The sequence below is a fragment of the Brevibacillus sp. MCWH genome, from assembly GCF_013096935.1.
Taxonomy (GTDB): Bacteria; Bacillota; Bacilli; order Brevibacillales; family Brevibacillaceae; genus Brevibacillus; species Brevibacillus aydinogluensis.
Window position 1 is genome coordinate 1 of the sequence record NZ_SDLF01000013.1, and the last position, 57,671, is coordinate 57,671.

General features: G+C 56.8%; 56 protein-coding genes (1 of these 56 running past the window's edge). 32 read left to right on the top strand and 24 right to left on the bottom strand.

From position 1 onward, the window contains the following. Positions 1-73: 73 nt before the first annotated feature. Complete coding sequence (locus tag ETC00_RS12690; RefSeq protein ID WP_171566454.1) at positions 74-706, bottom strand: hypothetical protein; 633 nt, start codon at positions 704-706, stop codon at positions 74-76. A gap of 282 nt (positions 707-988) precedes the next feature. On the opposite strand from ETC00_RS12690, the gene ETC00_RS12695 reads away from it, so the two are divergent. Further along, positions 989-1,720 carry a hypothetical protein gene (locus tag ETC00_RS12695; RefSeq protein WP_171566455.1) on the top strand — a complete coding sequence of 244 codons (732 nt, stop codon included), beginning with the start codon at positions 989-991 and terminating at the stop codon, positions 1,718-1,720. A gap of 46 nt (positions 1,721-1,766) precedes the next feature. Here the strand turns inward: ETC00_RS12695 and ETC00_RS12700 are convergent, their stop codons facing one another. Then, positions 1,767-2,246: a hypothetical protein gene (locus ETC00_RS12700; RefSeq protein ID WP_171566456.1), complete on the bottom strand. Its 480-nt coding sequence runs from the start codon at positions 2,244-2,246 to the stop codon at positions 1,767-1,769. Between the two features lie 49 nt (positions 2,247-2,295). Then, positions 2,296-3,078, bottom strand: a complete 783-nt coding sequence (locus ETC00_RS12705) for a hypothetical protein (protein WP_171566457.1) — start codon at positions 3,076-3,078, stop codon at positions 2,296-2,298. A gap of 256 nt (positions 3,079-3,334) precedes the next feature. On the opposite strand from ETC00_RS12705, the gene ETC00_RS12710 reads away from it, so the two are divergent. Beyond that, complete coding sequence (locus tag ETC00_RS12710; protein ID WP_171566458.1) at positions 3,335-3,577, top strand: hypothetical protein; 243 nt, start codon at positions 3,335-3,337, stop codon at positions 3,575-3,577. Positions 3,578-4,049: 472 nt separating this feature from the next. Further along, positions 4,050-5,639: an acyl-CoA synthetase gene (locus ETC00_RS12715; protein WP_171566459.1), complete on the top strand. Its 1,590-nt coding sequence runs from the start codon at positions 4,050-4,052 to the stop codon at positions 5,637-5,639. A 141-nt stretch (positions 5,640-5,780) separates the two neighbouring features. Here the strand turns inward: ETC00_RS12715 and ETC00_RS12720 are convergent, their stop codons facing one another. Both ETC00_RS12720 and ETC00_RS12725 read right to left on the bottom strand, forming a co-directional pair. Further along, positions 5,781-5,921, bottom strand: coding sequence for a hypothetical protein (locus tag ETC00_RS12720; protein WP_171566460.1), 141 nt, complete (start codon positions 5,919-5,921; stop codon positions 5,781-5,783). A 124-nt stretch (positions 5,922-6,045) separates the two neighbouring features. Continuing rightward, positions 6,046-8,196 (bottom strand): exo-beta-N-acetylmuramidase NamZ domain-containing protein, encoded by a 2,151-nt coding sequence (locus ETC00_RS12725; RefSeq protein ID WP_171566461.1) that lies wholly within the window; start codon positions 8,194-8,196, stop codon positions 6,046-6,048. A gap of 418 nt (positions 8,197-8,614) precedes the next feature. Between ETC00_RS12725 and ETC00_RS12730 the strand changes: the two genes are divergently transcribed. From ETC00_RS12730 to ETC00_RS12750, 5 genes are all read left to right on the top strand, one after another. Next, positions 8,615-9,235, top strand: a complete 621-nt coding sequence (locus tag ETC00_RS12730) for a YhcN/YlaJ family sporulation lipoprotein (RefSeq protein WP_171566462.1) — start codon at positions 8,615-8,617, stop codon at positions 9,233-9,235. Between the two features lie 264 nt (positions 9,236-9,499). After that, a complete protein-coding gene (locus tag ETC00_RS12735; protein WP_171566463.1) occupies positions 9,500-10,081 on the top strand; it encodes a TetR/AcrR family transcriptional regulator in 582 nt (193 codons plus the stop codon). A 45-nt stretch (positions 10,082-10,126) separates the two neighbouring features. Next, positions 10,127-11,317, top strand: coding sequence for an HlyD family secretion protein (locus ETC00_RS12740; RefSeq protein WP_171566464.1), 1,191 nt, complete (start codon positions 10,127-10,129; stop codon positions 11,315-11,317). Then, positions 11,310-12,485 (top strand): ABC transporter permease, encoded by a 1,176-nt coding sequence (locus ETC00_RS12745; protein ID WP_171566465.1) that lies wholly within the window; start codon positions 11,310-11,312, stop codon positions 12,483-12,485. Before ETC00_RS12740 ends, ETC00_RS12745 begins: the two co-directional genes overlap by 8 nt. Before the next feature lie 92 nt (positions 12,486-12,577). Further along, positions 12,578-13,078 (top strand): DUF3907 family protein, encoded by a 501-nt coding sequence (locus ETC00_RS12750; protein WP_035298197.1) that lies wholly within the window; start codon positions 12,578-12,580, stop codon positions 13,076-13,078. An 88-nt stretch (positions 13,079-13,166) separates the two neighbouring features. Here ETC00_RS12750 and ETC00_RS12755 read toward each other — a convergent pair whose 3' ends face one another. The 6 genes from ETC00_RS12755 to ETC00_RS12780 form a co-directional block, all read right to left on the bottom strand. Next, entirely contained in the window at positions 13,167-13,760 is a 594-nt protein-coding gene (locus ETC00_RS12755) for an NAD(P)H-dependent oxidoreductase (protein ID WP_171566466.1), read from the bottom strand. Positions 13,761-13,822: 62 nt separating this feature from the next. Next, a complete protein-coding gene (locus ETC00_RS12760; protein ID WP_171566467.1) occupies positions 13,823-15,214 on the bottom strand; it encodes a S8 family peptidase in 1,392 nt (463 codons plus the stop codon). A gap of 114 nt (positions 15,215-15,328) precedes the next feature. Further along, positions 15,329-16,105: a Cof-type HAD-IIB family hydrolase gene (locus ETC00_RS12765; RefSeq protein ID WP_171566468.1), complete on the bottom strand. Its 777-nt coding sequence runs from the start codon at positions 16,103-16,105 to the stop codon at positions 15,329-15,331. A gap of 72 nt (positions 16,106-16,177) precedes the next feature. Continuing rightward, a complete protein-coding gene (locus tag ETC00_RS12770) occupies positions 16,178-17,293 on the bottom strand; it encodes an ABC transporter ATP-binding protein (protein ID WP_171566469.1) in 1,116 nt (371 codons plus the stop codon). Between the two features lie 115 nt (positions 17,294-17,408). Continuing rightward, positions 17,409-18,410, bottom strand: coding sequence for a PucR family transcriptional regulator (locus ETC00_RS12775; RefSeq protein WP_171566470.1), 1,002 nt, complete (start codon positions 18,408-18,410; stop codon positions 17,409-17,411). Between the two features lie 41 nt (positions 18,411-18,451). Then, complete coding sequence (locus ETC00_RS12780; protein ID WP_171566471.1) at positions 18,452-19,414, bottom strand: metallophosphoesterase; 963 nt, start codon at positions 19,412-19,414, stop codon at positions 18,452-18,454. A gap of 169 nt (positions 19,415-19,583) precedes the next feature. On the opposite strand from ETC00_RS12780, the gene acsA reads away from it, so the two are divergent. Then, the gene (gene acsA / locus ETC00_RS12785) at positions 19,584-21,299 is read left to right on the top strand and encodes an acetate--CoA ligase (RefSeq protein WP_171566472.1); all 1,716 of its coding nucleotides are present in this window, start codon (positions 19,584-19,586) and stop codon (positions 21,297-21,299) included. 47 nt (positions 21,300-21,346) lie between these two features. Here acsA and ETC00_RS12790 read toward each other — a convergent pair whose 3' ends face one another. The 5 genes from ETC00_RS12790 to ETC00_RS12810 form a co-directional block, all read right to left on the bottom strand. After that, positions 21,347-22,330, bottom strand: coding sequence for a cation diffusion facilitator family transporter (locus tag ETC00_RS12790; protein WP_171566473.1), 984 nt, complete (start codon positions 22,328-22,330; stop codon positions 21,347-21,349). A 12-nt stretch (positions 22,331-22,342) separates the two neighbouring features. Continuing rightward, a complete protein-coding gene (locus ETC00_RS12795; protein ID WP_171566474.1) occupies positions 22,343-23,413 on the bottom strand; it encodes a flavin-containing monooxygenase in 1,071 nt (356 codons plus the stop codon). A 276-nt stretch (positions 23,414-23,689) separates the two neighbouring features. Continuing rightward, entirely contained in the window at positions 23,690-25,069 is a 1,380-nt protein-coding gene (locus ETC00_RS12800; RefSeq protein ID WP_171566475.1) for a hypothetical protein, read from the bottom strand. A 575-nt stretch (positions 25,070-25,644) separates the two neighbouring features. Continuing rightward, positions 25,645-26,292, bottom strand: coding sequence for a response regulator (locus tag ETC00_RS12805; protein WP_171566476.1), 648 nt, complete (start codon positions 26,290-26,292; stop codon positions 25,645-25,647). Beyond that, a complete protein-coding gene (locus ETC00_RS12810) occupies positions 26,289-27,098 on the bottom strand; it encodes a sensor histidine kinase (protein WP_171566477.1) in 810 nt (269 codons plus the stop codon). Before ETC00_RS12810 ends, ETC00_RS12805 begins: the two co-directional genes overlap by 4 nt. Positions 27,099-27,212: 114 nt before the next feature. Between ETC00_RS12810 and thiD the strand changes: the two genes are divergently transcribed. Next, entirely contained in the window at positions 27,213-28,007 is a 795-nt protein-coding gene (thiD, locus tag ETC00_RS12815; RefSeq protein ID WP_171566478.1) for a bifunctional hydroxymethylpyrimidine kinase/phosphomethylpyrimidine kinase, read from the top strand. Between the two features lie 357 nt (positions 28,008-28,364). On the opposite strand, the gene ETC00_RS12820 is transcribed toward thiD, so the two are convergent. Beyond that, entirely contained in the window at positions 28,365-29,717 is a 1,353-nt protein-coding gene (locus ETC00_RS12820; protein ID WP_349290978.1) for a DUF4179 domain-containing protein, read from the bottom strand. A gap of 5 nt (positions 29,718-29,722) precedes the next feature. Next, positions 29,723-30,229: a sigma-70 family RNA polymerase sigma factor gene (locus ETC00_RS12825; protein WP_171566480.1), complete on the bottom strand. Its 507-nt coding sequence runs from the start codon at positions 30,227-30,229 to the stop codon at positions 29,723-29,725. Between the two features lie 217 nt (positions 30,230-30,446). Between ETC00_RS12825 and splB the strand changes: the two genes are divergently transcribed. From splB to ETC00_RS12860, 7 genes are all read left to right on the top strand, one after another. Then, positions 30,447-31,520 (top strand): spore photoproduct lyase, encoded by a 1,074-nt coding sequence (splB, locus tag ETC00_RS12830; protein ID WP_171566481.1) that lies wholly within the window; start codon positions 30,447-30,449, stop codon positions 31,518-31,520. A 174-nt stretch (positions 31,521-31,694) separates the two neighbouring features. Then, positions 31,695-32,330, top strand: coding sequence for a deoxynucleoside kinase (locus tag ETC00_RS12835; protein ID WP_171566482.1), 636 nt, complete (start codon positions 31,695-31,697; stop codon positions 32,328-32,330). A gap of 45 nt (positions 32,331-32,375) precedes the next feature. Continuing rightward, a complete protein-coding gene (locus tag ETC00_RS12840; protein WP_171566483.1) occupies positions 32,376-33,062 on the top strand; it encodes a deoxynucleoside kinase in 687 nt (228 codons plus the stop codon). A 213-nt stretch (positions 33,063-33,275) separates the two neighbouring features. Next, positions 33,276-34,025 (top strand): class I SAM-dependent methyltransferase, encoded by a 750-nt coding sequence (locus ETC00_RS12845; RefSeq protein ID WP_171566484.1) that lies wholly within the window; start codon positions 33,276-33,278, stop codon positions 34,023-34,025. A gap of 74 nt (positions 34,026-34,099) precedes the next feature. Beyond that, on the top strand, positions 34,100-34,384 hold the full coding sequence (locus ETC00_RS12850; protein ID WP_171566485.1) for a 4a-hydroxytetrahydrobiopterin dehydratase: 285 nt from the start codon (positions 34,100-34,102) through the stop codon (positions 34,382-34,384). Between the two features lie 100 nt (positions 34,385-34,484). After that, positions 34,485-34,805: a hypothetical protein gene (locus ETC00_RS12855; RefSeq protein ID WP_171566486.1), complete on the top strand. Its 321-nt coding sequence runs from the start codon at positions 34,485-34,487 to the stop codon at positions 34,803-34,805. 163 nt (positions 34,806-34,968) lie between these two features. Further along, positions 34,969-35,478 (top strand): acyl-CoA thioesterase, encoded by a 510-nt coding sequence (locus tag ETC00_RS12860; RefSeq protein WP_171566487.1) that lies wholly within the window; start codon positions 34,969-34,971, stop codon positions 35,476-35,478. A 147-nt stretch (positions 35,479-35,625) separates the two neighbouring features. On the opposite strand, the gene ETC00_RS12865 is transcribed toward ETC00_RS12860, so the two are convergent. The 3 genes from ETC00_RS12865 to ETC00_RS20720 form a co-directional block, all read right to left on the bottom strand. Then, entirely contained in the window at positions 35,626-36,042 is a 417-nt protein-coding gene (locus ETC00_RS12865) for a thiol-disulfide oxidoreductase DCC family protein (RefSeq protein ID WP_171566488.1), read from the bottom strand. Positions 36,043-36,221: 179 nt separating this feature from the next. Continuing rightward, on the bottom strand, positions 36,222-37,727 hold the full coding sequence (hutH, locus tag ETC00_RS12870) for a histidine ammonia-lyase (RefSeq protein WP_171566489.1): 1,506 nt from the start codon (positions 37,725-37,727) through the stop codon (positions 36,222-36,224). Between the two features lie 361 nt (positions 37,728-38,088). Next, entirely contained in the window at positions 38,089-38,439 is a 351-nt protein-coding gene (locus tag ETC00_RS20720; RefSeq protein WP_171566490.1) for a hypothetical protein, read from the bottom strand. A 94-nt stretch (positions 38,440-38,533) separates the two neighbouring features. Between ETC00_RS20720 and ETC00_RS12880 the strand changes: the two genes are divergently transcribed. From ETC00_RS12880 to ETC00_RS12945, 14 genes are all read left to right on the top strand, one after another. Continuing rightward, positions 38,534-38,752, top strand: a complete 219-nt coding sequence (locus ETC00_RS12880; RefSeq protein ID WP_171566491.1) for a hypothetical protein — start codon at positions 38,534-38,536, stop codon at positions 38,750-38,752. Positions 38,753-38,880: 128 nt separating this feature from the next. Continuing rightward, positions 38,881-39,222 carry a carboxymuconolactone decarboxylase family protein gene (locus ETC00_RS12885; protein ID WP_171566492.1) on the top strand — a complete coding sequence of 114 codons (342 nt, stop codon included), beginning with the start codon at positions 38,881-38,883 and terminating at the stop codon, positions 39,220-39,222. Positions 39,223-39,687: 465 nt separating this feature from the next. Next, positions 39,688-41,145, top strand: a complete 1,458-nt coding sequence (locus tag ETC00_RS12890; RefSeq protein ID WP_371808904.1) for an NAD-dependent succinate-semialdehyde dehydrogenase — start codon at positions 39,688-39,690, stop codon at positions 41,143-41,145. Between the two features lie 46 nt (positions 41,146-41,191). Continuing rightward, entirely contained in the window at positions 41,192-42,577 is a 1,386-nt protein-coding gene (locus ETC00_RS12895; RefSeq protein ID WP_171566494.1) for a glutamine synthetase family protein, read from the top strand. A 13-nt stretch (positions 42,578-42,590) separates the two neighbouring features. Beyond that, complete coding sequence (locus ETC00_RS12900) at positions 42,591-43,358, top strand: SDR family NAD(P)-dependent oxidoreductase (RefSeq protein ID WP_171566495.1); 768 nt, start codon at positions 42,591-42,593, stop codon at positions 43,356-43,358. A gap of 53 nt (positions 43,359-43,411) precedes the next feature. Continuing rightward, entirely contained in the window at positions 43,412-43,549 is a 138-nt protein-coding gene (locus ETC00_RS12905; RefSeq protein WP_171566496.1) for a hypothetical protein, read from the top strand. Between the two features lie 19 nt (positions 43,550-43,568). Beyond that, positions 43,569-45,098 carry an amino acid permease gene (locus ETC00_RS12910; protein WP_171566497.1) on the top strand — a complete coding sequence of 510 codons (1,530 nt, stop codon included), beginning with the start codon at positions 43,569-43,571 and terminating at the stop codon, positions 45,096-45,098. Positions 45,099-45,412: 314 nt separating this feature from the next. Then, the gene (locus tag ETC00_RS12915; RefSeq protein ID WP_171566498.1) at positions 45,413-45,721 is read left to right on the top strand and encodes a hypothetical protein; all 309 of its coding nucleotides are present in this window, start codon (positions 45,413-45,415) and stop codon (positions 45,719-45,721) included. 97 nt (positions 45,722-45,818) lie between these two features. Then, positions 45,819-46,505: a DUF5819 family protein gene (locus ETC00_RS12920; protein ID WP_171566499.1), complete on the top strand. Its 687-nt coding sequence runs from the start codon at positions 45,819-45,821 to the stop codon at positions 46,503-46,505. 21 nt (positions 46,506-46,526) lie between these two features. After that, positions 46,527-47,927 carry a DCC1-like thiol-disulfide oxidoreductase family protein gene (locus ETC00_RS12925; protein ID WP_171566500.1) on the top strand — a complete coding sequence of 467 codons (1,401 nt, stop codon included), beginning with the start codon at positions 46,527-46,529 and terminating at the stop codon, positions 47,925-47,927. 82 nt (positions 47,928-48,009) lie between these two features. Continuing rightward, positions 48,010-49,293 carry a transglutaminase-like domain-containing protein gene (locus ETC00_RS12930; protein WP_171566501.1) on the top strand — a complete coding sequence of 428 codons (1,284 nt, stop codon included), beginning with the start codon at positions 48,010-48,012 and terminating at the stop codon, positions 49,291-49,293. An 18-nt stretch (positions 49,294-49,311) separates the two neighbouring features. After that, complete coding sequence (locus tag ETC00_RS12935; protein ID WP_171566502.1) at positions 49,312-49,848, top strand: hypothetical protein; 537 nt, start codon at positions 49,312-49,314, stop codon at positions 49,846-49,848. A 179-nt stretch (positions 49,849-50,027) separates the two neighbouring features. Further along, complete coding sequence (locus ETC00_RS12940; protein ID WP_371808905.1) at positions 50,028-50,831, top strand: ABC transporter ATP-binding protein; 804 nt, start codon at positions 50,028-50,030, stop codon at positions 50,829-50,831. Between the two features lie 88 nt (positions 50,832-50,919). After that, positions 50,920-51,612 carry an MBL fold metallo-hydrolase gene (locus ETC00_RS12945; RefSeq protein ID WP_171566503.1) on the top strand — a complete coding sequence of 231 codons (693 nt, stop codon included), beginning with the start codon at positions 50,920-50,922 and terminating at the stop codon, positions 51,610-51,612. 26 nt (positions 51,613-51,638) lie between these two features. Here ETC00_RS12945 and ETC00_RS12950 read toward each other — a convergent pair whose 3' ends face one another. The 3 genes from ETC00_RS12950 to ETC00_RS12960 form a co-directional block, all read right to left on the bottom strand. Continuing rightward, positions 51,639-52,325: a tetratricopeptide repeat protein gene (locus ETC00_RS12950; protein WP_171566504.1), complete on the bottom strand. Its 687-nt coding sequence runs from the start codon at positions 52,323-52,325 to the stop codon at positions 51,639-51,641. 36 nt (positions 52,326-52,361) lie between these two features. Beyond that, complete coding sequence (locus ETC00_RS12955) at positions 52,362-54,317, bottom strand: beta-propeller domain-containing protein (RefSeq protein WP_171566505.1); 1,956 nt, start codon at positions 54,315-54,317, stop codon at positions 52,362-52,364. A 130-nt stretch (positions 54,318-54,447) separates the two neighbouring features. Beyond that, a complete protein-coding gene (locus tag ETC00_RS12960) occupies positions 54,448-56,373 on the bottom strand; it encodes an LTA synthase family protein (protein ID WP_171566506.1) in 1,926 nt (641 codons plus the stop codon). A 287-nt stretch (positions 56,374-56,660) separates the two neighbouring features. On the opposite strand from ETC00_RS12960, the gene ETC00_RS12965 reads away from it, so the two are divergent. Further along, positions 56,661-57,671: the 5' portion of a fumarate hydratase gene (locus ETC00_RS12965; RefSeq protein WP_171566507.1), read on the top strand. Its footprint extends 525 nt past the window's final position; only the first 1,011 of its 1,536 coding nucleotides appear in the window; the start codon lies at positions 56,661-56,663; its stop codon lies off the right edge, out of view.

Here is a 57,671-nt window from a genome sequence, read left to right on the forward strand (position 1 = left end):
GGGATGGGAACAACACAAGTGGGTAGTCTTGTCTATATTACCACCTAAGAGGCATTTGAGTATTCTCTTTCTCTTACTGGGGAATTTTCGCTTGATTTTTTTGAGGAACTTTCTTTTGATCTTGACAAAGAATTGGAGTCGTAAAGTCAGCGCTTGTCAACATAGTTACAACATCATTCCTGTTTTCAAGCTCAGCTAACGTAAACGAATCCAACTCAATAATCATCAAGCTTTGCCTGATTACTTCCGTACCTTCGTTTCTCCCTAATAAGACTGCGAGATATTTCTTATCCGGGGAGAATGCGTGTGCCGTCAAAATGCTTCCTGAGAATAAGGGAATTGTTTTGATGGCATTGTTTTTTATCTGCACGAGAGTATGATTACAGAGCTTTATCCCACAGCCATATTTGATATCGCCGTAAATTGTTCCGGATGCAGATGTGAATGAAGTTGTCTGGATGCGGTTGCGTTCGCTTGCTCTTTCATGCGGCTCTGCTTGATCCAGGTATTTCTTTACAGAATCAACGTTTGAAATGGGGATTGTAATTGTTTTGGAATCGAGCGTAAGGGTTAGCGTTTCAGATTCGGATATTTGCGTCTGGTAACTGGACGGATCAGGCGATTGGCTTGCTGCAGGCTGTCCGCAGCCAGACACAACGAATGTTGTCAAGGACAACCCAAAATAAATGAACAACATTTTTTTCATAAATATCTCCTCTGGAAATTACAACATATCGTCTCAACGGACAGTGAGAAAGCCATCTGGATATCCTTCAAATGTTTGAACCTAAAATGAGTATATTAATCTGTATGATCTTACATATTTTATCATTTTTTGTATACCAATCGTAGTTCTGCTGTCATGAATGTGCTACAATTGGATAAAAACGGAAAAAGAAAATTTTCCTCATAACTGTCAGGATCGCGGTGAAGCGAAAAAGAGGAGTTCAAACAGGCCTATGAGGTTATAACGAAAGGGTGTTTTACTGTGATACCAACCTTGTACACGATCGCCATCCTCGCATTAATGGCAGGGTGCATCGATCCCGGAATGGATGCGACCGCTGCCGTAACGCCGGCGGAGTCTGCACAGCAACCGACATCCTCGGTGAAGCTGACAGAGGCGCAGAAAGCGGAAATTGCAAAACAATACGGATTAGAGAAGCCAAAGGACCCTGTCTTTAACACAAGTATTTTCAGTTTCGAATGGGGGTTCAGTTTCGCGCAATCCCAGCCGGAGCCAGCATCTGTACCTGAGGCCGTACCGGAAGCGGAAAGATCGCCAGAGCGGGACATGCTCTTCAATATGAGGGACATCACGAACCAATCTGAAACAGCGGTAGAAGGACTGCTCGGTACGCCCGTCAGGACGGAAACCGGAGAGTGGACGCTGCACCGGCCGGAGGAGAAGGTGACGTTTACCAGCCATGTCTACTCGGCCAAGATCGGTGAGGTGAAGGTCATTTTTATCAAGGGCAAGGCAGTGCGGATTGAGGTTAAGCCGAAGGAAGTGTTTACGTTTCCGGACGACGCGATCAAGGCGATGAGAGCGGTGGGACTGACAGTGCGGGATGGATTGGAGCCGGAAAGCGGAGGGACCCATCATCTGGATTTTGCTGGTATTGACGGCGTTTATGCTGTACGCGTGAAGGAAGACCTCAAAGGCAGCCCGGGGACGGTCGGGTATGTGCTGATTGTTACGGAAGAGAGATATACATGATGAGATTACCGCCCCTCTTCATCGTGAAGGAGTGATTTTGTACCCGTTAAGACAATTCCGCGGCCGCCAACAATTGCTGTTTACAGGTCGCACCACAAGCAGTTTTACGTTTAACCATTTCCTCATAGTTGAAGTCATTATTACGTATTTTATATTGATTCAGCTTGCGTTTAGCTCTATCATAAATTTCTATTGTGCCATTATCATACAGAAATATCAGGTACAATACTGTCGTGTCGTTTATTAAGGAAATTTTACAAGACTTATCAAATGGTAAATCTTCATCAAATTTGCTTACTTCCACCTTTGAAAAAGAAGCCATAAACTTTTTTATTTCACGTTGATCTCTGATGAACTCTGTTGTTGAGTCAGAATCCACTAATACTGCAGCAATATCTCCTTCATGGATGCTTACAATTTCACTAAATGAATACCGTTTATTTTTTTCAATGAAAAAATAGAAAATCCCAGCGACAATCAGCGCCATAACAATTAATCCAATAGGGAAAAATAGCTTTCTTTTCAATTGCAATACGCCTCCTTCGCAAAACCCCCGCCAGAGGCATGGCGGGGATTTAATTCATACTGTAAACGAAGTCGACCAGACTGCGATGATTTTTTGGAAGCGGGTACTTTTCAAATAGATTGCTTACCTGTTTGGTAACCAGGTCATAATAAAACAGACCGTATGTGTTATTGAGATCCCTCCCTAAAATAAATATTCCTTCAGCATTATCCCTCGGATAAAAGGATTTCACTTCCTTAATACCCGGAACATCAAAATCTTCGACTTTTTGAGTGTCGAGATACAACATTCGTAACGTTCTGGGTTTGGATGCACCCATAAATGGATCCCAAGTCATTAAGATACGGTTTGCGTCAAGCTGCCTGGTCAGTCTGATTTCAAATTGATCCGTATGGTAGATCGGCTGATAATTTCCAAAATCCAAATCCATCAAATACAGAGTCTTGGGGCGAATATGTGTAACCTGTGTAACTCTCGGCGTTCTCAGATTATCAAAGTCTTCCCCTGGATTGCTGTCACTAAAATACACCTTATTGTCGTGAAGATCGGCAAAAGCCACCGGATAATCGGGGTCGATCGGAAACCTCGCGATTTCGGACATGGTTTGATCCCGAATGGAATACAGGTACAACACCAACGAAATCCCGTCATCATCATTTTGCCTGTTATTGTAAGCGGTGGCCGTAATATGTAAATATTCCGCCGGTTCCTTTTTGCTGGTGTCTGGTTCCTTACTTGTGTCAACTTCGCGTGTATAAAAATGATGGACAGCCAGGAGGGCGAAAAGAACAGCAGCGATGACGCCGCCAAATGTGATCATTTTCTTTTTCATGGTCCCGAAATGCTCCTTAGCGGAATGGTTTCCCTTATCAGGGTAAGTAACTGGAATAGATTGTCAACCCCAATTTTGGTTATTTTATGTTTTTTTACAATTGAGTCCAGTACGTCGAAAGGTGTTACACAATAACACCGTTTGTCTGCAAACGGAAGGACGCACGTGCCAATTAACTGGTAATATATTACAATTATAGTGTTGGCCATTTTCGCCGATATAAGAAAGGAAGCATAAAAAGGAGCGTGTTTTGAGAGTGAATGCCGAACCCTTTACACCCACGATTTATTTCGCCGCTTCATGGCGTGATGCGGCATCCATCCGCCGCGAATTGAACAAGCGGTCCATCCCGCGCATGATTACTTCACTGCCGACCGGGGAAGTCGCCTTTCTGTTCCCAGACCTGCCGGTACACCAGTACATACAGGTCCGGCAAATTTTTGGCATGCACGGAGTCCCGCTGTCCATTGTGGAGCCGACCCCGATCGTGCAGGAATAAGCAGCGTGAAGCGTCGTACGAACCAAACCGGGGACGGTTTTCTTGGAAAATGAGCCAAAGTTTTCATCGCTATCCATCCATTTGCTATCGATTCGTATGTACTCATTGATATATCCTGTAGACGAAGCACCCGTGTTTCTTGGGGGCCTGCGGCGGCTTACTACTGCAGATCGAGTCGCCGTTCTTTTTTTGCAAACGTTGAGCGGGCAGAACTTATGACCCGCATCGGCTTTATGCCAGTGAGCGCTCATTTTCCATATATTGATTGGAATAATATGCTGGTTGTAGATATACAGTTATCTATACTATGATATAGAAGACAACCTCATAACCTTGAGTTCTTCTCCCTGATCGACATGGTCAGGGACCTTTTTTATTTATTGGGTTTGCCCGGGAAATGTTGTTTAAATTTACATACTATACAGAATTATTTGGATATAATATAGAAAACGGACAAGGAGGAGGCGGTATCATGAACGACATACAACGTGCGAGGCGTAACACGCTGGGGGATTTGCTGCGCCGCAGCCGGAACCGTTTTCCGCGTAAACTGGCGCTGCGTTTCCAAGAAGAGACACTCACCTACGAACAGTTGGACAAGGTGGTGAATCAGGCGGCAAATGCGCTGCTGGCAGCTGGATTGCGCAAAGGGGAGCGGGCAGCAGTCCTGTCGCGCAACTCCATGGATTTTGCCATCCTCAACTTCGCCTTGGCCAAGGCGGGGGTGGTGATGGTGCCGATCAACTACATGTTGAATAGCGAAGACGTGTCGTATATTCTCGGCCATGCCGAAGTGAGCGCCTGCTTTGCCGCTCCGGAATTTCGGACAGTGATGGACGAGGCGATCCGGTTGTCCGGCTGTTCGCCGAAGGTGTGTAGTCTCATCTCCAAACCGGCTGATCCGACCGGGCCATGGCTGTCGTTTCGCGAATGGATACGGGATTGCGCGACGACGGAGCCGGAAGTGGATTTGGCGGATGACGATGTTGTCCACATCCTCTACACCAGCGGCACGGAAGCAAAGCCAAAAGGGGTCATGCTCACCCATGCAAACGTGGTTGCCGAATACGTCAGCACGATCATTGACGGCGGAATGACGGCAGACGACATTGCCGTGCACGCGATGCCGCTGTTTCACTGTGCACAGCTGCACTGCTTTCTCGGCCCGTACGTGTACCTGGGGGCGAGCGGGATCATTCTGGAACAAGCCGTGCCGGACGTGATCCTGGAGACGGTGGAAAGGTTCCGGGCCACGCAGTTGTTCTGCCCGCCGACCGTCTGGATTGCGCTGCTGCGTTCCCCCTCGTTTGCCGAACGGGATCTTTCCTCCTTGAAAACATGCTATTACGGCGCGGCAATCATGCCGGTGGAAATTCTCAAGGAGCTGAACGCGCGGCTGCCCAACGCACGGTTTTACAACTTTTACGGACAGACGGAAGTGGCTCCCTTGGCAACCGTGCTAAAGCCGGAGGACCAACTGCTCAAGGCAGGTTCGGCCGGGAGACCGGCGCTCAACGTGGAGACGAAAATCATTGACGACCACGGACGCGAAGTGCCTCCGGGAACGGTGGGGGAAATCGTGCATCGGACCAGCCATGCGATGCTCGGCTACTTCCGCGACGAGGAAAAAACGCGGGAAGCATTTCGTGATGGATGGTTTCACAGCGGCGATCTCGGCATCATGGACGAAGAGGGGTACATCACCATTGTGGACCGCAAAAAAGACATGATCAAAACCGGCGGGGAAAACGTCGCCAGCCGGGAAGTAGAGGAATTGATCTACCGCCATCCAAAAGTGTCAGAGGCAGCGGTGATCGGTGTTCCGCACCCCTATTGGATCGAAGCGGTCACGGCAGTGGTGGTGCCGAAAGCGGGCGAGACGCTGACCGCGGAGGAAATTTTGACGTTTTGCCGGGAACGGATGTCCTCGTTCAAGGCGCCCAAATACGCGGTTATTACCGACAGCCTGCCGCGCAATCCGAGCGGGAAAATTTTGAAACGGGAGCTGCGTCTCCGTTACAAGTCGCTGGCGGCAGATGACCATAATCAGGTTGTTTCGTAAGCGCACTAGCTGGGACAGCTGCGCTTGCGCACCCCAACCCCCGGGCATGCTGATCCGGGGGTTAAAGGCGTGCGTGTTTTCCCGATCCCGACGGCTTGCCGTCGCTGCCGGGAGAGCATTTAAGCATGTAGGGCACTGTCTTTAACCTTTCAACCCTTCCAGCCACTCGGCGTAACAGGTGTCGCAGACGAGTTCTTCGCGTTCCTGCTTGCCCTGGAAGTACGTGATCAGGTGAATGCTGTCTGTTTCATGCTCGCAGTGGCAGCATTTGTAGTTTCCCATGATCTTCCTCCCGTTATTCCGTGTTGCTGCGGACGCCGGCAGGAGTTGTCCGGCTCCCCGCTTATTGTGCCCCCAAACAAAAAAACAACTCCCTCGAAAGGGAGCTGGTGATGGTTGGCTGCCGTTACTTCACGTTGGCGACTGTCGGTTTGTCGGGGCGAATAACGTCAAATCGGTAGCCCTGCTGCTTCAAATATTGAATGACTGCCGGCAGCGATTGGGCCGTTGCCGCTTTTGTCGAGGCGTCATGCATCAGCACGACGATTTCCCGCTGGTGCTTTACCTGGCTTTTCACATTGGCCAGCGCGCTCTCCGGCGTGTAGTGATTGCTGCTGGCATCGCCGTTGGAGATGTTCCAGTCGATGAAGACATAGCCGCGTTTGGCCGCTTCCGCCTTGATGTCCTGCATGACCGTGTGGCTGTTGTTGTACACGTTTGGATTTTGGTACTTTTTGCTCACTGTGTTGGTGCTGCCGCCCGGGTAGCGGAACACGGTCGGCTTGACGCCCGTGGCCTTCTCGATCAGCTGGTTGCCTTTTTCCAGATCGGCAAAGAAAGACGCGATGTCCTTGTAGATCAGACGGTAATCGTGCGAATAGGTGTGACCGCCGACCACGTGTCCTTCGGCGATGGCCCGTTTCAGCACAGCTTCACGGCCGGGAACATTTTTGCCAACTACGAAAAAGGTGGCTTTCACCTGATGCTGTTTCAGGATGTCCAGGATCTGGCTCGTAACCGGCGAGGGGCCATCGTCAAAGGTGAGATAGGCCACTTTGTCCTGCGGAGGTTTGCTCTCGGTCGGCTGTGTGCCCGGCACTGCTGTCGAAGGAGCGGGCGGGTTGGTCGTTGGCGTCTGTTTCCCAGTTTGTTCAGCACCGGCTGGAGCCGGTGTGACGGCTGCCGGTTTTTCTGTGGGCGGCACAGGTTTTTTCGACGGAGCCTGCGGCTGATTTACCGGAGCCTGCGGCTGATTCGCCGGAGCCTGCGGCTGATTTACCGGAGCCTGCGGCTGATTCGCCGGAGCTTGCTGCCCTTGCGCCGGTTTGCTGACCGGGGGCTGCTGCGGCTGCGCGTCCGAAGCGGGCTTGCTGCGGATCGGTTCGGCCGGTTCGTACGGTTGATCGCCGTAGATGAGAAACGCTTTTCGCTGTTCGCGGAATGCCGCCAGTTTGTCAGCGTAAGTGCTTTCGATCGCCTGCGGAGACAATCCCTGCGCCAGGTGCTGACTCACGCTGCTCGTCAGGCCGCTTTTCGGCACCAGATCATGATTCAACTGGCTGGCGTATGCAAGCGTGTAGATGCCTGTCTTCGCCGGATTGAACCGGTACGGGTCGATGATGTGCAGGCGCACCCCGCCGCGCGTTTCCTTGTCTTGCGGCAGGAACATCACCCCGGGAAGCAGGGCGCCGTTCAGCAGATCCGCATACGCATCGGAGTCAATGCCTTCTCCGCCGATCCAGGTAAAGTTGTCGGCTGGCGTGATTCCCGTTCCTTCGCCTTGGCCAGTTGCCATGTAGCCGAAAACGGCTGCCAGGTCGGGAGTCTCGGGGGAACTGGGAATCCAGGGCAGTCCGGTATCCTGGAACAGCATTTGACGGGTGTACCCCTGCATGGGAATGACGGTCAGATCGGCGTTGATGCTGCGGTTGAAAAACCGGGCCAATTCACCGATGGTCATGCCGTGCGCCAGTGGCAGGGGAGCGCCTTCGATGAACGAACGGTGCGGTGCCTCCAGCAGTGGACCGTCCACGATGGCGCCGCCGACCGGGTTTGGCCGGTCCAGCACGATGAGCGGTTTGCCAAATTGTTTGGCAGCAGTCATGCAGGCCGTAAGTGTAGAGATGTAGGGAGAGGTCGCGGAACCAATGTCCTGCAGGTCGACGACCAGCACGTCAATGTTGGACAGCATCTCCTTTGTGGGGATGGGGGTGGAGCCGTACAGGCTGTACACCGGAATACTGTAGACAGGGTGAAAGTACGTGCTGGTTTGTTGCCCCGCAGGCGTTTTTCCATCCAGTCCTTGTTCGGGGGCGTACAGCGCGGTCAGCGTGACGGTACGGTCGCGCCGCAGCATGTCGATCGTGCTGATTCCCTGGCTGTTGACACCGGTTTGATTGGTGACCAGGCCCACCTTTTTGCCTTGAATGACGTGGTGGAATTGATTAAAGAGCACGTCGCTTCCCAATTGAATGACAGCAGTGTTGGCGGAACTGCCGCCTGGAGGAATAATGGTGAGAATGAGTGCGAGGATGAGTAAAGGGAGCAGTTTTTTCATGATTTTCGGCCTCTTTCTTGATGAACTGACATTGTTGTACGTCTATTGTATCGGTATCTGCTAACGCAATGGTTGCAATCCAGTAACAATCCCGAATTTGAGGACAATTACGAAGAAAAAACGTGGAAATGCCTGCGGTTCTCTAGCCTGCTGAGTCACCTGCCGTCCGTACAGATGCATTCATTTATTTTTGACGCCGCATTTATCGAAACGTTGCGGTCTTTTCCTGCAAAATTTTGCAAATGGACAGGCAGCCGTGTCGAAACGAGTCTAAGCGGAGCGGCAGGCGGCTGAAAGGCTTGGCTGCGTGTGCCCGGTTGTCCAGCAGCGGTGTGATAAAAAGGGAAGATAAGGAACGCTCCATCAGAGTAAGAACACCTCTCAGACCACACACTAGGGGTAAGGAGGTGTTTTTTGCGTGAAGCGAGTGGGAGTGCTGTGCGCGGCCCTATGGTTGGCCGTGGGAATCGCCGGCTGTACGCCAAACAAACAGCAGGGGACGGAAGACTACACGGGCCAGCAGGCGCGTTTTGACCCGTACGGCATCAACCTGAAAAGTGACAACCTCGGACGGGACAAGGGGCCGGCAGCGATGATCTACCAAAAGAACATCCACCGCCGCGAGCCTCATCTGCTCGCCCTGCTGGAACGCCACGCAGAGCGAATTCCCGGCGTGCAGGACATCAAGGTGCTGGCGTTCAAGGACAATCTGTTGATTGGCGTGCTGACGGCCGATACGCCCAAGCCGGACCAGGTCAACCCGAATCCGACGATCCCCCATGAGCCTGGCTCGCCGAATCGGATCGATAACGGCCACACCGACCACATCCAGATGAAAGTGGTAAAAGCGATGCGCAGCAGGCTGCAGGCGGAGACCCGTTTCAACATTATGTACGTCTCCACCAACAAGGCCATCTACCAGCGAATATCCGACCTGCACGAGCGGATTTTGCGCGGAGAAACGGTAAGGGATGAGGAGTTCCAGACACTGTTGAACGACATCGGTTATACGTCAATAGGGTTTGAACTCGTCCATTGACGATTCGGACCTCAGGGTAATCTGCTGACTGTGCACGGGGCGGTGCATGAACAGAGCGGTACCACGACGCAAATGCCGGGCGGTTGCCTGATCGTTGGGAGCAGTGCTCGCAGGCCGGGACGACGGAAAACAGCGAAAACAGGGAAGGACCGCCTGCCGGGCGGTCTGCTTTTTTGCAAGAGACTTGACGAAAAAGGAAAAAAGTCGTACACTCATTTTTGTACTGACCAGTCAGTTTAAAAACGCAAAGGAGGATGAGGAGGGATGGCCCGATCCAAAAAAGATCAGATTGCACAGGGAGCACTGAAGGCTTTTGCCCAGTACGGGTACAGCGACACCACGATGGACGCGATTGCCGAGGTGGCACAGGTGGCCAAAGGCACGCTGTACTACCACTTTTCCACCAAGGAGGAACTGTTTCTGTACGTGATTGAAAGAGGGGTGAAGATGCTGATCGATTCCGTGGACAGCGTGATGAATCGCGGCGATGTGCCGTTGGATCAGCGCATGATTGGCGTATTGGATGAGCATCTTCGCTTCTTTTCCGAACACCGGGAACTGTGTCTCCTCCTGCTGAGCTTTTTTACCGGCCACGAGCAGCGGGATCAGATGATCGGCAAACTGCTGGCCGGGTATTTCAGCACGATGGAAAGGTACTGGGCCGAACTGAAGCAGGCCGGACATGTCGCCGAGGAGGCGGACGTGTGGTCGCTGGTATCCGCCCTGTTCGGCATGGCCGGGATTACCGTGCTGCGCAGGCACTTTCGCAAGGAACGGGCGACGGCCGCGGATGAGCAGACGCTTCGGCTGCTTTTGTCCGGCGTGCTGCGCGTGCCTCAGCGCTGACGACATCACAGGTAACAGACATATCACAAGGAGAGGAGAACAACCATGAACAAACGAGCATGGATAGGGATGGCCGGTTTCTTGACTGGCATTGTCTTGCTGGGAACGTATTTGTTGGGACCGGGAGCGGTCAACGTGGCGGGACAGCGTGGAGCGCAGTTGACCGGTGTAGTCGAGGGGACCGAGGTGGATTTGTCGTTTAAGATGGGCGGCTCGATTGCTGAGATCGCCGTACAGGAAGGAGACGAGGTAAAAGCGGGGCAGTTGGTGGCCACGCTGAACAGCGATGAACTGCTGGCAAAACGGGAACAGGCGGAGGCCGCCTATCGTCTGGCGCTTGTCCGTCTGGAACAGGCGAAAAAAGGCGTGACCATCACTGACAGCACCATAAGCGCGCAGGTGGAACAGGCGAAAGCGGCAGTGGACGCGGCCAAAGCGCAGTACGAGGCCAGCAAGAACGGGGCGCGCTCCGAGGAAGTGGCCCAGTTAAAGGCGAAGCAGCAGGCGGCTCAGACAGCCAAGGAGATCGCAGCCACGCAGCTGGAGCGAATGAAAAAGCTGTTTGAAGAAGGAGCCGTTCCGCAGGCAAAAGTGGAAGAGGCGCAGATGCAGTACGAACAAGCGGAGGCCGAACTGAAAGCTGTAAACGAACAGCTCAAGATGGCCGAGACCGGAGCGCGCCAGGAGCAGCTGGAAGCGGCCAAGGCACAGTGGGAGCAGGCAAAAGCCGCATACGATCAAGCGGTGGCATCGCGCGGACAGGTGGGGGTAAAACAGCTCGACGTCAGATCGGCGGAAGCAGGCGTGCAGCAGGCCAAAGGGGCGCTCGACGAGATTAACGCGTACCTGAACAACACCAAGCTGACCGCGCCGGTGGATGGCATCGTCAAGTCAGTTGCCGTGCAAAAAGGGGAACTGGTGGCGCAGGGCTATACGGTTGTGACGCTGCAGGCAAAAACAGATAACTTTGTGAAGTTTTACGTGAACGAGTACGCTCTGTCCACGGTTAAGGCGGGCGACAAGGCGACCCTTTACGTGCCGGCGCTGAAACGCGACGTGGAGGCGACGATCGTCAGTGTGGCGCCTGCAGCTGATTTTGCCGTGAAGAAAGCAACCCAGGAGCTGGGCGACAGGGACATCCGTTCCTTCCAGGTGAAAATGACGGTGACCGATCCTGAATTGCGGCCGGGCTTGACGGTCGAATGGAACATCGAAGGGGCTGGTGGCGGTGAGTAATTTCTCCCGCCTGCTCCTTCAGGAGTGGCGCAACATCTATACAAACAAGACGATCCGTCTGGTGCTGTTCGTCGTACCACTTTTGTACATGACGCTGTTCGGGTTTTTGTACAGCCAAAAAAAGGTGATGGAGATTCCCACCGTGCTGGTTGATGCAGACCAGACAGAACTGAGCCGCGAGCTGTACCGCGCCTTTGAGGTGGACCAGACGTTCCGCATCACCCACTTCGTCGGCACGGAAGCAGAGGCGATGGACCTGATTGACCGGGGACAGGCGAACATGGCCGTGATCATTCCCGCTGATCTGGAGAAAAACGTTAAAGCGGGACGTGAGGCAGAGGTGCTGACTGTCATCGACGGCAGCAACATGCTGATTTCCAACACTGCGGTCCGGGCCGCCAACACCGTGATCAAGTCGGTCTCGGCCGGCGTCACGCTGAAGAAGCTGGAGGCCCAGGGCGGCTGGGGAGAAGAAGGAAAAAACCTGTTCACGGGGATCGACTACCGCTATCGCGTGTTGTACAATCCGACGTTCAGTTACCTGACGTTCATGGTCTTCGGTCTGGGCGGAACGGTGCTGCAGCAGGTGCTGTTTTTGGGCGTAGCCCTCTCCGTTGCCCAGCAAAAAGAAGCCGGGACATGGGCGTCGTCCCTGAGGGAAAATGGCTTCTGGACGATTGCCCTGAGCAAGATAGTGCCCTATATGCTGGTGGCCACCTTTAATCTGATGCTGGTATTTGCTTTATTGTTAAAGGGATTTGAGATCCCGTATTACGGCAGCATCGCCCATCTGTTGATCGTGGGCACCGTCTTTAACCTCGCTGTGGTGGTGATCGGATTTGCCATCTCGTTCTGGTCCAAAGACCAGCTGCAGGCCACTCAGATCGCCATGCTGATTGCAGTGCCGTCGTTCATGCTGTCGGGGTACACCTGGCCGCTGATGTCCATGCCGGCGGCCGTTGCGGCCATTGGCAAGTCGCTGCCGCTCACGTATTTTCTCAACGGCGTCCGGGAAATTTTAAACAAGGGACACGACCTGTCCTACCTGACACATGATCTGGCAGTCCTGGCGTTTATGACGCTGATCGGCCTGTTTGCGGCGTACATCGCCTACCAGTTCCAGACGCGGAAAGTGACGCTTCCCGAAGCGGAGTCGACTCGTGCGTAGCAGGATATGCTGAAAAGAAATTCTTGTGCTGTAAATAAGATATCCTTTATACTATTCAGAAAAAGGCAGATTTTCTACGCGAGGGGGGCACTATGTCAGCGACTCATCTGAAGCAATTGTGCGAGGACACGTACACGAAGTTGAAGAAGGTAAGCATGGAGCTGGAGCGCTTTCTCAACCAAGTCACACTGGCGGGCCTTGTGGCGCAATCCGGCGATCCGGAAGAGTACGAGGCTTACTACCGCGACTATCTCTCCGATTTGCGGCACCTTTTGGTTTACTGCGAAAATGCGTACGAGCGGCTGGGCGTGGCGCTTCGGAGAGCCAAGTTCAACGAGGAGTTTGCCGAAGAAGTGTTGTATCAGGTGTATCACTCCTGTGTGAACAACTTCTACTACCCCAAAGGGGAAGTGTACGACGAAGACGGGCGTTATTCGTACACCGGTCATGACGCCATTATCTTCCGCAAAGAGGTAACCCCTGAGCTCAAACAGCTGACCATATCCCTGTCCAAGGTGTTTGAGCAGCTGCGTGACGATCTGCAGTACTACGAAACGGACTATATTACAAAGAAACGGATGCAAAAAGCGTAAATCAAACACAGCCCTCCCGAGGTAGACAGGCACGGATCATCAAGTGCCGCTGCCGGGAGGGCTTTTAGCGTCAATTCTGCGCGATGCCTTACACCCCAACGGGCTGCCGGATGCGGCGAACCAGCACTTCCGCCTCCTCCAGCATGGCCGCCCGTTCCGCTTCGCTCACGTATGGAACGGCAGCAAAGTTGCGATAGGTCACGTCATAGCCGATCAGCTTCAGCGTCCCGTCCACAATCTGTTTGCGTACCACCTCGTCAAACCCGTCGGCGCGCATCTCCTGTTCCGACTCGCGGGTGGTGGTAAAGACGAGCGCCTGTTTTCCGTTCAGCATGCCGACCGGTCCGTCATCGCCGTAGCGGAACGCGAACCCGTCCGTAAAGACGCGGTCCAGGTACCCTTTCAGGATGGCGGGCGGTGACCACCACCAGACCGGGTAGATCATGACCAGCAGGTCGGCGTCGGTGATCAGCTGCTGTTCCTCTTCCACATCCGCCCGGGCCCGGCCTTGGCTGGCCAGGTGCATGTCCTCCGCGTCAAAGACCGGGTCAAACCCGATTTGGTACAGGTCGCGGACAACCGGACGAATGCCGGCTGCTTCACAAGCAGTGACGACGCGCTGCAAGATTTGATGGGCAAAACTGTTGGTTCCTTCGTGGGCAAACACGATGCACGCTTTCATCAAAACGCCTCCTGGTCGGAATCACTCATTTTTGCGGAATCACTCGTTGGAATCACTCGTTCTTACAGTCCAAAGCGAAGACGGAGCAAAAACTTGTTCAGCAGTTCGCCGAAGGTATCCGGCTCTTGCACCTGGCGTGTGGTTGCCGGCTGCACCTGCCTGAGCGCTGCATTCACGTCGATCATGCCAAACCCGTACAGCTTGTCCTTGCCGGGAGGGCCCAAATCGACCGCGGTCTCGCGAATAATCTGCATGACCTCTTTGTTTGTCAGGTGAGGACTGACGGAGCGGATGAGCGAAGCCAGCGCCGCTACGTGCGGACACGCCATGGAAGTGCCGGACAAGGCGGCGTAGTCGTTGTGAATGTAAGTGCTGGGAATGTCGACGCCGGGTGCGGCCACATCCACATGGTCCCCGTAGTTGGAAAAATCGGCCCGCTGTTTGTTATGGTCGACAGCCGCCACGGATAAGACTTCCTCGTAGGCAGCCGGATAGCTGGGCTGGTTGGTCGCGTCGTTGCCGGATGCGGCTACGAGCACCACGTTGTGGTCATAAGCGTAACGGCACGCTTCTTTCAAGGCGGCCGAGGAGGTGTAGTTGCCCACGCTCAGATTGATCACGTCGGCGCCGTGGTCGGTCGCCCAATAGATCGCTTGGGCGATGTCAAATGCGGATCCGGCCCCGTCCGCACCGATCGCCTTGATCGGCATCAGCTTGCTGTTCCAGGTCATGCCGGCGATACCGTCGGCGTTGTTGGTTTTGGCGGCAATCACTCCGGCGACGTGGGTGCCGTGACCGTTGTCGTCCTGGGGGACGTTGTTGTCTTCCAGCACGTTGTAGCCTTGCACCAGTTTTCCGGCAAATTCCGGATGGCGCAAATCAATGCCCGTGTCGATGACCGCCACCACGACGTCGTTGGAGCCCTGGCTGATGTCCCAGCTTTGTTCCATGCCGATCAGGGGGAGGTTCCATTGATACTCACGGTAATAGGGGTCGTTGGGCCGACGGTTGGGCAGCAGCAGGTAGTTGGGTTCCGCGTAGACGGAATCGGGATGCTCGGCCAGCTTTTTCATCAGCTGTTGGGTGGTCAAACTGCGCGACTTGATAATCATCGCCTGCCCAAAATCCCGCTTGATCCTGCCGTCGACCGAATCCAGCAGCTTTTGGAGGGCCGCTTGGTCAGGGCGGGGAGAAAAGCGGACGACGACCTCATGCTCTACATAGTGGCTGCGGTCGCGCGTATTGTGGTGCAGGGTTTTGATATGGGCGCTTTTTTCCAACCCGCGCCGCGTGTCTTTAACCTGTTCAATGTAGTTGATCCGCGGAATATGTGCCGATAGCGAAGTTACCTGGGGGTGAGGTTCGCGCATTTCCTGCTGCTGATGCCAGCGAAGCGGGATCACGGCCAGCCCGACCAGAGCAATCGCTGCGATAATCGGGGGTAAGACTCGCAAAAAAACTCACTCCCTCCATGCTGTATAGACATAGCGTGCGCACGGAGGGAGTGATTATGACGGAAAAAGCTGACATGCTTCCCTGGATGGTGGATGTAACGAGGAGGGTATCGGTTAAATCAGGCCGAGCTGCCGCAGTCCGTAGTGGATGCCCGCATCGTTGACGTGGCGGGTCACCATGTTTGCCAGCGGCTTCACCTGCTCGTGGGCGTTGCCCATCGCCACACCCATGCCGACGTAGGCTAGCATTTCCCTGTCGTTCAGGCCGTCGCCGAACGCCACCGCATCTTCCGGCTTGAGTCCGTAATGACGCAGCACCGCTTCAATGCCGCGCGCTTTGGAGCCGTTAGGAGGAAGCACGTCCAGGACGACGCGGTGCCAGCGGACGAACGACACGTCGTCACGAAAGCGGGTGAAGTAATTGTGTTCCTCCTGTTCGCCGCAGTAGAGGAACGCCTGGTAGATCGAAGCCTCTTCCCAGTAGCGCTGCCGACATACGGGCGGCGCCAGGCGCAGGGAGTGAAACGACTCGATTACGTGCGGATGGTCGGCGGTGTTGGCATAACAGGTATCGGCACTGAGGAATACCATCGGGTGGCCGTTGGCGTGGGCTGTCGCTTCCAGGTCGGCCAGCGTTTTCCTGGACAGCGGCGTCTCGCGGATCAGCCGGCCTTCTACAACCACGTACGAGCCGTTGAACCCGACATAGGTATCGATCCCCAGTTCCTGTGCAACCGGCAGCAGGTGGAACGGCGCGCGGCCTGTGGCAATCGCGACCAAAACGCCGTTTTCCTGCAGCTGCCTGACAGCCCTCCGCGTCTCCTCGGGGATGGTGTGATCCGTATTCAAGAGCGTCCCGTCGATGTCAAAAAACACGATTTTGTATGACATGTTTCTCTCCTCTCTACAAAACAGGAAAAGGGAGTGCCTGCAAAGACATCCCTTTTTTTCTCTTTTTTTCATTTAGAATACAGCCGTTTCCGTCTCGCTGTCAAACACATGGCACTTGGACAAATCCATGCCCAATTTGACGGACATCCGCGGCTTGATGCCTTCGCGGGCGTCGACGCGAGCTACAAGCTGTGTGCCGCCGACATTGGAAAAGTAGACGTACAGTTCGGAGCCCATGTTCTCGACGACGTCCACCTCTGCCGTGACGTTGCTGTCAAACGGATTGGCTTCGATAAACTGGTTGTCGCTGTAAATGTCTTCCGGGCGAATGCCAAACGTGACCTGCTTGTCGGCATATCCTTTCTCCCGCAGCACCTTCGCCTTGTCTTCCGGAAAGCGAATCCGCAGGTTGGCAGCTTCAAAGAACAGCTTTCCGTCCGTTTCGACGATGCGCCCCTTGATGAAGTTCATCGCCGGGGACCCGATAAAGCTGGCCACGAACTGGTTGACCGGGTGGTTGTAAATGTCGGTCGGGGTGGCCACCTGCTGGATGACGCCGTCTTTCATTACGACGATGCGGTCGCCCATGGTCATCGCTTCGGTCTGGTCGTGGGTCACGTAAATCACGGTGGTGTTGAGCCGCTGGTGCAATTTCAGGATTTCCGTGCGCATCTGGACGCGCAGCTTGGCATCCAGGTTGGACAGCGGTTCGTCCATGAGGAATACCTGCGGTTCGCGGACGATGGCTCGTCCCAGAGCGACGCGCTGCCGCTGGCCGCCGGAGAGCGCCTTTGGTTTGCGGTCGAGCAGATGGGCAATGTCGAGAATGCGCGCTGCTTCCTGGATGCGTTTGTCAATCTCCGCTTTGGAAAACTTGCGCAGCTTGAGGCCAAACGCCATGTTTTCGTAGACGTTCATGTGCGGGTAGAGGGCGTAGCTTTGAAACACCATGGCGATGTCGCGGTCCTTGGGGGCCACGTCATTGACCCGCCGGTCCCCGATGTACAAGTCGCCTTCGGAGATTTCCTCCAATCCTGCGATCATGCGCAGCGTGGTCGATTTCCCGCATCCGGACGGACCGACCAGTACGAGAAACTCACGGTCTTTGATCTCCAGATGAAAATCGTGTACCGCGGTAACATTATTGCTGTACCGTTTGTACACGTGATGGAGCGTCACTTTTGCCAACTCCGGCACCTCCGTCTTCCCGAAAGTTGCAATGCTGTCGTTCCTCTTCGCTGTAGCCCATATGTTACCAGCAGGGGATGGGCAGCGCTACGGTCAAATTGTACGAATTGTTTGGTCAATTTTGCCGAAACAGGAGAAACAACTGCAGAAGCACGGCATCGGGAAACTGCCGGGGGTCCAGACCGGTCTCTTCCGTCAGCTTGTCCAGCCGGTAGATCAGGGTATTGCGGTGCAGATACAACTGCCGGGCGGCTTCGCTCACATTCAGCTGCCGGGCAAACAAGGTCTCCAGGGTCTGGATCTGTTCGCGGCTCAGCTTCGGTGCCGGCTTTATATGCAAGAGTGTATCGCCCAGCAGAGAGGCGATGTCGGAAGGCAGGGAAGCGGCCCACTGTTCCAGCGGGTACTGCCGTCTGTCCGCTACCATGACTTTCGGCCGGTATTTTTGCAGGGCGCGGGAGAGGCGGAGGCAGTCGGTTAGCGCCTGGTCCAGGAGGACAGGTGTCTCCACGGCCGGTCCGAGAATGACGCGCACGTTTTCCATCAACTCGGTGGAGATGAGGTCGTGCAGGCCATAGGCCCACTCCAGCCAGTTTTCCGCATCGCCGCCATCCAGGGCGGAGACGGGAACGGCCAGGAGCAGGTGTGAAGGAGGCAGCGGAAACAGCGAGACGAGGGCCCCTTTGAAAAAATCGTGCAGGAGCGGCTGCAGTATGGCCAGTTCAAACAGTCCCTCGCTTCGGGTGGATTCCAATAGGAAGCAGACCCGCTTCTCCCGCCACGCCCAGTGCTGTTCCAGTCCGTCGGGCGGAGAAGCGGGCAGGCCCGCCGCCACTTCCGTCAACCAGGCGGTGACCTGTTCCTGGGCGGGGCCGGCCTGTTCCGGCTTGGTCAACAGCAGCGTCAGCAGCGAACGTGCGGCATCGGGCCACTGTGCCGGCCGTATGGCTACCATCAACGCCCGGCCGGCGAAAGACCCGCTTTGGACGATTTCCCAGCCGGACTGCTCCTGTGCGGCACGGACGGCCTCGATCTCTTCCTGTGCCACGTTCAGATACGCGATCGGCAGGCCTGTCGCCTGCCGAATTCGTTCCACATCCCGTTTCCATGCGTCCATCTTCGGCACCCCGTTTCACTGCGAGATGCCATCATTATACATTACTCCAGGGCCAGTGTGCGGCCGGCTTCAGTCGCAACCTTGCCCGGTTTGGTTGCGGCGTGTGGTTTTGCAGCGGAGCCTTTCATTTGAGCGGCAGCAGCCGTCTCCGCAGTCGGAAGCTCAGACGGCGCGCCGGCAGGAACCAGCGTGTGCAGCGTGATCTCCGGACGGGAGCGGAGGCGAATGTTCAGCCCCGTCTGCCCCAATCCCTCGCTGATGTAAAAGGGGCGTCCGTCGTAGTGATGCAGTCCTTTTACCATGTTCAGCTTGGGCAGTTGGCCCATCGTGACGAGATGAAACGGCTTTGGCCAGTGGATCTGTCCGCCGTGAAAGTGGCCGGACAGCAGATAATCATACGAATAGTCCCGCATCTCCAGGACGAGGTTGGGATCGTGCGTCAGTACGAGGCGCACGCCATCTGTCGGCACATGCCGAAATGATGCAGCCAGATCACTGTGGCCGGTGGAGTAGTTGTCCACGCCGATCACGTGCAGCGGCATTCCGTCGTGGATGAGTGTCACGTGCTGGTTCACCAGCACCCGACAGCCGATCCGCTCCAGCTCTGCTTTCAGCTGCCCAAGCTTCGGGGGCGCCAGCACATAGTCGTGATTGCCGAAGACGACAAAGGTGCCAAGACGCGGGTTCAATTTCATCACGGTTTCCACGTAGGCTACAGCTTTGGGAATATTTTTATGGCGGTCCAACAGGTCGCCGGTAATCGCAATCAAATCAATGTGCTGTCCGGAAAAGTCCCGGACGATCCGCTCTGCGGGGATGGAAATATTCTCCATATGAAGGTCGGACAGATGCAGCACGGTGAGCGGCTTAAAGCTGCCGGACTCGCCGCGGCACTCCGACGGCTGGACGGCCACGTTGACGCGGCGGATGTTCAGATCAAACGTATTGCGGTAGGCGCGCGCAAGTAAAACGGCAAAAAGCGACACAATCAATAACCAAAACATCTGCTGTCACCTCCGCTTTCTAGCAAACTACCTGATCATTATACAAGATTTCTGGCGTTTTCTGATAAGTAGGTTTCTGGGAGGAGGAATTTGTCAAGAAGTGCAGAAATATTATGAAAAAGCTGAATGAAGCAGTGATCCTTCAGTCACACAAGGAGAGTGAGAGAGTATGAAAGTCGACCTGATTCCGCCCGCGGAAGGACAGTACAACCTGAAGAACTACGACGAGGCTTACGCCAATTTTAACTGGGCCGACGTGGAAAAGCAGTTTTCCTGGTATGAAACAGGAAAAGTCAACATCGCGTATGAGGCGATTGACCGCCACCTGCAGACGGAACGAAGAGACAAGATCGCCCTGCTGTACAGCGACGCGACCAGGGATGAGCGCTACACGTTTGCACAGTTGAGCGAATTATCCAACAAATTCGGCAATGTGCTGCGCAGCCTGGGCATCGTCAAAGGAGATCGCGTTTTCGTGTTCATGCCTCGTTCGCCGGAGCTGTATGTAAGCGTTTTAGGGGCATTGAAAATCGGAGCGATCGTGGGACCGCTGTTTGAGGCGTTCATGGAAGCCGCTGTCCGCGACCGGCTGGAGGACAGCGAAGCGGTGGCCATTGTCACCACGCCTGCGCTGCTGCCGCGCATTCCGGTTAAGGATCTGCCTGCGCTGAAGCACATCATCCTGGTCGGGGCTACAAACGAATTGGAGAAAGGTCAAATCAGCTATGAAGAAGCGATGGCATCCGCATCCTCCGAACTGGAGATCGAATGGGTGGATCGCGAAGACGGCATGCTCCTGCACTACACCTCCGGCTCCACCGGCAAGCCGAAAGGGGTGCTGCACGTACACAACGCGATGATTCAGCACTACCAGACCGGCAAATGGGTCCTCGATCTCCAGGAGGACGACATCTACTGGTGCACCGCTGACCCGGGCTGGGTAACCGGTACGTCCTACGGGATTTTTGCCCCCTGGCTGAACGGCGCCACCAACGTGGTGCGCGGCGGACGGTTCAAGCCGGAGGAGTGGTACGACACAATTCAAAAGTACAAGGTGACTGTTTGGTACAGTGCCCCGACTTCTTTCCGCATGCTGATGGGGGCCGGCGACGAAATCGTGAAGCGCTACGACCTGTCATCACTGCGCCACGTCCTCAGCGTCGGTGAACCGCTCAACCCGGAAGTGGTTTATTGGGGCATGCGGGCCTTCAACCAGCGCATTCACGATACCTGGTGGATGACGGAGACAGGGGGACAGCTCATCTGCAACTACAAGTGCATGGCGATCAAGCCCGGCTCGATGGGCAAACCGTTCCCCGGCATCTACGCAGCCATCCTGGACGATCAGGGGAATGAACTGCCGCCCAACCGGATGGGCAATCTGGCGATTCGTACCGGCTGGCCGTCCATGATGCGCAAAATCTGGCGAAATCCGGCGAAGTACGAGGAGTACTTCCGCTTCCCGGGCTGGTACGTGTCCGGCGATTCGGCCTACAAGGACGAAGACGGCTACTTCTGGTTCCAGGGCCGCATTGACGACGTGATCAACACCTCCGGCGAGCGCGTCGGTCCGTTTGAAGTGGAAAGCAAGCTGATGGAACATCCGGCAGTGGCAGAAGCGGGCGTCATCGGAAAACCGGATCCGGTGCGTGGGGAAATCATCAAGGCGTTTATCTCCCTGCGTGCGGGCTACGAACCAAGCGAAGAGTTGATGGAAGACATCCGCAAATTCGTCAAGGAAGGCTTCGCCGCCCATGCCGCGCCGCGCGAAATCGAATTCCGCGACAAGCTGCCGAAGACGCGTTCCGGCAAGATCATGCGCCGCGTGCTCAAAGCGTGGGAACTGGGCCTGCCGACCGGCGACCTGTCCACGATGGAAGACTGATCCTGGCAAAAAATCTCCTGCGTTAAAAAGCGCAGGAGATTTTTGTTTTACGAATGGGGATGGTCGTGCTCATGGCTGCACTTCGCCGGTTCCCTGTGTTCGCAGGCCAGTTCGGCATGCCGCACTGTATCGTCTTCAATCTGAATGGTCACATGGGAGATGCCAAACTCATCGTGCAACAACCGGATCGCTTCGTTTAGGATCGGATAACTGGGCCGGTCATCCTCCACGGTGAGATGGCAGGTGAGCGAATCAAATCCTGACGTGACGGTCCAGACGTGCAGGTCGTGCACACCCTTTACCCCGTCGAGCTGCAGCAGGCGTTCGCTGACGCGGGTCACGTCAATGTGGGCCGGCGATCCTTCCATCAGGATGTTGACCGATTCCTTGGTCACGCGCCACGAACTGAACAGGATCAGGACGGCGACGACGATGCTGATCAGCGGGTCGGCGATGTACCAGCCGAACCAGAGCATCAGGAGACCGCCGATGATGGCCCCGACGGAGCCTAGCAGGTCGCCCAGCACGTGCAGTAAGGCACTGCGCACGTTTACGTTTTCCCGATAGTCGCCGCGCATCAGCACGTACGCGGCAGCGATATTGGCGACAAGCCCCAGCGAGGCGATCAGGATCATGGTGCTGCTCGCCACTTCGGGAGGGGTACGCAGCCGCTCGTACGCCTCCCAGAGGATTGCCAGCGAGATCACGGCCAGTGTGACACCGTTGGTCAAGGCAGCCAGAATTTCCAGGCGGCGCAGCCCAAACGTTTTCTGGGTGGAAGGAGGACGGGCCGCCACATGCAGCGCGATCAGACTCAAGAGCAGGGCAGAGGCGTCGCTGACCATGTGGCCGGCATCAGACAAGAGTGCTAGACTGTTGGTCAGGATGCCGCCGACGATTTCCACGACGAGAAAGGCGGTGATAATCAAAAACGCGATCAGCAGGGCGCGCTTGCTGGCCCCTTTGCCGTGATGGTGATGATGACCGTGTCCGTGGTCGTGGGCATGGCCGTGATGGTGATGCAGACCCATGCGGATTCCCCCTTACGTCACAGGATGTCGGCCCGATGTGTGCAGGATGTGCTTGAGCAGGTAACGCGCATCCTCGCCAACCCCGCCCAAGAGAGCGGAAGAACGGCGATATTGCCATGGCAGGCCGAGAAAGTAGAGGCCGGCGGTTGGCGTGACGCCTCGCCGGTGAATCGGACGGCCGTTTGCGTCCAATACGCCCGGGACATGAAGCCAGTCATACGTGCAGCGAAACCCGGTTGCCCAAATGATATTAACAGCTTCCGCCTGACTGCCGTCTGAAAAGGTTGCGGTATTGCCTGACAGGCGGATGGTCCGCCCCGTTACGCGCAGCCGTCCCTGCTGCTTTAGATATTGAAACTGGCGCTTGCAGCCAATGATCGGATCGGGCTGCCTGCTCAGCCATTGGCCCGGCAGGGTGGTGACGGGAATGGAGAGTAGTCCGGACAGCTTGAAGTACCAAAAGATAGGTTTTCCCAAAAGGCGCTGGGGAAGAAACGAACGCTGTCGCCCGATGGAGAGAACAACCGGTCTGGAAGCGGCAAGTTCCACGGCGATCTGGACCCCTGAATTGCCGTCTCCGACCACCAGGACTGGGCCGGGGCGGAGCTGGTGTTCGTTTTTGTACGCATCCGTATGTAATTGGACGACATCAGGGGCAGCATCGCGATGGATCTCAGGGATCCACGGCGACTGAAACGGTCCCGTAGCGATCACGACCTGCCGGGCGAACCACTGCTCCTGTCCGCTGGTGACGAGAAATCCATCGCCGTACTTCTCAACCGACGAGACGGGCGTTTTTGTCCGGATTGGCAGGGAGAAGTGGGCGGCATACCGTTCCAGATAGTCGGCCACGTCGTTTTTCCCAGGCAGTCCGTCACGATCGCCGGGGAAGGGCAGGCCGGGCAGGTCGCTTAAAGAGCGCGGGGTGAACAGCACCAGCGTGTCGTACCGCTGCCTCCAGCGATCGCCCACCCGCTCGCACTGGTCGACGATCAGGAAACGGAGCCGCGCTTGCCGCAGGTGGTAGCCCATGGCCAACCCCGCTTGACCGGCACCAATTACCAGCACATCATACGCGTTCATGCAATGTTTCCCCTTTTCCACAAGTGATGGCAAGAAAATGATAACACATTAACATATGAACATTCAATCATATATTTATGTAATTTGACTGCATCTTCTGCCACTTCCGGGCGGCTGCACACAGAGCCATGCCGCAACATCGGCAAGCAAAGAAGCATGTTTCCGCGTTTCGGCGGAGCCATGCTTCTCGAAAGAGGCTGTTAATTCTAAATAGTCAGAACAAAATGTCTCCTAGACGTCCTGTTGTATCTCGGATCAGCCGACTTGTATCTCAGATCAGCCGGCGGCAACCGATTGGGCGGCAGGTCGGGTGTAGACCCGATGGGGCTGGAGATCGCCCGGATGTCTGACATACAGCGGTCCCCATGCTGGATTGGCATCGTGCATGCCTTTCAGCACGGTGATCATGCGTTGGAAAATCTCCTGGATATTGGCGCCCTGTTCCAAAGCACCGGTGACAGCAGCTGCCACCACGTGGGCGGCGTACAATCCCGACATGTAGCATTCGTTCAGATCGCCGGAGGAGGTGAGATGGGAGCGAATGCTGGCAGCAATCTGCTCGTCGCGGTCGTGCCAGTTCTGGATCTGGGCAAGTGCGTGGTCTTCCAGGCTCTTCAACGGCGACTCCGCGATGACGGAAGCTACTGCGGCGGCGGAACGCTTTGCCGTATCAGCGTCGATGGTTGTACGGCCCAATACGATCGTGCCGAGATCTTTGTCCGTTTCCGCCATGAGGGCATCTGCCCAGATCGACGCACCGTCAAAACGGAGCAGCCGGACCGTCTCGGCGGCCAAGTATCCGCGCAGGATGTCGGCGGGGTGAGGATCGTAGTCGGGACCCGTATTGCGCAGCTTCGGTGTGCCTCCCCAAGCGCCGTTCAAGGCGCGGAAGTAACCGATCAAGCCAATGCCCGCGGCTGGCCCCATGTTGAGCACGCCCAACACGTCGGAGGCGGTTTCATCGATGCGGAGCGCCCAGTACTCGGCCAAGCTGCGGCTGAACTTTTGCCCGAGCAGCTCCTGGCGGACGACCTGTGACAGCTCCTGCAGCAACCCCGTATCGGCGTGCAGTATGTCGTGTCCGGCCGTTTCGTGGGCGAGCGCGGACCAGGCGAGCAGTCCCTGCTTGGCATGGGAAGGGGGAAGGTTTACAATGCCTGTCTCCAGTCCAAAATGGGCTGCGGCGTCAATTGGCCACGTGTACGGTCCGTATTGGGGCCGTCCCCATTTGACCAGCGGAGCGATTACGCTGCGGTCCGGCGGTTTGATTCCGGCCCGGTCACCCGCACTGAGAAAACCGTCGTACAAGTCGCTGACTACTTCCTGGAAGGCATCTGTTGCGGTTTGTTCGTATCCTTCCCCGTTTTGCAGGATTGCCTGGACGATGTCCATGAGCAGACCGGCTTCCCGTTCCCGGTTTGGGTCACGTTTGAGCAGCTCGGCAAATCCGGACTCGGAGAGCTCGTCCAGTGTGCGCGCGATTGGCTGAAACACTTTCTCCCGATAGAGCGGCGGCAGTTTGTCCCGTGCGGCCTCCAGGCGAATCAACAGTTGCCGGTAATCCGTCGGGTCGGCCGGTCCCGGGTTTGTATCCAATGCGGCCGTTTTTGCCTCTTCAATACACGCCTGCAGGTTGGAAAAATCAGGTTGTTTCATCCGTAGCGCCTCCCATCATCAAGAGATTTTCTCCGGACAAGCGGCAACGTCAACCGATGTGAAAACGGACCGAGAACGGGGAGATCACCTCCTATTCAGGTGTGGGCGAAACGGTTCGGTTTGGATGAGTGATGGATAGGATGCAGCGATAGGGAGAGGAAGCGATTCCGGAGCCGGGCAGCGGAGGAGAAACGAGCTGGCTCGGGAATCATGCCGGAATGGCTGCAGCGAACAGGAGCAACTTTGCGGGCGGCGCTCCACGCCTGAGAAAATGAGGTGTCGCACGCGATCGCCACCGAGCGCCAAATCATGTGATGACGTCCGCGTCATTCTTCAGCTGCACGCGGGGCCCCCGCTATCCGGCGGCAATCCTTATCCCGCATGCGACGAGCGTAGATGACTTGAGCCATTCCCTGGTGCTCACGCGATCACCTCTTGCAGCTATTATAAAACGGAATGGTTGGAAAAAAAAGTGTTGCTGTAAAATTCCGCCAATTTCCGTGTGTGATGAGGAGTCTAAAAGGGCTGTCCCTTAGAAAAGCGCTGGGGACAGGCGATTGTGCTGTCTGTCCCCGTCATTGTTTCAGCAGATGGTGGCGGACTGCATAGGCGGCCAGCTGTACCCGATTGGCCAACTGCAGTTTTTCCAAGATGTTTTTGATGTGATTTTTCACCGTGTTTTCCGCGATCACCAGTGCGTCGCTGATCTCCCGGTTGGTTTTGCCTGCACCGACGTACTTGACAATCTCCCGTTCGCGCGGGGTGAGCACGTCCGGCGTCGGTTCGTCCAGTCGTTGCTCCTGGCGGAAGTGGTGAAACAGCCGCGTTGCCATTTCGCGGGAGACGTCGCTGTCTTCGCCCAGGAGGGCATGCAGATAGGTGATCCAGTCGTCCGGCTCCAGGTTTTTCAGCAAATACCCCTGGGCACCGAACTGGATGGCGGTGATCAGGTCGCCGACATCGTCGGATACGCTGAGGATCACCACCTTGATGTGCGGGTAGGCTTTTTTCACCACCCGTGTGGCTTCGAGGCCGCTCCACCCGGGCATGTTGATGTCCATCAGCACCAGATCGGGCTGCAGTTGTCCGCAGAGGGTGTATGCTTCCTCTCCGTTGGTCGCCTCGCCAACCACCTCAAAGGACGGATCTTGTTCCAACAGGCTGCGAATGGCCATCCGCGCCATGGGGTGGTCGTCGGCTATCAACACGCGGTATGCGCTCATCTCCCGATTCCTCCGTTTCCGGCCGTCAGCTGTATGTGCGTGCCGCCTTCCGCGCGCTGGCGGATGACGATGGCAGCGCCCAACTGCCTGGCTCGCTCGGCCATCATCGCCAAGCCGTATTTTTTCGCTTCGCCGTCAACCGACGGGATTCCGATGCCGTCATCCTCGATCACAAGCTGCCAGTTTCCAGGTTCGGTGCCGACCAGCTTCAGCCACGTGTGGCGGGCATTGGCGTGTTTGCGGATATTGGCAAACGCCTCCTGGATGACGCCGAACAACTGTACTTCTTCGGCTGGTGAAAAAATGCCATCCACAAGCTGCACCTCCTGCGTCACATCCACTCCCGACAGCGCGCTCCACTGGGAGAGCCACTTTTCCACACGTTGCGTGAGGCTACTGCCTTCTTCCGGCAGGGAGCGCAGGTTGAAAATCGCCTGCCGTACGTGATTGTCAATGGCCGAAACAGCGACGCGCGCATCCTCGAGCTGTCCCTGTTTCAGTTTGACGTTGAGGAAAAAGAGTGACTGGGCGATGCCGTCGTGCAGTTCCCGCGCCAGCCGTTCCCGCTCCTCGTACACAGCGCGGCGCGCCTGTTCTTCCACCAGTTTGGCATTCATCCGCTCAATCTTGCGGAACATCCAGGTGGCAAACAAAAACGACAGCAACAGGGTCAGGATCGTGATATAGACATTGCCCGCTTCCATCGAGAGGTAATCGAGCAGAAAATCGTGCCGGACAAATTCAAAGCCGCCGATGATGAATGGCGGCAAGAGAACGGTCAGCCAGTAAAGGCTGCGGTACGTCATGCCACCTCTCCCTTCCAATTGCCTGATCCTTGAGATCTCGTAATCTAGTATACCGAAGGAACCGGGCGGATGGTATACTCGGGTAAGAGTGACAGACTGACAGGAGGAGAAGACATGAGCACGGTGGCAAAAGCGATGACCATCGCGGGTTCGGACAGCGGAGGCGGCGCCGGCATCCAGGCGGACCTGAAGACGTTTCATCAGCTCGGCGTCTACGGCACCAGCGCCATTACGGCGGTGACAGCGCAAAATACGCTGGGAGTGGCAGGGGTCTACCCGCTGCCGACTGAAGCGGTGACGCAGCAGATCCGCGAAGTCCTGCGCGACATCGGCGCGGACGCGGCCAAGACGGGCATGCTGTTTGACGCCGCGATCATCCGGGCGGTGGCGGAGGAAGTGCGCGCGTTTCGCCTGGAAAAGCTGGTGGTCGATCCGGTGATGGTCGCCAAGGGCGGCGCCAAGCTGCTTTTGGACGAAGCGATTGAGGCGCTGAAAACACACCTGCTCCCGCTGGCCGAAGTGGTGACGCCCAACCTGCCGGAAGCAGAGTGCCTGACCGGCATGACGATCCGCACACCAGCCGACATGCGGGAGGGGGCAAAGGCGATTCACGCCTTGGGCGCACGCCATGTCCTGATGAAAGGCGGACACCTGGACGGCGATGAGATCGTCGACATGCTGTACGACGGACAAGCGTTTTACGAAATCGCCCACAGCCGCATTCAAACCCGTCACACCCATGGGACCGGCTGCACCTTTTCCGCCGCCCTGACGGCGGAACTGGCCAAGGGAAGACCGTTGGTGGAAGCGGTGGAGCGGGCCAACCGGTTCATCGTCCAGGCGATCGCCACCGCACCGCAAATCGGCGGCGGGCACGGCCCGACCAATCACTGGGCAGCCATTGAATAAAACTACGGCAAGAGCTCGAGGTCTCCTCGAGCTCTCAGTTTGCAGACAAAGTCCGCGGCGTATGGGAGAGCGGGCCCGCTCGCTCGCTTGACGCCCAGCAAAGAAGCGAATGATGTCCGCTTCAAAACGAGACGCGGGCAGGGGACAAACATCTGGGTATTTCGAGGAAGTGAGACTTGTGTCCCCTGTTGATTCCCGCGTCTTCGTTTTTCCGCTGAGTCGGTCGTCAAAGGAGCTCGCTTGGCCCATCCCGCCATGCGATGCCCATTGTCTTCCGCTTCGGTTGATGAATGGGCAGGCCTTTCGGCCTGAAAATCATTTTTAAAGTCCGTAGTGCGTTCCACCGGCCGCAGCCGATCATTTGATGCCAACGGTAAAGTCCCCATTCAGTTTCGCGGGATAATCGGACAGGGTAAATCGATACGTTGATGGAACACCCTTTTCTGTTTTCCGCTTGAACAGTTCGCCAAAATACTGGACGCCGCCGTACGCGTAGGAAGTCCCCTGAACATGCTCGTACTCGTTGCCCCGGTCGTCATACAAATCCCGGACTAACGGGTGAAGCTGGTGAAGATCGCCCTCCTCCACCCTCAGCGCGAGGTCCAGCCCCACCACGTCTTCGTTCTGCCGCAGGGCTTCCACCCGCAGTCTGTCGTCCGGCGCCTGCAGCAGCCGGCCGGTTTTCGCGTCGATGACCACGTGCAAGTTCTCCTTGTCCAGGGCCCGGATGCCGTCGGCTGTGACATACAGCTTTTCCGGCGGGGTAAAGTAGCTGCTCTCCAGGTAGTAGACCACGCTGTCCTCATCGACCGAATGGCTGGATACGCCGTTTCCCCAGAAGGCGAATGACTCCCCTTTTTCATTGACCAGACGAAGGTTGTCAAAGCCGAAGATGCGCTTGCTGTTTTTCGGGTCGAAGCGGATGGCCACCTCCGTCTGCGTCGGATAGACGGTGACGCGCTCCACCGTGATGGCCTGACCGTCCACGATCACGGTTTTGTTGACGGGATATACTTTTTCTGTCAGGTCGGCATATGTGGACTTGTCGATCGGGATGTCCACGGACAAGGGTTCCCATACCTGATTGTCTACGGACAGGGTGACCTTGGCGGTGATGCGGTCCGGGATCGGGACGTCATCTTGCCAGTAGACATCCAGTTTGTTTTGGCTCACGACCGCCTCCTTGTCAGCAGGCTTGTGTGACCAGGAAAAGCCTGCCTTCAACTGGTTTCCCTCCGGATCGTACAGTTCCAATTTTTCCAGCTTCGTCACATGTCCCGGCTCCGCATTCTTGATCGTGTACACAATCAGCATCCGTTTTTGGTCCATCAACACCTGATCCACCGTAAAGCTCACCTTGCCGCGGACGGCCGACCGGCCAACCTGCTGCGTCAAACCGTGCTGGGCCGCCATCTGCAGTCCCTTGTCGTACTGGATCAGCTCCACCAGCGGCTTCAAGCCGGGAACGCGGCTGACGTAGGCGGCGACGGCTGGGGAGAGGCGGATGGAGAAGACCAGCCCCAGCATCAGCACGCAGGCGGTCAGCGCAGACCAGCCAATCCGGTGCAGCCGCTGCGTGCGCATCTGCCGCCGCCGGGCTTCTGCCATGCCGGCCATGATGTAACGATCTGCCTGTTCCGGGACCGCCACATGCTGGTACCGCTCCCTGATCTCGGACAGCTGCTGTTCCGTTTGCTCCCAGTCACGCACCGTGATCACCATCCTTTTCCCAGATCTTCGCGCAGGGCGCCGAGCGCTTTGTGCAGCCACGTCTTGATTGTGCCTTCCGGGTGACCGAGCAGGGAGGCAATTTCCCGGATGGTCAAATCTTCAAAGTACTTCAATATGATCACCTGGCGCTGGACCGGAGCCAGGCGGGACAGAGCCTCGTCGATCTGCAGCCGGCTGTCGGTGTCCTCCACATGGGCGGCCTCCCGCTCGGTCGGCTCCAACTGCCAGCGCCGCTTTCGCTTTTGCTCGTCAATGCAGGTGTGAATCATGATCCGTGTCAGCCAGGTGGAGACGTAGGCGGGAGTTTTCAATTTGGAGAGCTTCAGGTAGGCTCGACAGGTCACTTCCTGCAGCGCTTCCAGGGCGTCCGTCTCGTTGCGGAAAAAGGCGTAAGCCACCCTGTACAGTTTTTCCTTGTGTGCGCGAATCAATTGGTAAAACGCGTCGTCGTCTCCGCGCTGCGCGGCCGCGACAAGCTGTTCCAGGTTCACGTCAACCCCTCCCGTCTTATTAGACGCCCGGGAGCGGCAAACGGTTTTGCCTGCGCGTGGTTGATCCGCTGTCCAGATTGAACCGTTGCGGAGGGGCGGGAAAAGGCCGAGCAGTGGCTGCGCCGCTTCACACAAACGTGCAGTAAGTGGCAGCCAGGTTTCTCCGCGGTGGAGATGTTGGCGGGCAGGAGATACTAGCATGAGGAGGGAACCAGCCATGGAAACGATGACGTTGGACAAGGCGAAAGCAACGGCCGGCAGCGATCCCAACCTGTTTGAGCCCGATTTCGTCTTCTTTGAACCGGCCGCGCTGGACTATCCGCTGGGCCGGGAACTGTACCGGCGGTATCAACAACAAGGCCTGCCTATCCGGATGACGACCAGTCACAATCAGGTGCGCGGCATTCCGGGAGAGACAGAGGTGCAACAGTACCGCAATGCCAAGCGGACCTTGGTGGTGGGCGTGCGGAGGACACTGAAGTTCGAGCAGTCCAAGCCGTCTGCCGAGTACGCCCTGCCGCTTGCCACCGGCTGCGCTGGCCACTGCCATTACTGCTACCTGAACACCAACATCGGCACCAAGCCGTACATCCGCGTCTACGTCAACACGGACGAAATCTTTGCCCAGGCCGAGCGGTACATCCGCGAGCGAGCTCCGCAGATTACCCGGTTTGAGGCCGCTTGTACGTCAGATCCGGTCGGTATCGAGCACATTACCGGCAGTCTGAAGCGGGCCATCGAGTTTTTCGGCAATCAGCCGCTGGGGAGGCTGCGGTTCGTCACCAAGTTTCATCATGTAGACTCCCTGCTCGACGCCCGACACAACAAGCATACCCGCTTTCGCTTCAGCATGAATGCGGACTACGTGATCAAGAACTTTGAACCCGGCACGTCCAGTTTTCAACAGCGACTGGAAGCGGCCGGAAAAGTGGCCCGGGCCGGCTACCCCCTCGGCTTCATTCTGGCGCCGCTGTACCGCTTTGACGGATGGGAAGCGGGCTACACCGATCTGCTGGAGAGGCTGCGGCAGCAGTTGGCACCGGAGGCATTGGAGGACCTGACGTTTGAGCTGATCCAGCACCGCTTTACCAGCGTGGCCAAGAAGCTCATCTTGCAGCGATATCCCAAAACCCGCCTGGAGATGAATGAAGCCGATCGCAAATACAAGTGGGGGAAGTACGGCAGAGGCAAATACGTCTATCCGGACGAACAGGCCAAGGAACTGCAAACCCACCTGGAGCAGGAAATTGCCCGGCTGTTTCCGCAGGCCAAAATCGAGTACTTTACCTGACGCCGCCGAAGATCGATCGAGCATGCACGGCCGGCCTGGGAGCACGCCCGGCCGGCCTTCAGGCAGTATGCTGCCCATGTTTCCCAAGTGAATCGAATCTTTTCGACAAACCATGACCGTCCATGCTACAATATGGAGTGCTCTCATATCGTGGGAAAGGATTTGTACATAGTCATGAAACCCATTTTGCTTACCGTCGAGGGGCCGATCGGTATCGGCAAAACATCGCTGTCCCGGGAAATCAGCAAGGCTTTCGGGTTGCGGCTGTTGGAAGAGATCGTCTACGAGAATCCGTTTCTGGGGAAATTTTACGAAAACATCGCGGAGTGGAGTTTCCAATTGGAGATGTTTTTTCTTTGCAACCGCTACAAGCAGCTGCAGGACATCCGCTCCCAGTACCTGCAGCAGGGCGTGTCCGTCGTGTCCGATTACAACATTTTCAAGAACACGATCTTTGCCAAAAGGACCCTTGACGGCGAAAATTTGCCAAAGTATTTAAAGATTTACGACATTCTCACCGAAGGCCTGCCGCAAGCCAACCTGGTCGTCTACCTGACCGCTTCGATCGACACCGTCATGAAGCGGATCAAGATGCGCGACCGGGACGTGGAGCGCAACATGGATGTGGGGTACATGAAAAACCTGATCGCCGATTACGACGAATTTATGAAAGCGTTTGAACAGCGTCATCCCGATACGCCGGTGATCAAGTTTCACTGCGACGATCTGGATTTTGTGCACAGGCCGGAGGATCTTGCCTACGTGCTCGGTCAGATCGGGCCGCAGATCAGGGCGCTGCAGGAATCGTGAGCGATTCCGCAGACCAACCGCAACTACAGGAGAAGGAGTTACGTCATGTCAGGATTCAGGAACAGCCATCTTCGCGAAAAATACGGCATACCGAGTAACGCGGTGATTACCATTGGCGGAACGGTCGGGGTGGGCAAGTCCACGTTTACGCGCGCGCTGGCGGAGCTGTTGGGCTTCCGCGTCTCCGTGGAAAAGGTGGACAACAATCCATATCTGGGCCGCTTTTACGAGGACCTCTCGCGCTGGGGCTTTCACCTCCAGATTTTCTTTCTGGCGGAGCGCTTCAAGGAACAGAAGCGCATGTTTGAATACGGCGGGGGGTTCGTTCAGGACCGTTCGATTTACGAGGACACGGGCATCTTTGCCCGCATGCTGTACGAACAGGGGCACATGACCGAGGAAGATTACCAGACCTACTCCCAGCTTTTTGAAGCGATGGTGATGACCCCGTACTTTCCTCATCCCGACCTGTTGATTTATCTGGAGGGCAGTTTTGAGGAGATTCTCAGCCGGGTAAAGGAGCGGGGGCGGCCGATGGAACAGCGCACCCCGATCGAGTACTGGCGGGATTTGTACGAACGGTACGAAGCCTGGATTTGCTCGTTTTCCGCCTGTCCTGTTCTGAGGATCAACATCAACGAGTACGACGTGGTGGCCGACCAGTCCTCGGTGGAAGTGGTCCTGTCCCGGGTGGCGGAAAAAATCCGCCTGGGTCGGTCGTTCCGCCGCTAGGCCGCGAAGTGATCCCCCTGACGGCGTGTGTCATGCCGCGTCCAGGGGGATTTTTTTACAGCGGATCGGCGCGATTGTCAGTCCGTAGGACCTGTACTGTCGCGAAGGGCGAGGTTCTCCGCATTGCGCTGCACTTCGAGGTGAGCGAATGGGCTTTGGACCAATCCGGCTGTGGTATAATAGTGGCATCTTGGAAATCAAAGGAGCTCAGAAATGGCAGAAGATTGGTTTGAACGCAGCTTTCGTGAAGATTACGTGCTGGTGTATCAACACCGCGACGATGCTTCGGCAGACGAGGAGATCGCCAATCTGCTGGAGCGGCTGCCGATCAAGCGCACGGGCAGGGTGCTGGACCTCTGCTGCGGGAGCGGACGTCACTCGCGAGCGTTGGCCCGCCGGGGATACGACGTGGTCGGGGTGGATTTGTCGTCTGTCCTGCTGCAGTTGGCAGAGGAGCAGAACTCATTTCCCAACCTGCGTTTTTACCGCTACGACATGCGCCACATCCCGTTTCGGGAAGAGTTTGACATCGTCGTCAACCTGTTTACCAGCTTCGGTTACTTTACCTCCGACGCGGAAAACGAACAGGTGGTCCACAACATGGCCGCCGCATTGAAACCGGGCGGTGAAGTCGTCATTGATTACCTCAATCCAGCCTACGTCAAGGCTCATCTTGTGCCGCGCTCGACGAAAGAGGTCACCGGTTTGTTCATTGAGGAAGAGCGCTGGATCGAAGACGGGTTTGTCAAAAAGCGGATCGTCGTCAACGATGCGGAGCAGTCCGAGCCCCGCATCTATCTGGAGCAGGTGCGCCTGTTCTCCGTGGAAGAGATGACGGCCATGCTGCGCCGGGCCGGTTTTGAACGGATCGAAATTTACGGCGATTACGAATTCCGGCCGTACGCAGCGGAAACGTCACCGCGCATGATTTTCTACGCCCATAAGTGTCAGGCGACGAGCTGATCAGCGTGACTAACCGGACGTGTCAGTGAATAAGATGGTGATAATTCCGTTCACTGAACGAAGGGGGCGTGCTGATGACCAGACTGACACTGGAACAGGTGAAAGTGTACATGAACAAAGTGCCCGGCTGGAGGCTGGTGGAAGACCGGATGGCGTTGGCCCGCACGTACCACTGTGCCGATTTTGCTTCCGCCGTCAGCTTTGTCAACCGCGTGGCGGAGCAGTTGGAACACGACAGCCAGCATGTGGAAATCCTCATCTCCGGCGGGGCGGTCACGTTTACGCTGACGACCCGGGACGCGAAAGGACTGACGGGTAAGGATTTTGCCCTCGCCCAGACGATCAGCAAGTTTAGCTAGAACGGCAGTTGCGCCGCCCTGTTCATCCGGGCGGCATTTTTGTTTGGCGGCTGGGTCTGGTAAGATGGGGTTGTGCACATAATGAAACGGAGGGAGTCACATGGATATTCACCAGCACGCTCAGTTGATTGCGGTTCTGGAAAAGGACTTTCGCGGGCAGGCGGCCGAGATTCAGTTTACCCAGTGGGACAGTGACGGCGAAGACGAGGAAGTGACGCAGTTTCGCGGTGAGTTGAGTGACGTGCGGCTGTCGGACAACGAGTTTGGGGAAAAGGATTTGCAGATGTCGTTTGCGATTGACGGCGACCAGGTCGTGGACATCCTCATGGAGATTCCAGCAGATGAAGAGGATTTGGCCGCTTTTGTCGACGGGCGTCTTTCCATTTTCGGCACGGAAGCTGAGATCGTCCTGAAACGATAAGAAACCGGCTGTTCTGTACACTTGCAATAAACGGCCAGTTTGGCTGCATGCGACAGGAGGCAGGAAATGGCGGATGATCACGATGGTCACGCGCTTGAAACCTGTGTGCATTGTGGTATGATGAGAACGTCAACTAGAGTTGATTGGCAAAGGAGCAACAGCGATGAAAGCTAAGACGACAAAAGAGTCCCGAACCATCCAGGCTTCTCTGGTACTGCCGTCCGATACCAACTATCACAATACGATGTTTGGCGGGAAAATGATGTCCTATATCGACGAAGTGGCAGCCATTGCCGCCATGCGCCACTGCCGTCGGCCGGTCGTCACCGCATCCATCGACTCCATCGACTTTTTGACCCCTGTCAAGATGGGCCAATCCATCTGCCTGGAGGCGATCGTCTCCTCGACGGGTACGACGTCGATGGAAGTGTTTGTGAAAATCATATCCGAGAACTTGATGACCGGGGAGCGTGCCCTGACTGCTACCTCGTTCCTGACCTTCGTCGCTCTCGACGAAGACGGCAAGCCGACACCGGTTCCGCCGGTCATTCCGGAAACAGAAGAGGAAAAGTACCTGTTTGAGACCGCCGAAGAGCGGAAGCAGATGCGCAAGGAACGAAAGCGCAGCACGGAAGCGTTCGTCGGCCAGTTAAACATCAAGAAAAACATTTGACCCGCATTGTCACAGCAGAAAAAACCCCGCGGATGTTCATCACATCCGGCGGGGTTTTGTTGTGTCATCTGTGGATGCTGTTCTCATTTGTGTCAACAGGATCGCGTCGGAGGGGCGGGGAAAGACCTCGCCTGTCTCATGACCTTCTCACTCCACAAAACGCTTTCGGATCTCCGGTGTGGGCAGCAGGCATTGTTCCTTTCGTCCAAACCAGCGATAGCGGTTGCGGGCAATCCAGTTGTACACACAGTCCCGTACAGGACGGGGAATCATTAGTCCCAGCGAGGAGAGCAGAGGCCACCACCCGTTCAGCTTGCGGCCGACGCGAAGGATTGCGTCAGAGCGGGTGTACAGCCGGTCTCCATCGATCAGCACGACGGTGCGCAGCTCGTCTGCGAGAAAGCTGTGTCCGGCGAGCAGATGGCGGGCTGTCTCCGACTGAAGCGAAGCGAAGCGGATCTGTCCGGCTGGATCGCGCGGGATGATAAACCGGACAGCGCCGTGGCAGAGGTTGCAGACGCCGTCAAACAGCAGGATGACTTCCGAGCGGGGCGGCTTGTTCATCGTAAGCGCCTCCTGTCACGTAAAATCGGTGCGAAAGAGGAGGGGCATGAACGTGTCAGGCCAACCGCAGACGGCATCATCTGGTTGCGAGCCGCCGCAGTTTCCTCCCCCTTTCAGCATACCAGATCTGCGGCTGCTTCTCCATTGTCTGGAAACGATGGAGGCGGTTTCATAAAACCTTACCAGACCAGCACACCGCTTCGGATCAGCTCTTCTGCTTTGGCCATGTCGACGTGCATCTCCCGGTCTTCCGTCAGGCGCGGAATTTCGCGACGGATGAGCTCATAGGCCCGCTGTGTGCCCTCTCCCAATCGGCCGCTGCCAAACTCGATTGCCTGGGCAGCCGCCAGGTATTCGATCGCCAGCACCTTGGCCGTATTGGCGACAACGGTGCGCAGTTTGCGCGCAGCTGTCGTGCCCATGCTGACGTGATCCTCCTGGTTGGCTGAGGAGGGGATCGAGTCGACTGAAGCGGGATGGCACAAGACCTTGTTCTCCGAGACGATCGACGCCGCAGCGTATTGGGTGATCATGAACCCGGAGTGCAGTCCGCCGTGTTCCGTCAAAAAACCGGGCAGACCGCTGAGCTGCGGATTGACCAGCCGTTCTGTTCGCCGTTCGGAAATGTTGGCCAACTCGGCGATCGCAATGGCGAGAAAATCGGCTGCCAGCGCCATGGGCTGACCGTGGAAGTTGCCGCCCGAGATCACCTCTCCGGTGTCGGAGAAGAGGATGGGATTGTCGGTAACGCTGTTGCATTCCCGTGTGACGGCCGTCCAGACGTATTCCAGTGCGTCGCGCGTCGCTCCGTGGACCTGGGGAATGCAGCGAAGGCTGTACGCGTCCTGGACGCGCAGTTCGCCCGGAGCGGTTGTTCGTTCGCTGCCGTGCAGGTGAGCCAGCAGCCGGCGCGCTGACTCCTGCTGCCCCGGATGCGGGCGGGTGAGATGGAGCTGCGGATCAAACGCTTTCGGGATGCCGCGCAGCGCCTCCACGGTCATCGCGGCGATCACCTCGGCGCTCTCCATCAGGATGCGGGCGTCATGCAGGGCGATGGCGAGCAAGGCTGTCATCGCCTGCGTGCCGTTGATCAGTGCCAATCCTTCCTTGGCCTCCAGGCGGATCGGCTCCAGGCCGGCGGCTTGCAGTGCCTCTGCGCCGGACAGGCGCTTGCCCTGATATTCCGCTTCTCCCTTGCCCAACATCACCAGCACCATGTGGGCGAGCGGGGCGAGGTCCCCGCTGGCGCCGAGTGATCCCTGTTGGGGGATGATGGGGTGGACGCCACGATTGCACATCTCGACCAACAATTGCAGCGTTTCTTCTCTTATGCCGGAATACCCTTTGGCCAGCGCGTTGATGCGCAGGGCCATGATCGCCCGGACCACCTCTGCCGGATAGGGCTCCCCCATGGCGCAGGCGTGGCTGACAATCAGGTTTTCCTGCAGTTGGTGAATGTCCGCGTCGGGAATGACGACGTCGGAAAATTTGCCAAAACCGGTGGTAATGCCGTACACCACGCGACGTTCCCGCACCATGCGGTCCACCAGGGAGCGGGAGCGGCGGACCTGTTCTGCCGCTTCGGGGGTGAGTTGGATTTTTGCCCCGCAGCGGGCAATGGCTGTCACCTGATCAATCGACAAATGATTGCCATCCAGAAAAATGACGGTTTGTTGATTGCTCATGTTTGTCCTCCTTTTACCAATTAGTGTGTCATGCACATGGTTTTTTCTGCGTTAGCAAAGCAGAGAACAAAAAGGAAGAGGGGATAGGATGTTTGATCCTATCCCCTCTTTCAGGGTATCTATGCAGTTGGCAAAACGTGCGAGACGCCCGCCTGGCATGCGTTTCCCTACTTTCTGTCCTCTCGAATATTTAGATGATTTCATCTTTTTTAATTGTACCTGATCGAGACAAGCAGTCAAGGGGGAATCCCGTCACGGCGTTTGCTCGGCAAAGGCAAAAAACGGGCTCAGCTAATTCGGTATAAGTAGGCAGGTGTCGTTTCTCGGAGAGGGTGAATGTCATACCATGTACTGTGCGATTTTACCAGAAAGGATGTGTGACTGTGGAGAAACGACGCAAGATTCCGCCGATGCCTCCGGCGATGCCAATGCCCAAACGGAAGCCGAAGGAAAAGCCGCTGCCACATATGCCGTCGCCGAACATGCCGTCACCGAACATGCCGTCGCCAAACATGCCGTCGCCGAACATGCCGTCGCCGAACATGCCGTCGCCGAACATGCCGTCACCGAACATGCCGTCGCCGAACATGCCGTCGCCGAACATGCCGTCGCCGAACATGCCGTCGCCGAATATGCCATCGCCCAACATACCGAGGAGACCACCGTGTGTTCGGCCCAACGTGCCCTTCAGGCCGCCGAACGTCAGCCCCAATATGCCGCACCCGCCCAGTTCCGAATGGCGCAGGCATGACAGAAGGAGGGGCAGCGACCGCGATTGGGAAAAATACTATTACCACCAGGAGCGGATGCATCACTACAAGCAAAGATGCGAGCAGTACCGTCATCATCGCCGAAAATACGGCAAGTACTACGAACTGTACTCGCACCACAAACGGAGAATGCGCCACTACTACGAACGCTGCATGTATGAGAGCACGGGTTGCAGTTCGTGCGGATGCGACTCGTCGTCCTACCGCTCCAGTTCCAGTTGCGGCTGCGGCTGCGGTGGCCGGTGCCGCTCCTAAACAAATAATACGCAGCGACGCCGTTCCCAGTGAGCGGCGTTTTTGCGTGACGCGCTCCTGCATGAAGCGGTTCGTTTGGGGAAACCTATCTGCCAAACGAATCAACGAATCATCAAAGGAGACTGGAAATGGAGCACTACTTGTCAGAGCAGTATCGGGAAGGATTGCAGGCGTTTGGACGAATGATGCCCGAAGCGCTGAACGCTTATAACCGGTTTACCAGCGAGTGTTTTTCCCCTGGCGAGCTGTCGTCAAAGGAGAAGCACCTGATGGCACTCGGCATCTCGCTGTTCGCCGGAAATGAGCACTGCATTGTCTATCACCTGGAAGCGGCGCTGGCGGAAGGCGCGAGCGAACGAGAAATTACCGAGACTGTGGCAGTGGCAGGGGCGTTCGGTGGGGGGACGACGCTGTCGCACGGCGTCATATTGATCCATGAGGTCATGGAAGAAAAAAAGCTCAGCGTGTAGACAAAGTACGTGGCGCATGGGTGATCGGGACCGCTCGCTCTCTTGACGACCAGCAAAGAAAGTAGATAGCGTCCGCTTCAAAACGCGACGCGGGCAGGGGGCAAACATCTGGGTATTTCGAGGAAGTGAGACCTGTACCCCCTGTCTTCCCCGCGTCTTTCGTTTTTCCGCTGGGCAGGTCGTCAAAGGAGCTCGCTTGGTCCATCACTCCATGCCATGTCCTTTTTCTCCACCTTCGGTTGATCGGTGTGCAGGCCTTGCCAACCTCCATGCAACCTCCACGATAAAAAAGCACGTTGTCTTCAGTTTGTGCGGAGCAGCCCGACAGGGGCTGCTCTGCTTTTATGTAAAAATATGGGATTGTCTGCTTGGCTCACTTCTCAGGTATAGCCGGTCAAATGGCACGTACAATGTACTAATCACTGCACAAGCTGTAGAAATGTCGTGCCGAGAGGAGGAATGGCAGTGACGAACGGATTGCAGGATCAGTGGAATCACTGCTGGATCAACGGGGAGAAACACTGCCTGCCGACTGCGCTGGACGTGACGAATCCCGCGACGGGAGAGATGGTCGGCAGGGTGCCGCTGGGAGGCGAACGAGAAGCGCGGCTGGCCGTCGATGCGGCGGCGCATGCCTTTCCGCAATGGGCTCAGCTTCCAGCCCAAACGCGCGCCGGTTACCTCATGGAGTGGGCCGAGCGGATCGTCCGGGACAGGGACGTGCTGGCGGAACTGTTGACAGCGGAACAGGGCAAGCCGCTGGATGAAGCGCGTGACGAGCTCGAAGGTGCCGCTGCGTTTATCCGCTGGTACGCCGAAGAGGGAAAACGCGCATACGGTGAGGTGATTCCCGCCTCCAGACACCAGCAGCGCATCATGGTGCTGCGCCAGCCCGTAGGTGTAGCCGCGCTGATCACGCCGTGGAACTACCCGGCCGCGATGGTGGCGCGCAAAATGGCTCCGGCGCTCGCGGCGGGATGCACCGCAGTGCTGAAGCCGGCACGGCAGACGCCGTTGATTGCCGTAGCGCTGTTCGATCGTCTGATGGAGACGGGGCTGCCCGCCGGAGCGGCCAACCTGGTGACGGGCGCGGCCGATGCGATTGGCGGCACGTGGCTGTCTGACTCCCGTGTACGCAAAATTTCGTTTACCGGCTCTACGGAAGTGGGCAAGCAGTTGATGCGCAGGGCGGCCGACCAGGTCAAGCGGCTTTCGCTGGAACTGGGCGGAAACGCCCCGGTGATCGTCTTTCCCGATGCCGATCTGGAGCGGGCAGCCGAAGCCATCGTCGCCAACAAGTTTGAAAATGCCGGACAGATGTGCAACGGGATCAACGTCATTTACGCCCACCAGGAGATCGCAGACGCGCTGACCGAGCGGATCGTCGCCCGGGTGCGCCATTTGCGGGTGGGTGCGGGGACGGAACCGTGCGTGCAGGTGGGGCCGCTGATCGACGAGAACGCCGTTCACCGGGCAGAGCAGTTGGTGGCGGACGCCCGTGAAAAAGGCGCGCGCGTCCTGACGGGCGGTTACCGGCTGACGGCGGGGGCGTATGCTCGCGGCCATTTCTTTGCACCCACCGTGCTGGACGGCGTCACCCGTGCCATGGCCGTCACCCGCGAGGAAATTTTCGGCCCGATTGCCCCCATTGTCCGTTTTGCATCAGAGGAAGAGGTACTCCGCTGGGCCAACGAGACCCCGTACGGGTTGGCAGCGTACGTCTTCACGCGCGATTTGGGCCGCTCCTGGCGGATGAGTGAAGCGCTGGAGTTTGGCATGGTGGCGGTAAATGGCACGTCGCTCAGCGTTCCGCAGGCGCCGTTCGGCGGGATCAAGGAAAGCGGCGTTGGGCGCGAAGGCGGGCATCACGGCTTGGCCGAATTCATGGACGTCAAATACGTTGCTTTGACACTGCCTGATTGAGAGGGGAAGGTCAACCTGACGATGCCATAGAGAGGAGTGGGTATCGATGACGGAATCAGCAAGAGGACTGCTGAGCGTGGAAGAATTGGAGCACGCCATGCGCAGAGGCGAGATTGACAATTTGATGATCGCCATCGTCGACATGCAGGGACGTCTGATGGGAAAGCGGTTGACGGCCGATTACTGCCTGCGCAGCGGTCTGCGCAAAGGGACGCACTTTTGCACCTACCTGTTGGGGACCGATATGGAGATGAATACGCCGCCCGGCTACGCGCTGATGAACTGGGAGAGCGGGTATGGCGATTGGCTGGCGATGCCTGACTGGAGCACGCTTAGAATCGTGCCCTGGCAGGAGAAGACGGCACTCGTCCTGGCCGACGCAGTGGATGAACAGACCGGCCAGTTGATTCCCATCGCGCCGCGCAGTGTGCTGAAACAGCAGCTGGAAAAAGCGGCAAAGCTGGGATTCAGGCCGTTCATGGCGAGCGAACTGGAGTTTTACCTGTTCCGGCAGACGTACGAAGAGATTCATCGCGGCGGGTACGAGGAGCTGCAGCCGGCCGGCCATTACAACGAGGACTACAATCTGCTGCAGGGAACGAGAAATGAACGCATTTTACGGAAAATTCGGAATCTGATGCTGGCAGCGGGCATTCCCGTCGAATCGTCCAAGGGAGAAGCGTATGTCGGCCAGCACGAGATTAACATCCACTATGCGGATGCGCTGCAGTCGGCCGACTGGCACGTGCTGTTCAAGCACGGGGCAAAGGAAATCTGCATCCTGGAAGACTGCGCCGTTACGTTTATGGCCAAACCCCACCACCAGTGGACCGGCTCCAGCGGCCACCTGCACCTCAGCTTGTGGGATGCAGACGGCAGGTCCAATCTGTTTTTTGATGACCAGAGCCAGCCGTACGGCATGTCGGCGCTGATGCAGCATTTCCTCGCCGGAGTGATGGCCCACGTACGGGAGTTTTCGCTTTTCTATGCGTCGACAGTCAACGCATACAAGCGTTATGCCCCGGATAGCTGGGCACCAGTGCACGCAGTGTGGAGCCGCGACAACCGTACCGCCGGTTTCCGCATCGTGGGTGAGGGCAGCAGCCTGCGGATCGAGTCGCGGATTCCGGGCGCGGACATCAACCCGTATCTGGCGTACGCAGCGATGATCGGATCAGGTCTGCTCGGCGTGGAGGAAAGGCTGCCGCTGCCAGGGGAGTGGCGGGGCAACGCCTACTTGGCCGAGGGCGTTCCGCGGGTGCCGTACTCGCTTTACGAGGCGATGAATTTGTGGCGGGAGAGCGAAGCGGTTCGCCGCGTATTTGGCGAAACGGTTGCCGAGCACTACTACAACATGGCCCGGGTGGAACAGCAGGCGTTCAACACCGTGGTGACGGCGTGGGAGCGGGCCCGTTATTTCGAACAGGGATGAGGAGGAGGCAAATATGCGTTTGCAGGACAAAGTGTGCGTCATCACCGGAGCAGGCAGCGGCATGGGACAAACGGCAGCAGCCATGTTTGCGGCTGAAGGAGCCAAGGTGGCCGTCTTTGAAATCAGCGAATCGGCTGGCAGAACGACGGTGGAACGGGTACAGGCGGCGGGCGGCGACGCGTCGCTGTTCGTCTGCGATGTGGCTGACGAGGAGAGTGTCAAGGCGGCTGTAAACGCCACCCTGGAGCGGTATGGCAGGATTGACGTTCTGTACAACAATGCGGGGATCATGCCTGCGGAGGATCACTCCGTCCTGGATACGCCCGTCGAGGTGTGGGACCGCGTGATGGCCGTCAACGTGCGCGGCACGTTTCTGATGTGCAAGCACGTGATTCCGGCGATGATTCGGCAGGGCAAAGGCTCGATTATCAACATTGCCTCATTTGTGGCCTTCATGGGCTGCAGCGTCCCGCAGGATGCCTACACCGCTTCCAAAGGGGCGGTCGTTTCGCTGACGCGCTCACTGGCCATCCAATTCCGTCCCAAAGGAGTCCGTGCCAACGCCATCTGTCCCGGTCCGATCGAAACGCCGCTGTTGACCGAATGGCTGGTAAACGACGAAGAGGCCCGGCGCATCCGTCTGAGCCGGCAGCCGTCCGGCCGTTTCGGCAAACCGGAAGACATCGTTCACTGTGCCGTCTATCTCGCCTCCGACGAGTCCGACTGGACCAACGGGGCGATTCTGAACGTGGACGGCGGCATCACTTGCAACTACTTTTAAGCAGCCCGGCTGGTCCGGGACGTTCTTCATAACGACAGGGGGAGGGAAGCGGGATGCTGCTGCTGGGCCTGGTCCTGTTACTGCTGACAATCGGTGTGGCAGTCGCGATCGGCTACCGCGCCAATGAAAGCGTTCGCCGGTTTGACGAAAGCCGGCACGAGAGTTTTATCGGTTCCAACCGGAACACCTGAGCGAAAGGAGGAGTCGCGGATGCAACGAGACAAACAGCAACAGATTCTGGAGGACAAGAAGGACCTGAACAGGTTCGGATATGCCCAGGAACTGCTGCGTGACATGGGGGGATTCTCCAATTTCGCGATTTCGTTTTCCATCATCTCGATTCTCACCGGAGCGGTGTCGCTCTACGGCCACGGCCTTACCTACGGCGGGCCGGGCATGATGGGCTTCGGCTGGACGATCGTCGCCCTGTTCGTCCTGCTGATCGCCGCTTCCATGGCCGAACTGGCCTCCGCCATCCCGACTGCGGGGGCGCTGTACCACTGGGCAGCCATCCTCGCCAACAAGCGCTGGGGATGGTACACCGCCTGGATCAACCTGATCGGCCAGATCGGGATCGTCGCCGGGATTGACTACTCGTTCGCCCTGTTTGCCGATCCGCTTTTGGCCGGCACGTTCGGGTATACGTCCACGGAGACGACGACATTGGTGCTGTTTGGGATCACCCTGCTGCTGCACGGCGTGTTCAATCACATCGGGATTCGCCTAGTGGCCAGGCTGAACGACTTTTCCGCCTGGTACCACATCGGCGTCGTCGTCATTCTGGTAGGCAGCCTGGCCTTCTTCTCCCGGCACGAACTGCAGCCGTTGGACTATCTGTTCCAGGTGGGGCAGACGTTCTCTGACAAACCGTACGCCCTGGCGTTCCTGATCGGTCTGCTGCAGGCGCAGTGGACATTTACCGGCTACGACGCATCCGCCCACACGATCGAGGAAACGATCAACCCGCGGGTTCGCGCCGCCTGGGGCATTTTCAGTTCCGTAGCCTTTTCATTCATCTTCGGATTTGTGATGCTGGCCTTTGTGACTCTCTCCATCAAGGACGCGGCCGCCGCGAGCGGGGCGGAGAACGCCTTTATCTACGTCATCAGCGAAGCGCTGGGCGGGACGTTCGGGACGGCGGTGCTCTGGCTGGTGACGTTTGCGATGTGGTTTTGCGGCCTCTCGTCTGTCACCTCGTTTTCCCGGATGCTGTACGCGTTTTCCCGCGACAAGGGTATTCCGTGGAGCCGCCATTGGGCACAAATCTCCGTCCGGTACCGCACGCCGGCCAAGGCGATCTGGCTGGTGGTTATCCTGTCCTTTGCCCTGGCACTTTTCGACTACATTTTGAAACGGATCAATCCGGATACCAGCTACACCACGCTCGCTTTTCTGACCGCGGTGAGCGTCGTCGGTTTGTACGTTGCCTACGGCATCCCGCTCTACCTGAAACTGCGGGCGGAGGCAAAAGGTCTGTTCCGGCCCGAGCATTACGGCCCGTGGAATCTCGGTACATGGAGCAAGCCGATTAACGTGATCAGTCTCATCTGGATCGTCTTTATCAGCATCGTAATGGTAATTCCGCCCAATCAAAACGCAGGTTTCGCCTTGATCGGCATGTTCCTGCTCCTGCTGGTCATGGATCTGGCCTACTATCGCCGTCACTTCCCGGGGCCGCAGGCAGCGCTCGACACGTCGGAGGAGGAGATTAAGCGACAGGAGTCACGGTTTGAAAAATGAGCGGAAACGACCAGCCCTTCCAATCTTGGAGGGGCTGTTTCTGTGCTGACAGTCATACGTTCAGATACAATTATGAGAGAATAGAACTATTTTTAGTAAAATGCGAAAATTAGAAATTTACGTCGTTTGGACAAGTGGTCTATAATGAAATTGTTCCCGCATCTTCAAAAATTCGCCAAATAAGGATAAGGGTGTCTTTTCGTGTACTTCCTTGAAAAAAGGCTGGCCAGCCCACCCGGCTTAGGGCGGATTGATGAATGAAGGGAACACACATCGATTTTATCTGTTCATCAATAATGAGGAGGTTATTGTTCGTGAAAAAGGTCGTCACGGTCGCCCTTGCTCTTACCCTCGTGTCCGGCGGCATGCTGTCCGCATCGGTCGGCGCGGCTTCCACCAACGTTCAAACCTCTGCCAACTTCGCGTCGGTTGAAAAGGTCGGTTCCGTCCAGCCGCAAGTTCTTCCTGCCATCGGCGTAGCCGCCCTGACCGGCGTAGCTGCAGGTGTCGGGAAATACGTCGGCGAGAAAGCTGCTGCATGGGCGCACAAAAAGTATCAACAAAGATGGTCCACTGTGCCTCTGCACGCCAACCAAAACCTGGAAGTTGTGTTTGACAACTAAACCCGGTTTGACTGACAAAAAAGAGGGGAGCGTCCGTGTCTAGGACTCTCCCTCTCTTTTCCCTTCTCCAACCTGTCTGGAAAGGTGGTCAATTCGCGTGGAACTCGGCAAATGGCAAAAGCGACTGCTTGTGTGTTTTCCCGTATTGCTGGTTGCCCTGATGCTGTGGCATTTCAGCATGGTCCTGCTGCACGTGATACCGTTTAACCCGCTGACAAACAAATGGCGGCACATCGTCGACAGCTATACCCATCCGCTTTTTTCGCAAAACTGGCACTTGTTTGCTCCCAATCCGGTGAGCCATAACAGAACGATTTACATACAGGCAAAAGTAAAGGACGCCAACGGCAGCCTGGTGGAAAGCGACTGGGTCGACATCACCACCCCGCTGATCACCGCCAACTGGGAAGATCGCTTTTCGCCCATCAACCGCATCATGCGTTTCGGCGGGGGCGCGTTCACGCAGGCGTTTCATCAGGATGACGTGATCAACATGTTTGAAGAAAAGAAACAAAAGCGAAACAAGGAAGATCTGAAGCTCCCCAAAGAGGATCTGGAGCTTCTGGATGAATATCGAAAACAAGGGGTGCACCTGTTGTACCGCTACGGCTTTTCCAATGTACCCAAGTACTTTGCCGGCCAAGACGTGGATTCGATTCGCCTGCGTGTCCTCATCCGCTCCAGCAAGCCGTTTTCGGAACGCCACAATCCCAACTATGAGGTCGAAAGTCAGTACGTGGAGTTTGACTGGAAACGATATGAACCTGTGGTGTCTTCAATCTGATAGAGAAGGGGGAGTCCGTACATGGGTAACGCCTTGCGCGCCAACACCAAGCGTCACTGGTTGGATTGGCTGTACCGCGAAGAGTTTTTGATCGGGGCGTCGTTGGCGCGAATCGGATTTGGCCTGATCATTCTGTACATGTACCTGATCCATTACGCGCAGCGCTACCTGCTCTGGTCGGACGCGGGGTTGATTGACCACGAGACCTACGTGGCCGCTTCCATGAAAGACCATTCGTACTCGCTGTACATGTTCAGTCCTTCGCTGGCCTATTTTGACCTGATCTATCACCTGGGAATTGTCGTCACCATCCTCTACCTGATCGGCTGGAAAGGGCGCATCATCTCGGTGCTGAACTTTATCTTCACCATCTCGCTGATGGACCGCAACGTGCTCATTTCAGACGGCGGCGACAACATCCTGCGGCTGGTGCTGTTCTATCTGCTGTTTGCCAACACGACCGCCTACTTTTCCGCAGATGCAAAAGAATACTGGCGCCGTCGTCCGCTGGTGGAACACACCATGTGGTACAAAATCAAGGCGGTGCTGCACAACTTCGCCGTGCTGTTCTGCATCGTCAACCTGTGCATCATGTACCTCGCCTCCGGCCTGTACCAGGTGATGGGGGAGGTCTGGCACAACGGAACGGCGGTGTACTATATCCTGCAGGTGGACGAGTACAGCCACCCGTTTTTCCGAGACCTGATCCTTCATAACGACGTCCTCATCGTGCTGTCGACATACGCTGCAATCATCGTCAAGCTGGCGTTTCCGTTCCTGTTGTTCAACCGCATCACGAAGTACCTGGTCGTCGGCGGCGTGATTGCCTTTCACACCGGCATCGCCGTCGTCATGGGGCTGATCACCTTCTCGGCGATTATGTGCATGATCGACTTTTTGCTGATTACCGACCGGGAGTACCTGCGCATGCATAATGGCCTGGCCCGGCTGTGGCGCCGCGTCCGTCTGGCGCTTCTGACCCGCACCCGTAGGCTCGGGCGCATGGAGCCGGTACGGGCTCAGCGAGTGATCGTGTTTTACGACGGCTGGTGCCCGATGTGTCAAGCTTCGGTCCGGACGCTGAAGAAGCTCGACTGGTTCGGACTGCTGCGCTTTGTCTCGTTCCGGGAACCTGGCGTCTGCGACGTGTACGGCCTGGACCCGCAAAAGGCGGAACAGCGGATGCACAGCAGGCGGGTGAACGACATGGTCATGCGTGACGGCATCCACGCCTTCATCCAGATCAGCAAGCGGCTGGTGCCTATGTGGCCGATCAGTCCGCTCCTGTGCCTGGCCAACCTGCTCGGCATCGGCCAGAAGGCGTATGATTTCGTCGCTTCCCGGCGGACGATCCTGCCTGCCGGCGGCTGCGATGACGCCTGCTATTTGCCGCAAGCGCGCCCGGCCAAACAGGACGCGTAACCAGAAGGACGCGTAAGTCAAGGCGTGATACGGCCTCGTTCGCATACGGCAGGAGCGCAGCAAGAACAAAAGGAGGGCTATGATGGAACAGCGGTACCAGCTCGTGTACAAGAAGACAAAAACATATCGGATCGACTACACGTACGACAATCGGCAGCGTTCGCAGGTGGATTTGTGGCTGGCCCTGCCCGCACCCAGTATGTCACAGCGCAACATTCGCATCCTGTCGCAGACGCCTCCGCAGGAAACGGCTCTGCTGCCGACCGGCAACCCGCTCGCCTACTATGAAATTGGCGCGGGGCAGCGGGTCGTGCTTTCGTTTTCCTTTGACGCGTACGAGACGCGGCTTGTCCCTGTTAAAGCGTCGGGGGACCAGACGGTGCGCGAAACGGACGGGGCGGCGGTACTGACCGATGAGGAGCGGCAGTTTTACCTGCGCTCCACCCCGCTCGTACCGGTGACCGATGAGATTCGCGAAGAGGCGCTGCGCATCGTCGGAGATGCTCGCGAGCCGATCGAACAGGCGCGCAGATTATTTGACCACATTGTCGCTCATTATCGCTATCACTGGCCGCCGCAGGAACGGGGCGCGCTGGCGATGCGCTGCCACAAAAAAGGAGACTGCGGCGAGTTTGCGTTTTTGTTCGCAGCCTATTGCCGGTCGTTGGACATTCCCTGCCGGACGGTGATCGGCGCATGGGCGACTGGTACATTCCAGCCGCATGCGTGGAACGAGTTTTTCGTCGACGGGGTAGGCTGGATTCCGGTTGATGCCAGCGTAGCCGCCGTGATGAAAAATCCGGTGAAACAGCTCGCCTTCGTCACCCGCTACGGGACGAGAAGCTCAGGCCGCAGTTATTTCGGCAATCTGGAAGGCAAGCGGATCATCTTCAGCTTCGACAGCAGTCTGCCGCTGATCCCCGCCTACCCGGATGACACTCAGCCCCCCGTGCCTGAGGGGTACCAGTCGTTCATGGTCGGGGGAGAAATGCTGGCCTGGGGCTACCGATCCCAGCAGGGAAACGCGCCCTACCTGCAGCCGGCATATGTCCGGTTTTCCGGAAAACCCGAACCCGACAAGGTGTCGGATTACATGGGGACCTGGCGGGTGCATGAGACCGCGTTTGGTTCCGCCGCGTCCCTGTGGATCAAGCGCATCTCGTTTGTGCTGTTTTTCCTCTTTCTGTTTTTGTATCACGGACTGTCGCTGTTTCAGATGCGGCTGGAGAGGCTCAATACCCTCAGCACCGCCTTCTTTACCCTGTTGCTGCTGACGCTGATCCTGCGGCGGGAAGCGTATTGGGTGACGTATCTGTTTGCTGTCCTGATGACGTTAAGTCTGCTGTCAAGCTTTCAACTTTACTGACCCAGGGAGGGCGTCGTTGTGAAAATGTCGTACAGTTTGATCAAGCAGCGGTGGAACCGCGAAGGGAAGATGGCCTGGGGCAAATGGGCTCAGTATTCGCTGTTGGGGATTGTCCTCAGTTCCCTGCTGTTTACCTTGTGCGTGCTGGCGTTCCAAGCGATCGAGCCCGCCGTAAAGCCGCTTTTGGTGACGCTGTGGCAGGCCGCCTCGCTGCCGCCCGAGCAAACCGGTCAATTGGTGATGACCCTGCTCAACGTGATGTGCCATTTCGTTACGTTCAGTCTCATCGTTCACCTGTCGGGAAAAAAGGTGAAGCAGGCGCCGTTTAAGGTGGGGACGGCTGCATGTGTGACCACCTGGCTGGTTCCCTGGCTGTATTACTCGGCCGGGCTTGTAAACGGCACCGGATTCGTCACCAGTTTGCTGGAAGTGGTGGAGATGCTGCTCTATGTCTTTACGCTTTTTTTGGCGGTTTATCTGCCTTACGAGCGGTTTATCAAGGAAGCGCCGCAGGGAACGGAGCAGACCTGCCTGGAACATAACGGATTGGCCTAAAGAAACCGGCAGCCGCCAGAACAGCCATCCCGCAGTCTTCATTGCCGGGTGGCTGTTTTGTCTTTACTGGATGGCAGATGTTCCTCTGCACTTGATGGAAAAAGAAATTCGTGCGATTCCGCTCGTATCCTTGTATACTCATAATAATCAAAATGTTTCGCGTAAAGGAGTGGAGAGAGATGAACGAACAGCTGGCCATCGAACTGCGGGACGTTTCCTGGCAGCGAGAGGAGAGGTATATCCTGCGCGGGATCAATTGGCAGGTAAAACAAGGAGAGCACTGGTGTCTGGTGGGGCAGAACGGCTCCGGCAAGACCAGCCTGCTGAACATCATCTGCGGCTACGAGTGGCCGACGGCGGGGCAGGTCTCTGTATTGGGCCAGCGCTACGGCACGGTGGACCTCCGTGAGGTGCGAAAATCAATCGGCTGGGTCAGCTCAGCACTGATGGCCCGACTGCACGAACGCGAGACGGCACTGCGGGTCGTCCTCAGCGGCAGGGAGGCGAGCATCGGGTTGTACTCGGTGCCTAAGGAGGGTGATCTGCAAAAGGCAGCGGAACTGCTAGAGATGTTTGGGTGTGCATCGCTCATCCACAGCCCCTACCGGACGCTCTCCCAGGGAGAACGGCAAAAGGTGCTGATCGCCCGGGCGCTGATGGCATCGCCGCGCCTTTTGATATTGGATGAGCCGTGTACCGGTCTCGACCTGCTGGCCCGGGAACAGCTGCTGGACATGATCAGCCAGATCGCTCGTCAGCCGGACGGTCCCACGCTCTTGTACGTCACCCATCACATCGAAGAAATCCTGCCGTGCTTCACGCATGCCCTGCTGCTGAAAAACGGCGAGGTGGACCGGGCGGGGCGAACGGCTGACGTCTTGACAGAAGCCGAACTGAGCCGCTTCTTCGGTGTGCCGATCGCGATTCGGCAGGCACAGGGGAGGACCTGGGTCAGTCTGGCAGAGACGTCGTCCGCTTGTTAGCCGCTTTTTCGACGGCATGCCTCTCCGCATTCGTGTATAATACTAGGTAGAATCAATGACATTTTGGAAGGAGAGGAGAGATGGAGGCTTGACCAATGTAACCGCGTTGATAGCCGATTCCACCTGGGCCATTCTCACCTATGAAGAAGCGTGGAAAAGCTACATCAACAGCTATGTGATCGCCAAAAACAACGCGTTTGTGCTGATTGACTCCCATCTGCGCAAGCACCGCTCCTATTTTCAGCAGGCGCTTGCGGAGATTGGAGTCAAACCGGAGCAAATCGGTTACGTGTACTTCACGCACCGACACGCTGACCACATCGGAAACGCCGACCTGTTCCCCTCCCGTCACAATTGGATTCACCTGGATGACTATTACGAGCTGGACGATTTTTCCCAAACCTTGTTCGGACATACATTTACCGGTACCGGCGGGGACCTGCCGCTGCTGCAATTTCGCCAACTTCCGTTTCATACCGCAGGTTCCGTCGCTTTTTTTGACCCCGAAACCAAAGTTTGTTTTATCGGCGATCACCTCAGCTTTTTTGCCAAGCCGATGCAGCGAGTGGTCGATTACGGGGCGGACCTGCGGGAATCGTGGCGGCAGTTTCTCCTTCGCTGGAAAGAGCAGGAGCCGGAGAAGGCGGCCGGCATGGCGGAAGGCCTGGAAATGCTGCTCAGCTGGCCGATTGAGCAGCTCGCCACCGGTCATGGCACCGTTCTTTCGGGCGACATCGCTCCGTTTCTGCAGGAACTGATCGCCTTGGCCCGCCAGCCGTAAAAAGCGCCAGCAAGCGAAAAAAAGCCTCACCCGGCATGGGTAGAGGCTTTTGTCCATTCTTGCACTCGCTTTTCCAGCTCGGCCCGGTTCAGACAGAGCGCGACACCGGCATGGGTCATCAACTGGTGCACGTGGGTGATGGCCCGCTCGTAGTTGCCTTTGGCCGCTTCGATTTCGGCCAGACAAAACAACTTCCAGTCGCGCGACGAACGTCTGCCGTCGATCAGGCGAAAGGCTTCCAGCGCGCTGTCGATTTCCCCCAGCCGGGCGTGGGAGCAGGCGATCACGCCGAGCGAGTCGGTCATGCCGTGATCGCGCTGATAGACGCGAAAGGCGATCTCCAGGGCTTCGCTGTAACGCCCGAGGCTGAAGTAGACGTAGGCCAGATTGAAAAACAGATAGTGAATCAACGCCTGGTTAAACAGGGACGGCTGTTCCTTGCAGATGTTCAGTCCCTGCACAATGTATCTTTCCGCCAGTTCGTAGTTGCCGGCCATGATCTCGTGCGTTGATTTGTCCAGCATCGCCACGGAACGGGAGCGGTTCCGCCGGTAGGAGGCGTCCAGCCAGCGCATCCGCTTTTCCGGATGGCGTTTGTACAGATTGCCAATGTATTGAAAGCGAAACGGCCAGTGTAGCCTGAAGAAAGCCACGAGCAGCACGGCCGCTACGCCGGACAGTGTCGATGTGACGTTCAGGTCTAAATATTCCAAGCGGTTGACACCCTTTCTCACTGCTGCATCTGCTAATCATCTTAGCACAGATCTTGCAGACGTGACAGATATTTGTGGCAATTGGAAAAGAGAGAGGCTGCCCAGCTTCTGCATCGTGGACAGGTCGTGGGCCTCGACAGCAGCGCGGGAAACAGTGTACAGCGTATCGCCAATCAAGAGGATGCGCTGTACGTTTTTCTCGCTCTCGTACCAGTCGACGCCGGCCTGCTTGTAATCGGCCGCGCTCAGGTGCGTGATCCGGCCGCGCAGCGTAAAACCGTGCTGCAGATCAAGCCGGTAGACGTACGCCCCCTGGAAAACAAACTGCCCGTACCCGCGGAAGTCGCCGGCTGTCTTCTGTGCGTCCGTCAGCTCACGCACCGTAACCGGAAAGGCGATTAGGTGCTTCTCCAAAGAGAAGAGCAGCGCCTTGTGGTTGGACAAGAGGTCCGAGTCCGTGCCGCGATCGCCGATCACCGTCTTGAACGCTTCCTTCGGGTTGTTCACATCCGTGACGTCGAAAAGCGCCACTTTCATCCCCTGGTAGTAGGCCCATTCCTTGTCAGCGATGGCATCCTTGCCGAAGCCGATGATGTGGTGCTCGTCGTAGGGATGCAGGTAATCGCTGTAGCCGGGGATTTTCAGCGCGCCCAAAACAGTGGGCGCATTGGGCTGCTTCAGGTCGATGACAAACAGCGGGTCCACTTTTTTAAACGTAACCATGTACGCCCGTTCACCCATGAAGCGGACGGAGTAGATGCGTTCCCCCGGTGCAATCCCTTCCAGCTTGCCTGTGATGTTCAACCGTTCGTCCAGCACGTACAGGTTGTTTTTCGAGATGCCTTCGTCTGTGCGCCAGACATCGCCGCTGGTGGTGGCGATCCGCAGGTATGTGCCGTGTTCGTCCATGGAGAACTGGTTGAGGATGCGGCCGGGAACCATACCTTTGCCGTCAAGGGAGAGCGTTCCGTTTTTCAGCGCAAACCGGTACACGGCCGTACTTGTGTTGTCGGGCGGCAGCGGTTGGGGCAGGAGTGCCCGTTTGAACGCTTTGACGCCCTCGGCAGGAGCCGGTTGTGCGGTGACGGCGACGTACAGATTGCTGGGAGAGGCGTAGATGTTTTCGCCCGCACCCAGATAGGCGTGCACCGACAGGGGATGACGGGGATCGTCCAGATTGATGCCCGCTGCCAGCAGGTATGCCGGTTGGATCGCCTCCGGGAAATAGCGGATCTCCTGATAGGGAATGGTTTGATAGTCATCACCGCGAGCGCTGTCGCGGTAGACAGGTCCCGGCGCTTCTTCATTTTGTTCCAGGATGAGGTGGGGATTGATTCGCTTGTTGGCGATCAGGTAGAGACTGGACCCGATTTTGCGCGAGGAGAGGTACTCGCCGTCCAGCTCCAACCGCCGCGTCAATTTCGGGTTCTGCTTGTCTTTGATGTCATACACCAGCGCCTGCACTGCCGCCGGCACGTGGGCGGCAAGGCGGGAATTGCCGCTCAGCGCGGGAGCGTTCGAGTGGCCGATCACGATCAGCCGCTTCTCGTCCACGTAGAGTTCGAGCGGACGAAACTGACCGTCCTGGTAGGTTAGACGGCTCATCAGTTTCATGTCGTTTGCGGGAGAGGCCCGGATGATCCGCACGTCATCTGGTGTCGCCTGATACAGATAGGTGCCGTCCGTCTTGACCACGTCCGCTTCGTCGACGCCCTGCACCTGGACGTTGGTTGCGGAATAGGCAGCGATTCTGTCGGCGCGGCCCGCAGCAGGAGGGGCAGCGGCCGCCGATTTCTGCGCTTCTGCAAAGGAGAAATGCTCCCAATTGGTCTTCAGCAGCTGTTTCAGATGCTCGTACGTGCCGATGACAGGCAGCTCATCTGCGCCTGCAGCGGCTGCCTGTTGGATGCTGTTCCCGCTCGGGGCGACGAAAGCAGGCATGGCCGCATACAGGAGAACGCAGGCCAAGAACCACGTGACGGGTTTTTTCATGCACATCCCCCTTTCGATACTCATAAGACGGGAGAGCGACAAAAATTGTTTCAGCACGTCCAAAACGGCAAAAAACCCGGCATACATGCCGGGTTTTTGCGCAGGAGTCCAGTCAGCGGCAGGAGTCCAGTCAATCGTCGCTGCTTTGCTGTTCTTGTTTTGCTTGTAAGGAAGGAATCAGGTTGCTCTCCAGGATCAAATCGGAGATGCGCAGCCGGGTTTGTGCCGCCAGCGTATCTTGTTGAGGCATTTCTCTGTCGACCGGTTTGCCGCTGATTCTGTCAAGAAACCGCCCCTCCTCCAACATGCCGTTCTGAACCACGAACACATGGTTCTGCGTCACGTAGGAGCCGTCCCGGAAGACCACCAGCTTGTTGTTGCCGGAGGGGACATCGAAGAGCCGCTGTCCCATGAAGTAATGGCCTTCCTGAGGTATGCCCAACAGGTACAGGAGCGAAGGAGTCAAATCCAGATGGCCGGCAACCTGTTCGTCGACGGTCCCGTTTTTCTTGCCCAGGGCAGAGCTGTGAATCACCAGGGGCACTTTGTCGTACTGTTGGCCGTACTGCGGCTGAATGCCGATGCGCGCCAATTCCTCGTTGGGCAGACCGGCGTCGTGATCGCCGTACACAGCCAGCACGGAGGAGTCGTACAGTCCGCTTTTTTTCAGCGATTCAATAAATTCGCCGAGCGCCTGATCCGCATAGTGCACGGAATGCAGGTAATCTCCCATCATCGTTCCTTCCAGCTCGCCCAACTGCAGCGTTTTGTAGGCAGCCGGCACTTCGTTGTACGGATGGTGGTTGGACAGCGAGACCAGGAAGGCGAAGAAAGGCTGCGGCAGTTCCTTCAGCTTTTCGCCCATCTGCTTGAAAAAGTCCCCGTCTGACAAGCCCCAGCCGACCTTTTCGCCTTTTTCCAGACTCTCCATAAACATGGACTGTTCAAAACCGAGATTGCGGTGCATCACCGCGCGATTCCAATAGGAGCCGGCATAGGCGTGCGCCGAAAAGGTGGTGTACCCCGCTTGCTTGAGCGTCTTGGGCAGCGAATCAAACTCGTTTTCGGCAAAGTTAAAGTAGATGCTGCCGGGCACCGAAGACGGGTAGAGCGACACCAGCGAGGTAAATTCGCCGTCGGACGTGCGGCCGTGGTACGTCTGGTCGTAGTAGTTGGAATAGTAAACGCCTTCGCGAATCAGCTTGTTCAGATTGGGCGTTACCTCCTGACCGTTGATCTTCAGATTCACGACAAACGCCTGCAGCGATTCTTCCTGGATGACGATCAGGTTTTGCCCGTTGGCCTTTCCGAATAGGGGACCGGTCTGCCATTTGACGTTTTCAGCGGCAAACCAGTTCTTCACGTCGTTGATCTCTTCCGGTGTGGCCTTTCGGTTCTTTAGGGCGCGGTTCACGTATTGATAGACGTCAAACAGGTGATAGTGGTAGATGCCCAATTCCTTTAAGACCGCCTTGTTGGAATAGCGGGAGTCCAGCAGGGAAGGCACCTTTGCCAGTGTCCGCTCGATGTTGATCGTGGAACCAAACACCAGCAGAAACACGATCACCATCGCAAATATCCGGCTTGCCGTCTTCCAGACCGGTCCGCGATGTGCAGACAGCATCTGCTTCATCTTGGTATAGTACAAGAGTATCAGCAGCGGAATGTCGGCAAAATAGAAGGCATATCTTCCGTCCACAAGCGTCCAGATGCTGCCGCCAAGTTCGCTCACCTGCCCGATCTGGCGCAGCAGGCTGACCGACGTGACGTCGTGGAAGTAGCTGAGGTAAATGGAATCGATAAACATCAGCGTGCTCAACACCAGGTCGACCAGCATCACATACGCGAATCGGAAGGCAAACGGAAGCGCGTTGCGACAGATCAACAGGGTTGCCACGGCCAACAGGGAGATGGCGTACACGATGATGTCCAGATTCATGTTGACGATGCGGTAAAACAACGGCACTTTCCAGGCAAAGATGGCGACGAGCAGGATGAAGTCGATCTTCGCCTGAAGCAAGTAGGTGATGTTTCGTACAAGCTGTTTTTCTTTCATGACCCTACCTCTCTACTCTATGAACAAACCTTGTCCTCTGTATTAACATATTCTTCCAATGCGCTGATTTTCCTGTTTCTTAGCGAGAACTCTTTTTATGTCGATCTGCCCCTCTTGACATGATAATCCCGTTTGCACCGGTTCACAAGTCAAAGATGATGCTTGCTTTTTTCCATTCCTCCATGTAAGTGCATACAATCTACGGACAGAGGGGGGCGGGTGTGATATAATAGTAGGCGGCTTACGCTACCTCGCACACACCACTTGGTCAAAAAGGGGCGACATAGATGGAAAAGCTAAAACAAAGCATTCTGGAACTGATTACGGAGACGTCCACCAACCTGCCACCGGATGTGCGCCGCGCGATCAACGCTGCGAAAGCGAAAGAAGATATGGGCACTCGTGCCGCTCTGTCTTTGTCCACCATTGCGCAAAACATCACAATGGCGGAGGAAAACGTCTCGCCGATCTGCCAAGATACCGGCATGCCTACCTTTGAAATCAAAACACCGGTCGGCGTCAATCAACTGGTGATCAAAAAAGCGATTCACGAAGCGATTGCCGAAGCGACCAAAACCGGGAAACTGCGTCCCAATTCCGTGGACTCCCTCACCGGTGAAAACAGCGGAAACAACCTGGGTCCGGGTACGCCGGTCATTCACTTTGAACAATGGGAAGAAGACGAGATCGAAGTCAAGTTGATCCTCAAGGGAGGCGGCTGCGAAAACAAGAACATCCAGTACTCGCTCCCCTGTGAACTGGAGGGGCTTGGCAAGGCCGGCCGCGACTTGGATGGCATTCGCAAGTGCATCCTGCACGCCGTCTACCAGGCCCAAGGACAGGGATGCAGTGCCGGCTTCATCGGCGTCGGCATCGGCGGCGACCGGACGTCCGGTTACGCGCTGGCCAAGCATCAATTGTTCCGCCGCGTTGACGATGTCAATCCAAACCCGACCCTGGCTGAGCTGGAGAATTACATCATGGAAGCGGCCAACCAACTGGGGATCGGGACGATGGGCTTCGGCGGCAATTCCACGCTCCTCGGCTGCAAAATCGGCGTAGAAAACCGCCTGCCGGCCAGCTTCTTCGTCTCCGTTGCATACAACTGCTGGGCGTTCCGCCGTCAGGGTGTGCGCCTCAACGCAGAAACGGGCGAGATCATCCGCTATCTGTACAAGGATGAAGCGGTCTCCATGGACATGACGCCGACCAGCATCGAGCAGCCAGCCGGCGAACGCCGCGAAGTGGTGCTGGAGGCGCCGATCACGGAAGAGCAGATCCGCAGCCTGAAAGTGGGC

Excerpts from the sequence above, each read along its gene's own strand:
- ETC00_RS12940 (WP_371808905.1), top strand. The coding sequence starts at position 50,028 with ATGAACGAACAGCTGGCCATCGAACTGCGGGACGTTTCCTGGCAGCGA.
- ETC00_RS12910 (WP_171566497.1), top strand. The coding sequence starts at position 43,569 with ATGCAACGAGACAAACAGCAACAGATTCTGGAGGACAAGAAGGACCTG.
- ETC00_RS12690 (WP_171566454.1), bottom strand. The coding sequence starts at position 706 with ATGAAAAAAATGTTGTTCATTTATTTTGGGTTGTCCTTGACAACATTC.
- acsA (WP_171566472.1), top strand. The coding sequence starts at position 19,584 with ATGAAAGTCGACCTGATTCCGCCCGCGGAAGGACAGTACAACCTGAAG.
- ETC00_RS12850 (WP_171566485.1), top strand. The coding sequence starts at position 34,100 with ATGACCAGACTGACACTGGAACAGGTGAAAGTGTACATGAACAAAGTG.
- ETC00_RS12885 (WP_171566492.1), top strand. The coding sequence starts at position 38,881 with ATGGAGCACTACTTGTCAGAGCAGTATCGGGAAGGATTGCAGGCGTTT.
- ETC00_RS12865 (WP_171566488.1), bottom strand. The coding sequence starts at position 36,042 with ATGAACAAGCCGCCCCGCTCGGAAGTCATCCTGCTGTTTGACGGCGTC.
- ETC00_RS12895 (WP_171566494.1), top strand. The coding sequence starts at position 41,192 with ATGACGGAATCAGCAAGAGGACTGCTGAGCGTGGAAGAATTGGAGCAC.
- ETC00_RS12810 (WP_171566477.1), bottom strand. The coding sequence starts at position 27,098 with ATGACGTACCGCAGCCTTTACTGGCTGACCGTTCTCTTGCCGCCATTC.
- ETC00_RS12725 (WP_171566461.1), bottom strand. The coding sequence starts at position 8,196 with ATGAAAAAACTGCTCCCTTTACTCATCCTCGCACTCATTCTCACCATT.
- ETC00_RS12780 (WP_171566471.1), bottom strand. The coding sequence starts at position 19,414 with ATGTTTTGGTTATTGATTGTGTCGCTTTTTGCCGTTTTACTTGCGCGC.
- ETC00_RS12750 (WP_035298197.1), top strand. The coding sequence starts at position 12,578 with ATGTCAGCGACTCATCTGAAGCAATTGTGCGAGGACACGTACACGAAG.
- splB (WP_171566481.1), top strand. The coding sequence starts at position 30,447 with ATGGAAACGATGACGTTGGACAAGGCGAAAGCAACGGCCGGCAGCGAT.
- ETC00_RS12790 (WP_171566473.1), bottom strand. The coding sequence starts at position 22,330 with ATGGGTCTGCATCACCATCACGGCCATGCCCACGACCACGGACACGGT.
- ETC00_RS12835 (WP_171566482.1), top strand. The coding sequence starts at position 31,695 with ATGAAACCCATTTTGCTTACCGTCGAGGGGCCGATCGGTATCGGCAAA.
- ETC00_RS12925 (WP_171566500.1), top strand. The coding sequence starts at position 46,527 with ATGGGTAACGCCTTGCGCGCCAACACCAAGCGTCACTGGTTGGATTGG.
- ETC00_RS12755 (WP_171566466.1), bottom strand. The coding sequence starts at position 13,760 with ATGAAAGCGTGCATCGTGTTTGCCCACGAAGGAACCAACAGTTTTGCC.
- ETC00_RS12740 (WP_171566464.1), top strand. The coding sequence starts at position 10,127 with ATGAACAAACGAGCATGGATAGGGATGGCCGGTTTCTTGACTGGCATT.
- ETC00_RS12855 (WP_171566486.1), top strand. The coding sequence starts at position 34,485 with ATGGATATTCACCAGCACGCTCAGTTGATTGCGGTTCTGGAAAAGGAC.
- hutH (WP_171566489.1), bottom strand. The coding sequence starts at position 37,727 with ATGAGCAATCAACAAACCGTCATTTTTCTGGATGGCAATCATTTGTCG.
- ETC00_RS12715 (WP_171566459.1), top strand. The coding sequence starts at position 4,050 with ATGAACGACATACAACGTGCGAGGCGTAACACGCTGGGGGATTTGCTG.
- ETC00_RS12735 (WP_171566463.1), top strand. The coding sequence starts at position 9,500 with ATGGCCCGATCCAAAAAAGATCAGATTGCACAGGGAGCACTGAAGGCT.
- ETC00_RS12845 (WP_171566484.1), top strand. The coding sequence starts at position 33,276 with ATGGCAGAAGATTGGTTTGAACGCAGCTTTCGTGAAGATTACGTGCTG.
- ETC00_RS12960 (WP_171566506.1), bottom strand. The coding sequence starts at position 56,373 with ATGAAAGAAAAACAGCTTGTACGAAACATCACCTACTTGCTTCAGGCG.
- ETC00_RS12860 (WP_171566487.1), top strand. The coding sequence starts at position 34,969 with ATGAAAGCTAAGACGACAAAAGAGTCCCGAACCATCCAGGCTTCTCTG.
- thiD (WP_171566478.1), top strand. The coding sequence starts at position 27,213 with ATGAGCACGGTGGCAAAAGCGATGACCATCGCGGGTTCGGACAGCGGA.
- ETC00_RS12800 (WP_171566475.1), bottom strand. The coding sequence starts at position 25,069 with ATGAAACAACCTGATTTTTCCAACCTGCAGGCGTGTATTGAAGAGGCA.
- ETC00_RS12840 (WP_171566483.1), top strand. The coding sequence starts at position 32,376 with ATGTCAGGATTCAGGAACAGCCATCTTCGCGAAAAATACGGCATACCG.
- ETC00_RS12765 (WP_171566468.1), bottom strand. The coding sequence starts at position 16,105 with ATGTCATACAAAATCGTGTTTTTTGACATCGACGGGACGCTCTTGAAT.
- ETC00_RS12795 (WP_171566474.1), bottom strand. The coding sequence starts at position 23,413 with ATGAACGCGTATGATGTGCTGGTAATTGGTGCCGGTCAAGCGGGGTTG.
- ETC00_RS12955 (WP_171566505.1), bottom strand. The coding sequence starts at position 54,317 with ATGAAAAAACCCGTCACGTGGTTCTTGGCCTGCGTTCTCCTGTATGCG.
- ETC00_RS12905 (WP_171566496.1), top strand. The coding sequence starts at position 43,412 with ATGCTGCTGCTGGGCCTGGTCCTGTTACTGCTGACAATCGGTGTGGCA.
- ETC00_RS12720 (WP_171566460.1), bottom strand. The coding sequence starts at position 5,921 with ATGGGAAACTACAAATGCTGCCACTGCGAGCATGAAACAGACAGCATT.
- ETC00_RS12930 (WP_171566501.1), top strand. The coding sequence starts at position 48,010 with ATGGAACAGCGGTACCAGCTCGTGTACAAGAAGACAAAAACATATCGG.
- ETC00_RS12880 (WP_171566491.1), top strand. The coding sequence starts at position 38,534 with ATGCATCACTACAAGCAAAGATGCGAGCAGTACCGTCATCATCGCCGA.
- ETC00_RS12805 (WP_171566476.1), bottom strand. The coding sequence starts at position 26,292 with ATGAGCGCATACCGCGTGTTGATAGCCGACGACCACCCCATGGCGCGG.
- ETC00_RS12900 (WP_171566495.1), top strand. The coding sequence starts at position 42,591 with ATGCGTTTGCAGGACAAAGTGTGCGTCATCACCGGAGCAGGCAGCGGC.
- ETC00_RS12705 (WP_171566457.1), bottom strand. The coding sequence starts at position 3,078 with ATGAAAAAGAAAATGATCACATTTGGCGGCGTCATCGCTGCTGTTCTT.
- ETC00_RS12775 (WP_171566470.1), bottom strand. The coding sequence starts at position 18,410 with ATGGACGCATGGAAACGGGATGTGGAACGAATTCGGCAGGCGACAGGC.